The organism is Thioalkalivibrio thiocyanoxidans ARh2 (assembly GCF_000385215.1).
GTDB classification, from domain to species: Bacteria; Pseudomonadota; Gammaproteobacteria; order Ectothiorhodospirales; family Ectothiorhodospiraceae; genus Thioalkalivibrio; species Thioalkalivibrio thiocyanoxidans.
In genome coordinates this window covers 113,981-156,915 of sequence record NZ_ARQK01000060.1, presented here as the reverse complement: position 1 = coordinate 156,915, position 42,935 = coordinate 113,981, and the positions used below count along the sequence as shown (strand labels likewise).

The following is a 42,935-nucleotide window of genomic DNA, read 5'->3' as shown; positions in this document are numbered from 1 at the left end:
CACTTGGCCATCCGGGCCCAACGTGAAGAGGTCATCCCACCTTCGAATCCGTCCAGCAGGCGATTGAGAACCTTGATCTGTCGGGCATTGAGCGGCTCCGTGGCGAAGCGCTCCCAGAATTGGGACTTGAACAGCACGTGCTCGAGTGCATCCTGGGCGTTGCTCAGCGAACGCTGCAGGCAGCCCAGGAACCATTCCAGCCACAGGGTGATGTCCAGGTCCCCCTGTTTCTGAGTCCGCTCCAGGATGGCGTAATAGTCACTGCGTTCCCGAAGGATCTGCCCGGACATGCTGTAGAAACGTTCCGCCGAACCATCCGCTCGTGCCAGCGCCATATCGGCGATTGCCCGAGCGATACGCCCATTTCCATCCGCGAACGGGTGAATGGTCACGAACCAGAGATGGGCCAGCCCCGCCACCACTAGCGGATCCAGAGGGCCGGGCGCCTTGAACCACGCGACGAAGGCGTCGACCTCCCCCGGGATTCGCTCGGCCGGTGGCGCGGAGAAGTGCACCGTCTCCCGACCAACGGGACCCGACACCACCTCCATCGGCCCTTCATCGTCATCCCGCCAACGCGCGACCGGAATCCGCGTCATCCCGCTACGTCCCGTCGGAAACAGGGCCGCATGCCAGTCGAACAGCCGATCCACTGTCAGCTCACGATCAAAGGCCTTCGTGGCATCCAGCATCAGCTCGACCATGCCGTCGACGTCCGGCCCTGAAGCGGTCAGTCCACCGGCCTCCAGACCGAGGCGACGTGCAAGCGAGGAGCGCACCTGATCCAGAGGCAGTCGCTCGCCTTCGATCGCGCCGGAATCCACGATATCCTCCGACAGCACGCGAAACGACGCTTCCTCGCGCAGTGCGAATCCCAATCCCTGCATCCTTCCGAGCAGCCGACCCTGCTCGCGCGCGGCCGCAGCCAGCATCGGCGCGATATGTTCCGCGTCCCACTGCCAGTGGGGCCAGCCGGTCAGTTCCCAGATGTATTGCACGAGATTCTCCGCAATCTATGCGTAGATTATGCGAGTCAATCTCCGCATTTCCAAGCGGCTTCGGGGGCAGACGGTGAATGGCGGGCGTGAATACGCGGAATGGCGGGGTCGGACCACAGTAACTCTCTGTTGGCATGAGACTTTCATTCCTTGAAGGCCCGTTTCTGAGCCTTAGACAAGGCATTTCACCCCCGAAATGGGGCCTTCGCGGCACCCTGGGCACTCCCAGTGGCCCCGGGGCGATACCTTGCCTGTTGCCGATGAGCCCCGAGCGGAGGGAAAGGCCCGCCCGGGTCACAGCGTGTCGTAATGGCCGCCGATCGCGAAGATGTAGATGGCTTGATCGTCGAAGCGGTAGATCAGGCGATCCCGGGCGGAGAGACGCCGGGACCAGAAGCCCGAGAGCGAATGCCGAAGGGGTTCCGGTTTCCCCGTTCCCGTGGCCGGGTCGTTACGGAGCATTTCCTTGAGGATCCGTCGCAGAGCCCGATGCAGCCTTGGGTCACGCTCACGGAGCGTTTCGTACGCCGCCCAGGTATTACCCTCGAATACCAGTGATCTCATCCATCTCCCCTTCCGTGGGACGGTAGCCTTCTCCCTTCCGATGGGTAGCGGCCGAATCGGCGATCTGCTGCATCAGGCTGGAGTTCTGCAGGACGTAGAGCGTTTCCTGCTCCCGCTCCCAGTCATCCGCACTCATCACCACAAAGGCCTCACCCGCTCGGCGCGTGACCTTGAGCGGCGTGTGTGTAGTGACGGCCTCTTCCACGAAGGCCTTCAGGTTCTCGCGAAACCGGTTCACGCTGACTGTTTCCATGCAGGACCTCAAACGTACGGAAGTGCCGTACAACTATAGACATCCTTCAGGTTTGGTTCAATTGCGTCTTCCGACCCATCTGCGAGGCATGACGGGGTCGGACCACGGTAACCCTCTGTTGGAATGGCACTTTCATGCCTGGAAGGCCCGTTTCTGACCCTTAAACAAGGCATTTCACCCCTGAAATGCGGCCTTCACGCCGAGCTTCCGGGGTCAGACCTTGCCTTTTGCCCCCGCATCAAGGGAGAGGCAAAAGGCAAGGTCTGACCCCCATGGGTGACCGGGCCATTCGACGCCCCGACTCAGGCCCGGGTTCAATGTGGTGCTGCCCGGCGACCCTGATCGTCGAGACCCAACAGTAGCACCGCGTGGTGCATTCGCTCCCAGGCGGTGGCGAAGTCCCCGAAGTCGATTTCCACCGGGCCGCGCGCGGGGTCCATGGCCAGGACCTTGCCGCGCGAGTCGTCCATACCGACCACGACAACGTAGTGGTCGTACCCGGAATCCTGCTCCTGGTCGCCTCGCCGCTCGATCAGGCGAGCGAACACACCGGGCGTGCCGCGCAGGTCGGCATCTCCCTGCCGGACCTGCAAGGGCACGATCAGGGGCCGGCCACGCTCCAGGTGGCTGCGCAGGAACGACTCGTCACCCGGCACCACGAACGCCGCGAATCCATGCTCGCGGGCGATTTCGCGCAGCTCGCCCAGGGAGTAGCCCCGCGGCGAGGCGTGTGGATACTGATCAGACAACGCGTGTGGCGAATAGGCGGAGCCGCGGTAGTACTCCATGACACTGGCGAGCGCGGCGCTGCCACAGTCGGTCCGGGAGGTCTGGCGCACATAAGGGACCTCAAGCGCGACACCTTCCTCGACCTGCAGGGCGTAGCGTTCCATTCCGCCCGTCGTCCCGCACGCCGAGAGCGCAAGCGCGCAGAGCACCAGCAGCCCGACACCGAGCGGGGCGTCTCTGCCCGACGGTTGTTGCTGGCTCCGTGGCCACGCGCCACGCCGTTGCCGGCCGGTAGCGCGGCGAAACACGCTCAACACGGCAGGCGCAGCCGCTACAGCAGCACGATCAGCAGAACGGCAATGATGATGACGGTGCCGACCCTGGGGCCGAAAAAGCCCGCCGTCTGCTCCTGTAGTTCGGCATTCTCGGCTTCGAGAGCCGCCAGTTCGTCGAGCTCCTGCTGATCGAACAGGTGCTCGGACTGAAGCACCTGCGGTGTCGGGACCGCGTCGTCGACAATCTCCATCGGCACGGGGCTCGCGGTGCTGCCGAGATGCGTCTGCCCCGCCGTGGCGGACACGGGGAGCAATGCGAAGGGCAGCAGCCATACCGATGCCAGCAACAGGAAAATCCATCGCCTTGTCATGATGTAACTCCGTGGTTCCGGTGTGGAATCGGGCCGAATGGCCGTTTTCGCGCACGGCCACGGACAAGTATAGGCCGAGCAAACGCCTTGTTCGGGGAAGACAAGAGCGGAAACTGCCCTGCAGGCGCCAACGGTGCCAAATCGGTCACGATCTCCGCCCATCCGCCCTTACGGCCCCGCCCCGTCTTGCACGACGTTGCGCCGGCCAGGGGGTTTGCCGCCTGCTTCAGCATCGTAAGTGCTTCACAGTTCTCGATGGGTACAGGGCAGAGAAAGAGGACACCCATCTTCTTCCAGGCGCCACGCCGTCATCCCGGCCGAAGCGAAGTGAAGAGCCGGGATCCCTGACGTCTGCTCCTGCCCCGCCGATCGCGATCCCGGATGATCGCTGCGCGTTTCTGGAATGACCGCCTATTCGGAACACCGAACGGCCTGTAGGAGGCTGCTTGCAGGCGAAGCCCTGCCCGCGTCCGGCTTTTGCAGGGGCTTCGCTTGCAAGCAGCCTCCTACGGGGCTTGGTGGTCGCGGGGCCCGGGGTCACATCTTGCTTAAGGAACGAGGACACCCGCCTTCTTCGGCGGTTCCTCCAGCCGAAACCCGCTTTAGGTTCCATGTTTCCGGATTCGGGCGCGCGATCCTGAAGGTGAAACGACTCGGCCGCCAGGGGAACCTCAGGTGATCGCCTCGATCAGTCCGGGATCGTCCTCAGACGGACGGTTTACGCGGGTGGACACGGGGTGATAAATCAAGGTATCAGGGTTCAGACGGACGGTCCCGGCTCGGATGGCCTCACGCTCCGTCCGATCGGGATCGAGCCAGTCCCAGCGACACTCCGCATCCAGCACCAGCGGCTTGCGGTCGTGAATGTGCGCCAGCCGCTCTGATGCGGGTTCGGTGATGATCGCGCAGCAGGCGCCACCATCGGCCGTAGGCTCCCAGATGCCCGCCATCATCAGGACGTCCTGCGACGCGTCCTCGGCGAGGGTAATGTAGTACGGCTGCTTGCCGTCATTGGTCTTGCGCCACTCGTACCAGCCATCAGCCAGCACGATGCAGCGCCGGCGGGCGAATGCAGAGCGGAAGTACGGACTCGTGGGGACCTTTTCGGCGCGGGCGTTGATCGGCCGAGGACCGTCCTCCACCCGCTTCGGCCGAAAGCCCCAGAACATCGGCTGGAAGGCGGCAGGTGTTTCATGTCCCGCACGAAACGCTTCGAGGTCCGTCCCAGGCGCGACATTGTATCTGGGCGGGTCAAACGTCTCGTCGACCGGTACCTGGAAATACCGCATGGCGAGCTCGCTGGTCGCGCTGTACCGCGTCATTCGTCCGCACATGGTCTTTCACCTATTGGGCATCGCGAGAGTTCCGGGGTCAGACCTTGCCTTTTGCCCATGAAGCACATAACCAGGAAAGAGGACACCCCTCTTCTTCCATACCCCACGGGGATCATTCTCCCTTCACGCCAGTCTTACCTATAGGCCATCGCCCAGACGGATCGACAACCATCCACATGCGGTAACGATCGGATTTGCCCGGAGGGGGCTCATCATGCGCCCGAACCTGATTACGGTATTCGGCGGCACCGGCTTCCTCGGCCGCGCAACCGTGCACGAACTGCTCAATGCCGGACACCCCGTGCGCATTGCCTCGCGCCGGCCGGGGCTGCCCGCCTCCCTGCAAGACCACGCCCGGCTGGAGCACTGCCGCGCCGACATCCGGGACGATGCCGACGTCGCCCGCGCCGTGGAAGGCGCCAGGGGCGTCGTCAACGCCGTCAGCCTGTACGTGGAGCAACGCGACCTGCGCTTCACCACCATCCACGTCGAAGGCGCCGCGCGCCTCGCCCGCGCCGCACACAAGGCAGGGCTGGAGCGCGTCATCCAGATCTCCGGCATCGGCGCCGACAGCCGCTCGCCCTCGCCGTACATCCGTGCCCGAGCCGAAGGCGAAGCCGCTGTACTTCGCGAATACCCCAACGCCGTTATCGTGCGCCCCAGCGTCCTCTTCGGCCCGGGCGACGCCTTTGTGCGCAACCTCGCCGGCCTCGCGCCCCTGCCGGTGATTCCCCTGTTCGGCTTCGGCAGCACCCGCCTGCAACCCGTACACGTCACCGACATCGCCCGTGCCATCGCAAGACTGTGCGCAGACGAGCCGCCCACGCAACACACCTTCGAACTTGGCGGCCCGGACATCCTCACCTATCGCCAGGTCGTGACCCTGGTCCTGTCACACCTGGGCCGCAAACGCCCAATGCTGCCTGTGCCATTCACGGTCTGGCACGCCCTGGCCACCCTGGGTGCGCTACTACCCAACCCGCCCCTGACCCGCGATCAGCTCTACCTGATGCAACGAGACAACGTCGCCAGCGCCACCCTCGGCACCTTCCACGACCTCGGCATCACACCGCATTCACTGGTGGAATCGCTGCCCGACTGCCTCTCCACCAGCTAACCTCGCCCCACCTGCTTCGAGAGCCGAAGGATTCACACATTAGTTGAATGGTTGTCTATAGTAGACGCGGCATAGTCAAAAAGGACTTCGAAGCTCATGGCCGACCTATCCGGCAGCATCCCGCAATCGGGGCCCGTCCAGGACCACCCGGACAGTACCTCCAGTCAGGATTTCATGAACGGGCTGCCGCGTCTGGTGGCCCAGCTCGCCGACCGCTGGTACATGATCCGGCAGCGGGGCTGCCGCCATGTGGACCTGGGGGAGATGCGTCCCCTGACCCGGGTAATTGCCAGTGGCCTGGCTGGAACTCCGCTGAAGGAGTCCCTGAACATCGCGCGGCGCATTGACGAACGCGTAGCCCAGCACCTTCAGAGCCCGTTGCCTCCAACGTCCAATGAACAGGAAACCATCGGTGCCCTGATCCTTCGTCTGCAAGCGAGTCTACCGGAGGACCTCGCCGCATCGGACGGGGTTATACCCGCACCTGAGGCGGGTGGTGCACGTACTCCAGTTCCCGACCGCCTGCACGTCCAGCTGCTCGGCCCCGCCGGGGTCGCTCGCGACGAGCTGGCGCTGCAGCTGGCCGCCTCCGGCTTCCACGTGGACACCTACGCCAACCTGCAGGAGGCCGCGCATTCCAGCCCCACAGTGACACCGCACTCACGCGTAGTCCTGGCGGATCCACCAGGCCCGCCAATACCCGACGACGCCATCAAGCGGCCCAATATCCTGGTCCTGCAAGACACGCGGGATGGCGAACATCTGACAACGGCCGACGACTGGGACGCGGTCCTGATGATGCCCACAATCCCTTCCGAGTTGGCGGCAACACTGGAGGGTCTGGTGGACTCCAGCCCATGGGATCCGTGGCGGGTCATGCTGGTCACCACGGGACAGTCGATCTCTCCCGCCCGCGCGCTGCAGGAGTCTCCGGCCCTGGACATCCACCGCGTCGCGCCGGAAGACGACGTGCCTGGCCACGCGCTGGAGAGCCTGCCCGAGGCCATTGTGATCGATGCGGACATTGCGGCCGACGAGGCCGCAACCCTCTCCCGGGCCCTTGCCCAGGATCCCACGCTGTTCGACATCCCGCGCGTCTTGCTCGCAGCTCACGAAGATGCCGCGCTCGAGCCGCCCCCGGGGTCTTCTCACGTAGCCCCCGAAACGGCACCGGAACAGGTGAGTGCCGAGGCCCGTCTCTGTCGTCGTCGGCGCCGCGCCGCCCGCGCCCCTGCCACCCTGCGATCCCGTGATCTGACGCCTCTGCTGGATCACTGGCGCGCGGAGCTGGCTACCCAGCCCGGTATCGTCGCCCTGGCCTGTATCGAATGGGACGAGGCCTCCAGCCTGATTCGCGACCACGGGGTGGCCGGTTTCTCCGCGCTTCAACGTCGCCTGCTGGGGCGGATCTCGGCGAGCCTCGCCCCTGGAGAGCGCACCACCCGGTTCAGCGAGAACGCCATCCTGGTCCTGCTGCATCGACCCGACACGGACGCGCTGTCGGACTGGGGCGACGACCTGTACACACGAATCCCGGCCCCTCATGGTGCCGCGAGTCACGCACCCTCCCCTGGGCTCAGCATCGGCATCACCGCACTTGCGGAGACGCCCGCACCGGATGCGGTGGACCAGTCACTGGCGCTTTGCGCACAGGCACGCCGCGAAGGCGGTAATCGCATCCAGCTGGACCCGACGCTGGTCACGCCGGAGCGCGGTATTGCACAGCAGCAGCACTGGCGCCAGGTGATTACCCGGGCGATTCACGAACAACGTCTGTTCCTTGTGTATCAGCCCATCGCCAATATCGCCGGCTCCGACAATGCCGAGCGCTACGAAGTCCTGCTTCGAATTCGCGACCCGGAAGGCCACACCCAGCTGCCCGGCCCGTTCGTGAACATGGCCGGACACCTGGACCTCGACCGGGCGCTGGATCGCTGGGTGCTGACGAACGCGGTGGACATCCTGGGCGCCCGGCTGCGCACCCATCCGGACTCGGTGTTCTTCGTCAAACTCTCGCGCGGGTCGCTGCGCGACCAGGAACTGCCCGGCTGGCTTGGTCGCACCCTTGCGCATGCCGGCCTCCCGGCTCGGGCACTGGTACTGCAACTGGCGGAGGAGGACATCGTGGCGGAGCCGGAACAGGCCGAACGAATTACCGAGGCCCTGCGTGATATACAGGTCGGCATTGCCGTGGAACATTTCGGGCTTTCCAGCGAGCAACCGACCCAACTCCTGCGCAGCCTGCGACCGGACTACGTGAAGGTGGCCCGCCCCCTGACCCACGGGTTGCACGATGCCGCCGACAAGCTCACACGCCTGGAGCCGCTGCTGAACATCGCCCGCGCCAGCGGCGCGCGCACCATGGCGGCTTATGTCGAGGACGTGGACGGCCTGGCCCTGCTGTGGCAGTCCCAGGTCGACCTGGTGCAGGGCAACTTCCTGCGTCAGCCGGACGAGGAGCTGCGCTACGACATCGAGTTCTAGCGCACGCTGCGGCGGTGCCTTCAGTCGCAGGAGGCCCCGGGCCCTACCCTCGGATTGAGCAGCCCGGCGCGTTATCGGAAGAGGTCACCCCTCTTGTTCACATACCGCCACAGCCCCTCTCCTGTAGGAGCCCAGCCCTCTGGGCGATGGGGCGCTGGACACACCCAATCGGCGAGAGGGCTCGCCTCCTACAGTGGGTAGGCCCCCGCCTCGGCGACGAACCGGCATGGGGCATGCCGCACAAGCCCCCTTCTCCGGTAGGAGCCCAGCCCTCTGGGCGATGGGGCGTTGGACATGCCCGATCGGCGAGGGGGCTCGCCTCCTACAGTGGTAGGCCCCAGCCTCGGCGACGAACCGGCGTGCTTTCAGGCGGAGCTGGCGGGTCGGGCGATGGCAAGGACGGATGCGCGCGGGCCGTGGCGTCCGAGCGTGGTGAACTCGTCGATCACGAACCCCGCCCCGGCCAACTGTTCCCGAAACGCTTCTTCGTAGGTCACGCGGCCAAAATCGATGGTCGTGATGCGCCTGAGCAGGGGTTTGAAGCGCTCCATCCAGCGGGAGGGACGGGTCTGGAAGGTCTGAGTGAAGAAGACCGTGCCGTCCGGCTTCAGCAGGCTGCGGCAGTGGCGCAGAGCGCCGTCGGGGTCCGGCAGGAGCATGAAGCTGGCAGAGAAGTAGATCGCGTCGTACGGACCGCCCGTGTGGTCGTAGATGGACTCGAGGCGGGCCTCGGCACGATCGGCCAGGGAGGAGTCGCGCAGGGCTCGCCGAGCGTGCTGGATGTAGTCGGCATCGATATCGATCCCCGTGATGACGAGCCCCTTCTCGCGCGCCGTGGCGGCATTGGCGAGCAGCGCGCCAGCGGTACCTATGCCTACGTCCAATAGAGCCGCCCCGTCCGGCAGCCGCCGCATGACCTCGCCATACCACTGCGAGGTAAGGCGGACGATCAGCCGATTGTAGATAGCGCTGCGCATAGGGGATTCGTCGTTGGGATCGGTCGGTAGCGGGCCTACCATACCGGAGCCGGCGCACCTGCTCGAAGCCGGGGTTTCTTGCCAGCCCCATATACTGTTTATATAAGCAGTATATGGATGCCAACGCCCCCGAACCGCCGGACTACGCCGAGCTGACGAGCGTCAGCAACTTCTCGTTCCTGCGCGGGGCCTCGCACCCGGAGGAGCTGGTGGAGCGGGCCCGGGCGCTGGGCTATCGCGCGCTGGCGCTGACCGATATCGCCTCGCTGGCCGGCGTGGTCCGCGCCCACGCAGCGGCGAAGGACTGCGGCCTGCACCTGATCCTGGGGGCGACCTTCCGGCTGGCGCACGGCCCCGCCCTGACCCTGCTGGTGCGCAATGCGGCGGGCTACGCCGGGCTGTGCCGGCTGATCACCCGTGCGCGCGGGGCGGCGGACAAGGGGCATTACCACCTGACACAGGCGGACCTCGACGCCCTGCCCGCCGAGGCGCGGGCCGGCTGGCAGGTCCTGCTGCGTATCGAACCCGAGATCGCGGAGCCGACGCTCGCCGAGGCGGCCCGCTGGCTGGCGGGATGGGCCGCGCCGGGCCAGGCCCATCTGGCGGTCAGCCAGTTGCGCACGCCGGAGGATGCCCCGCTCGCGGCCCGCGCACGGCAGCTCGCCGACACGACGGGACTCCCGATCGTCGCCTGCGGCGATGTGCACATGCACGCTCGCGGCCGGCGTGCGCTGCAGGACGTGCTGACCGCGCTGCGCCTGCGCACCACGGTTGCCGAGGCAGCCCCGGCGCGCTTCCCCAACGGCGAGCGCTGCCTGCGCCCGCGCGACGACCTGGCGGCGCTGTATCCCGCCACCTGGCTCGCGGCCAGTGTGCGGATCGCGCGGGACTGCGACTTCTCGCTGGACGCGGTCACCTACCGCTACCCGACCGATCCCCTGCCGCAGGACACGAGCCCGGCCGCCTATCTGCGCGAGGAGACCCTGAAGGGTGCGCGTGGGCGCTGGCCCGACGGCATACCGCCGAAGGTGACGGAGCAGATCGAGCGCGAGCTCGAGATCATCGCGCAGCTTGGCTACGAGCCCTACTTCCTGACGGTCTACGACATCGTGCGCTTTGCCCGCGGCCGCGGGATCCTGTGCCAGGGGCGCGGCTCGGCGGCGAACTCCGCCGTTTGTTATGCCCTCGGCATCACGGCAGTGGATCCCTCGCGCTCCAGCATGCTGTTCGAGCGCTTCATCTCCGCCGAGCGTGGCGAGCCGCCGGATATCGATGTCGACTTCGAGCACGAGCGCCGCGAGGAGGTGATTCAGTACATCTACCAGCGCTATGGGCGCGAGCGCGCGGCGCTGGCCTGCACGGTGATCCGCTACCGTCGGCGCAGCGCCCTGCGCGACGTCGGCCGTGCCCTGGGCATCTCGCGCGCGCGGCTGGATGCGCTGACCGCCAACCTCGCCTGGTGGGACGACGGCATCCCCGCCGAGCGCCTGCGCGAGGTCGGGCTGGACCCGGACGGCGCCCTGGCCCGGCAGTGGCAGGCCCTGACCGCCGAGCTGCTGGGCTTCCCCCGCCACCTGTCACAGCACACCGGCGGCTTCGTGATCGCCGAGGGCCGGCTGGACGAGCTGGTGCCGATCGAGAACGCGGCGATGCCGGAGCGCTCGGTGATTCAGTGGGACAAGGACGACCTCGACGCGGTGGGGCTGTTGAAGATCGACGTGCTGGCGCTGGGCATGCTCTCCTGCGTGCGCCGCGCGCTGGAGCTGATGGCGCACCACCGGGGTCGCGATTGGGGCCTGGCCGACATCCCTGCCGAAGACCCGGCGGTCTACCGCATGCTGCAGAAGGCCGACACCCTGGGCGTGTTCCAGATCGAGTCGCGCGCGCAGATGAGCATGCTGCCGCGCCTGAAGCCGGCGAACTTCTACGACCTGGTGATCGAGATCGCCATCGTGCGCCCCGGCCCGATCCAGGGCGAGATGGTGCACCCGTATCTGAAGCGCCGCGCCCACCCGGAGCGGGTGCGCTACCCGAATGCCGAGATCCAGCGTGTGCTGGGGCGCACCCTGGGGGTGCCGATCTTCCAGGAGCAGGTGATCGAGCTGGCGATGGTCGCGGCCGGCTTCTCTGCCGGCGAGGCGGACGGGCTGCGCCGCGCGATCGGGGCCTGGCGCCGCACCGGCCAGCTCGCGCGCTACCGCGAGCGCCTGATGGACGGCATGCGGCAGCGCGGCTATCCGGAGAAGTTCGCCGAGCAGCTGTACAAGCAGATCCTCGGCTTTGGCGAGTACGGCTTCCCCGAGTCGCACTCGGCCAGCTTTGCGCTGATCACCTATGTCTCGTCCTGGCTCAAGTGCCATGAACCGGCGATCTTTGCCTGCGCCCTGCTGAACAGCCAGCCGATGGGCTTCTACGCCCCGGCACAGATCGTCGCCGACGCCCGCCGCCACGGCGTGGAGGTGCGCCCGGTGGACGTGCGCTGCAGTGACTGGGACTGCACGGTGGAGCCGGTGGCCGGAAGCAACGCGCTGGCCCTGCGCCTGGGCCTGAACCGGGTCGGCGGGCTCGCGCAGGCCGTGGCCGAGCGTGTCGTCGCCGCGCGCGCCGAACGCCCGTTCGCGGACGTACCGGATCTGGTCGCCCGCGCCGCCCTGACCCGCGCCCAGGCCAACCGCCTGGCCCGTGCCGACGCCCTGAAGGGGCTGGCCGGCAACCGCCACCAGGCACGCTGGGCGACCGAGGCGGTGGAGGAGCCCCTGCCCCTGTTCGCCGACGCCCCGGCCGAGACGGTGCGCGAGGCCGACGTGACCCCGCTGCTGCCGCGCCCCGATGCGGTGGATGACCTGGTGCAGGACTACGCCACCCAGGGGCTGAGCCTGGGCCCGCACCCGCTGGCGCTGATGCGCCCGTTCCTGGAGCGGCGCCGACTGGCCACCGCCGCCCGGCTACTGGAGCGCCCCGGGCATCCGGGTGCCCGCTATGCCGGCCTCGTGATCACCCGCCAGCGGCCGGGGTCGGCCAACGGCACGGTGTTCCTGACCCTGGAGGACGAGAGCGGCACGCTGAACCTGATCGTCTGGCCGGACCGGGTGGAGCGCTTTCGCGCCGAGGTCCTGCACGGCCGCCTGCTGGAGGCCCACGGGGAATGGCAGTACAGCGAGGGGGTCGGCCACCTGATCGTGCAGCGCCTGATCGACCGCAGCGCCTGGCTGGGCGAGCTGACCACCCGCTCCCGCGACTTCGGATAGGGATTGCGCCTCGGGCGGTATTCAGACGCGACCGTAGAGGTCCTCCAGCCGCACGATGTCGTCCTCGCCCAGATAGCTGCCGGACTGGATCTCGATCAGCTCCAGCGGGATCGAACCCGGGTTCTCCAGCGAATGGATCTGCCCGATCGGCACATAGGTGGACTGGTTCTCCGTCACCAGATAGGTCTCTTCGCCGTTGCGCACCCGCGCGGTGCCGCTGACGACCACCCAGTGCTCCGCGCGATGGTGATGCATCTGCAGCGAGAGCTTCGCCCCGGGTTTTACGGTAATGCGCTTGACCTGGTAGCGCCGCCCGACGTCGACGCACTCGTAGCAGCCCCAGGGGCGGTACACCGCCGGGTGGTCCACATGCTCGCTGCGGTTGTCCGACTTCAGCCGTTCGACGATGCGCTTGACGTCCTGTACACGCTCGCGATCCGCCACCAGCACTGCATCGCGGGTGGCGACTACCGCCAGGTTGCGCAACCCGATCCCGGCGACCAGCAGGCCATCGGCATCGACCACGCAGCCCTCGCTGTCCTCCAGCAGACAATCGCCGCGCAGGGTGTTGCCCTGCTCGTCGGTGCCGCGCACCCCGGCCAGCGCGGCCCAGGAGCCGATATCGCTCCAGCCGGCAGCCAGGGGCGTGACCGCCGCGCGGTCGGTGCGTTCCATCACGGCGTAGTCCACCGAGATATTCGGTGCCCGGGCGAAGGCCTCCGGGTCCACGCGCAGGAAATCGAGGTCCTCGCGCGCCCCCTCCAGTGCCGCCTGACAGGCCGTGACGATCTCGGGCTCGAAGCGCTCCAGCTCCTGCAGATACTGCGAGGCACGGAACACAAACATGCCGCTGTTCCAGAGATACTCCCCGTGTCTCAGGTACTCGCGGGCGGTGGCGGCATCGGGCTTTTCGACAAAACGGGCGACCCGCGCACCGGCCTCGCCCAGCGACTCGCCCTGCTGGATGTAGCCGTAGCCGGTTTCGGGCGTCACGGGCACGATGCCGAACGTGACCAGATAGCCGGCCTCCGCCAGCGCCACCGCGCGGCCCACAGCAGCCTTGAAGGCATCGGCATCCCCGATGTGGTGATCCGCGGCCAGGACCAGCAGCAGCGGATCGCGCCCCTCGGCCCGGGCCTGCAGCGCCGCCAGGGCAATCGCCGGGGCCGTGTTGCGCCCCTGCGGCTCCAGCAGGATGCGCGCCTGCTCGATGCCGATCGCGCGCAGCTGCTCGGCGGCCAGAAAGCGGTGGTCCACGTTGGCCAACACCAGCGGTGGGCCGGCATGCAGACCCTCCAGGCGCGCGACGGTTTGCTGCAGCAGCGTCTGGTCGCCGGTCAGGGGCAGGAACTGCTTGGGATAGTGGCTGCGCGACACCGGCCACAGCCGAGTACCGGTCCCGCCGGCCAGGATCACCGGTTGCAGCTGGTTCTGGATATCGGCAAGCGCCATCGTTGTTATCCCCGTATCAGGCGGGAAAGCTCTTCCACGCGACGCTCCAGCAAGGCCGGATCGGCGCGGGTCTCGACATTCAGCCGCAACAGCGGCTCGGTATTGGAGCTGCGCAGGTTGAAGCGCCAGTCCGGAAACTCGAGGCTGACCCCGTCGGTGCGATCTTCCACAGCCCCCTGCCCCTCCAAGTACTTCAGCACGCGATCGGTAGCGGCTGCGACATCCTCGACCTCGAAGTTGAGCTCGCCACTACAGGGGTAACGCGCGACGCGCTCGGCGACCATTTCGCCCAATGCCTGACCACGGCGCCCCATCAACTCGGCGACCCGTAGCCAGGGCAGCATCCCGCTATCGCAGTAGTAAAAATCGCGGAAGTAGTGGTGGGCGCTCATCTCGCCGCCGTAGATGGCATCCTCATGGCGCAGGCGCTCCTTCATGAACGCGTGTCCGGTCTTTGACTGGATGGGCTCGCCCCCGGCGGCCCGCACCATCTCGATGGTGTTCCAGGTCAGGCGCGGGTCATGGACGATCCGTTCGTCCGGATGTCCTTCCAGACAGGCCTGTGCCAACAGCCCCACGATGTAGTAGCCCTCGATGAAATCTCCCGCCGCATCGAAGAAGAAGCAGCGATCGAAGTCGCCGTCCCAGGCCACGCCCAGATCCGCGCCATGTAGCCGCACGGCATCGGCCGTCGCCGCGCGGTTTTGTGGCAACAGCGGGTTGGGGATGCCATTGGGGAAATGCCCGTCCGGTTCGAAGTTCACCCGAATCAGCTCGAACGGCAGATGCGGCTCCAGCGCCTCGAGGACGGGGCCCGCCCCGCCATTGCCCGGGTTCACGACGACGCGCAGCTTCGGCAAGGCCTCGCGGTCGACCGAAGCCAGCACCCGGGCGATATAGTCCGGCCGATGGTCCAACGGATGAATCTGGCCCTGGGGCATGGGGCGAAAGTCGCCCCGCTCGGCGCATGCCCGGATCGCCTGCAACCCGGAGTCGCCGCTGATCGGGCGCGCCTCGTCACGGACGAGCTTCAAGCCGTTGTAGTCCAGCGGATTGTGGCTGGCGGTGACCATCACCCCGCCGCCGGCCCCGTAGTGCGCGGTTGCAAAGTAGACCTCCTCGGTGCCGCACAGGCCGATGTCCGCGACATCGCTGCCCCCGGCCGTCAATCCTTCCATCAGGGCCTGGGCCAGTTCCGGGCTGGACAGGCGGATGTCGTGCCCCACCACCGTTCGGCCGGGGCGGACCTCTTCGGCAAAGGCGCGTCCGATGGCGTGCACCACCGCGGGGTTAAGTTGATCCGGCACGCGGCCGCGAATGTCATACGCCTTGAAGCACTCGATCTTCATGCAGTTCCCTTCCGGCCCCCTCCGACTGCCGGCCCGCCGGCAGCTCGCACTCCTTTCTCTTCATGATACATAGCAGACCCGCGACATGGCGCGACGCCGGTTACAGCAATGAAAATGTTCATACTTGACGCTAGCGCCTCATGACCCCGACCATGGTGGGTTTATCCAACGAGGAGAAGTCGATGAGTGAGCCGCAAGTGAAGACCGAGGAGAAGAAACAGCATTTCGACGATATCTACGTCGCCGAGACCCCGGTGCCGTTCAAGGAGCGCATCATCGACGCGCTCGATTACATCTCCGACGACTTCAACCGGCAAACCTTCGACCGGCTGATCCTGCCCTGGGCGCAGCAACAGGCCGACGCAGGCAAGACCCTGAACTACGTCGACCTGTGCTGCTGCTTTGGCAACACCACCATGGCGGCCGTGCACGGCATGGATGTCCAGGCGATCCGCGCCAACTGGGCCGACGAGCAGGCCTGCAAGACGGTCGCCGCCCCGCGCCGCCTGCCGATGAAGACGACCGGGATCGACATCTCCGGCAACGCCCTGGCCTACGGCAAGAGCGCGGGTCTGTTCGACCAGACCTTCGAGGCCGACCTGAACCAGGCGGATGCCGACACCCGCAACGCGATCGAGCAGTCGATGGAAGAGGCGGACATCGTCATCTCCACCGCTTCGCTGGTCTATCTGGACCCGCCGGCTATCGAGAGCCTGGTGGATGCCTTCGCACGGGGCAAGGGCGAAGGCTACATGCTGGTGAATTTTCTCAACCCCTTCGCACTGGAAAAAGCGGACGCCACCAAGCGCCTGTTGCTGAGTCGTCTGGACTTTGTCGGCAGTACCGCGACCCGTCACCGTCGCCTGTCGCCGCTGGAGCAGGAAAACTATCCCGGCGAGGAATGGGCCCTGCTGGAAATCTGGGTGCTGCGCCGTCGCGGCTAAGCCGTTGCCGGCGCCTCGGCGCACGCATGGAAAAGGCCGGCGAATGCCGGCCTTTTTTGTGTCTCCGTAAGTGGCCACGGAGTTTCTTGTAAATGATTGACTTATTGGGAGACGACCGCCTGCCCGTCCCGACACCGGGCAGTGCCGAGGTTCATTCCATATCCGCCATCTCGAGGATCGAACCCACGATATCGCTGGTGGTGACGATTCCCTCCAGGGTATTGCCGCGCAGCACCACCAGCCGCCGGATGCCCTGGGTCACCATCAGCCGGGCCACATACTTGACGTCCATCTCCGCCGGCACCGTAATCACCGGCTTGGCGCAGACGTCGTAGACATTGGAGAGGTCGATATCGCCCTCTTCGGCCACAATCGTCTTGAGAATGGTCGTGTAGGTGATGATCCCGTAGGCATCGTGCTCGTGCTGCTTGTCCACCACCAGGGACTTCACCTTGTGCTGCCGCATCAGCTGCATCGCCTCGCGCAAGGGCGCGAGCGGCGACACGGTAATCACGTCGGACTTCAGGATCTCGCTCACCAGCATGGTCTTGTGCTCCTCAGATTTCTTCCTTCACGTGTTCCTGGAACTGCTCGATCTGCTTGCGCCCGATCCCGGCCAGATGCGCGATATCCACCGTAAACGCCACCCCGCGCGGATCTCCTTCGAGTTCCAGCTCCTGGCTGACGGCCTTGAGCACGTTAAGCGCCACTTTCTTCTCCAGCACCCACATCAGCACGGACTGGCTGCCCTCGTAGGTCATGCCCAGAAACGTCTTGCGCGCCTCCGCGCCAATACCACGGGCATCCATGATGGTGACACCCCCGGCGCCCGCCGCCTTGGCCGTCTCGATGGCCCGCGGTTCCATGTCGTCCGGGAGCACGGCGATCAGTGCCGAAAATCTCATGTCGAGTCCTCCTGTTGTGCGCGATCCCTGCCGGTCCAACGCTCGTAGATATCCACCACGATGGCGTAGACCATCACGGTGACGATGGGGAAGATCGAGGCAAAGGCGATCAGGCCAAAGCCGTCGATCAGGACATTGCGGTCTTCCAGATGGGTGGCCAGGCCGATGCCAAGGGCCGTGACCAGGGGCACGGTCACCTCCGAGGTCGTCACCCCGCCCAGGTCAAAGGCCAGTGCCACGATCTGCTTGGGCGCGAGGATCGTCAGCACGATCACCAGCAGGTAACCGGCCATGATGTACTGGTGGATGGAGTCTCCCGCCAGGATGCGGTGCACCCCGATGGTGATGCCGATCGCCACGCCCAGCGCGACCAAGATGCGGATCACATTGCCACGTAATGAACCGCGCGCCGCCTCCTCGGCCTTCTGGCCGATCGCGATCAGGGCGGGTTCGGCCATCGTGGTCGCGAAGCCGATGGAGAAGGCGAACAGGTAGACCCACAGGAACAGCTCGTTGGCGATCAGCTGCTCGGCCATGCTCTCGCCGATCGGGAACAGCCCCATCTTGAGTCCGACCACAAAGGCGTACAGGCCCAGCACCACCAGCACGAAGCCGAAGATCACGCGCGGCAGGTACGGGATGCGCTTGCGCAGCACGAAGTACTGGAACACGACGATCACCGCGATGATCGGCGCCACGTCGCGCAGCATCAGCAGCAGGTCCATCCCCATCGCGGAGAGCCAGTGGCGCTCGCCCGCGCCCGGCAGGTCCGTGTCCGCGTCCATCGCCGCGGTCTCGCCGTTGCCCGGGGCATCGACCTCGGCGCCGGCAAACACGATGATCCCGTACAGCTGCACCGTAATCATCGGGACCATCACGGCCAGCGCCACCAGGCCAAAGCCGTCGCGCAGCGGGTTGCGCCCGCTGATCGAGGCCGCCAGGCCCAGGCCCAGCGCCGCCACCAGCGGCACGGTCACGATATTCGTGGTCACCCCACCCGAGTCGTAGGCCAGGCCGACGATCTCCTCGGGGGCAAAGAAGGTCACCAGCACCACCAGCACGTAGCCCGTCAGGATGTACCAGTGCAGCGGATGGCCCATGATCGTGCGCAGGATGCCCAGCGCGACCACGGCACCCACCGACAGTGCAACAATCAGCCGCAGGATCAGGCCTTCGATCCGTCCCTCGCTGATCAGCTCCGCCTGTTCCGCCACCGCGATCAGCGCCGGTTCCGCGATCACGGTGGCAAACCCGAGGGTAAAGCCGAACGCCATCAGCAACAGCAGCGAGCCACGTCGAGCGAGCGCGTTCGACAGGTTCTTGCCGATGGGGAAAATCCCCATCTCCAGGCCCTGAAGGAACAGCGCAACACCAAAGACCACGATGGTCAGCCCGACCACCATGGACAGCAGGCCATCCGGCACCGTGCGCAGCACCAGCGCCTGGAACACCGCGACCACGATCACGATGGGCGCAAGATTGCGCGCCGCATGGCCCAGCGTGTGGAGAAAGTTCATGCGCTCCCTTGCCGAGGCATGGCCCCGGAATCAATTCGCCGCGCCGCGGTCGCAGGCAGTATGGAATCCCTGCAGATACCCTATCGCGCCGTGGTCGTCGGTGCCACGGGCGGGCTCGGCGCCGCGTTCGTCGAACACCTGGAGAACGACCCGAACTGCGAACGCGTAGTGGGACTGAGCCGCCACAGCGAACCACCCGTCGATCTCCTCGACGAAGCCAGCATCGAACGCGCAGCTGCCTGGCTCCGCGAGCAGGCCCAGGAGTGGGACCTGGTCCTGGACGCCACCGGCATCCTGACCCTCGACGGCCACGGGCCGGAGAAGCGCTTGCGCGACCTGGACCCGGCGATTATGGCGCGCTCATTTGCCATCAACGCCATCGGCCCGGCCCTGCTGTTCAAACACCTCGCGCCTTTGTTGCCGCGTCAGCGCAAGGGCATCCTCGCCACGCTGTCGGCCCGCGTCGGCTCCATCGAGGACAATCAGCTGGGCGGCTGGGTGAGCTACCGCGCCTCCAAGGCCGCGCTGAACCAGATCGTCCGCACGATGGCGCTGGAGCTGCGCTTCAGCCATCGCCAGGCCGCAGTGATCGCCCTGCAGCCCGGGACCTGTGCAACCCGTCTGTCGGAGCCCTATCGGGCCCGTGCCTCCGAAGTGCTGGAGCCCGAGTACGCCACCGGCGAACTCCTGAAGGTGCTGGATCGTCTGGACGCGTCGGATTCCGGGAGTTTCTACGACTTCGAGGGCCAGCGGCTGCCGTTCTGAAAACCGTTGCCACGCATGATCTGCATCAACAAGTGCTAATGCGAGGCGGGCAATAGTACCTCCGAACCATCACATTGTCGGAGGAACCGAACATGCGCCGTACCCTGACCTTCCGTGCCCTTGCCCTGGCCGGCCTGCTGGCCCCCGCTGCCCTGATCCCGGCCCATGCGACCGCTGCCAGCGCGGATGTCTCCGCCGGTGACTGGCTGCTGCGCGGCGGCCTGACCTACATCTCGCCGAAGTCCGACAACGGCGACCTGGATGTCGGTGGCACCGACGTCGGCGTGGACGTGGGCTCGAGCACCCGCCCGACCGGCACCGTCACCTACATGTTTACCGACAACCTCGGCATGGAGCTGCTGGTCGGGATCCCGTTCAAGCACGACATCTCGCTCGAGGGCGACCGCGTGGGATACACCCGTCTCCTGCCGCCGACCCTGAGCCTGCAGTATCACTTCAACACCGGTACCGCCTTCCGTCCGTACCTCGGCGCCGGGGTGAACTACACCCATTTCTTCGACGAGAGCACACGTGGCGCCCTGGACGGCACCAAGATGCGCCTCAGCGACTCTTGGGGTGCCGCCGTGCAGGCTGGGATCGACATGGCCATCGACGACAACTGGTTCGTCAATGCCGAGGTGCGCTGGATCGATATCGAAAGCACCGTGCGCGTTGAAGGTGAACGGCTCGGCACCGTCGAGATCGACCCCTGGAGCTTCGGGATGAACGTCGGCTACCGCTTCTAAACCGGCCTAACCGAGTCCTTCTACGAGGCCGAGGACCCGCTGTATGCGGACCTCGGCCTCGTGCTTTTCCAGGCCCCGCTCGGCGGGGACACCCCAGACCGGGCCCGGCCAGGCCGGGTCGCCCGGCTGGCGGGCGACATGGTGCAGGTGCAGCTGCCCGACGATGTTGCCGAGTTTGGCCACATTCAGCGTCTCCGGCTCGAAGGCCGCCTGCATCGCCCGCGCCAGGGCCGTGGACTCCCGGGCGAGCATCGCCGCATCGTCGGCACCAAGATCATGCAACTCGCGCAGGCCTGGGCGACGCGGCACCAGGATGAACCACGGGATCGCCGCATGATCCATCAGCAGCAGCGTCGACAGGGGCCAGTCGGCGGCAAACCAGGTATCCGCGCGCAGCCGCCCGTCCAGTTCGAACGCTTCGTTCATTGCAGTTCCTGCCAGATGCCCGGCGTGGCCCAGTGCCCGGTGCTGCGCTCGTCCCCTTCCAGCAATACATAGCTGTAATGCGCCCGGTGGCGCAGCTCGCCCGCCAGCGCGCGGCGTTGCTGCGCGTCCGGGCCCGCAATCACGATCACATCCTCGCCGGGCAGGGCCCAGGCGGCAGCGTCCGGGGACTCGGGCAGATCGCTGTCGATCGCCACCGGCGATTCCGGCCAGTCGCGGGCGCGCAGCCAGTTGCGCACCGAGTCCGGATCGCCCAGCACGATGCGGGTACCCTCCACGTTCTGGGTCTGCTCGGGTGCGCGCCCCAGCCAGGGCGCCACCTCGACCGGCCGCGCCGAACCCAGCGCGATCACCTGTGTATCCGGGTCCAGTGCGGCGCGGCGCAGGATCGCCGGCGATTCGTCTTCGGCCAGATGGCGAAACAGCCGCCAGTCCGGATCTGCGGCAGCGCGCAGCGGCTTGGCATCCAGCTCCACTTCAAACGACTTGTCGCTCTCGGACAGCGTTAGCCAGAACGTCTCCGCCCCCTGTTCAGTCTCGACCACAAGCGGTACACGCAGATCCCAGGGTTCGTCATCGCCGGACTGACGCAACGTGCCCGACAGCGTCCACCCATCCGCCTCCTGCTCGACCGCGAGATCGGCCAGCTCGAGCGCCGGGGCCCCGCGGCGCTCGATCCACTGGCGGAAGAACGGCTCCAGATCCTCGTCGGTGGCGGAATCGAAGGCCACAATCAGCGCTTCCCAGTCGGCCTCGCGTCCCTTCCACTCGTCGTAGAGCGTGCGGGCACCCTCCAGAAACGCCTCGCGCCCGATCCAGTCCTCCAGCATCCGCCAGATCATCGCGCCCCGGTGGTACCCGGCGATGCGCAGCGCGCCCTGGTTGCCGCCCCGGTACTCGCCATGGGCGCGATCCTCTTCTGCCGGGAGCGCGGCGTAGTCGCGCAGCCACTGGCCCCGCTCCTCGCGCCCCTCGCCCGCCTCGCGCTTGAACTGGTAGTCCGCCATGTAGGTGGTCAGCCCCTCCGACCAGTTACCGCCGGATCGATCGACATACACACCCGTTCCCCACCACATGTGCAGGACCTCGTGGCCCAGCGAGGTATGCGGGATAAAGGGAAGCGGGATCACCTGTTCGCCCAACAGCGTAAAACCGGAGAACGCCAGCCCGACCGGCTGCGGCGACGCCGCCACGGTGAGACTGCTGTACGGATAGGGCCCGATCTCGGATTCGAAGCGCTCGATGTACTCGGCGGTCTTCTCGCGGTAGGTCTCGCCGAAGGCCTCGTGAAGCGACCGCGGGAACAGGGTGCGCACCTCCCAGCCGTCACCCTCGATCACGCCCGACTCCCAGATGCCGGAGGCAAGCGCCAGACTGCGCGCGGCCGGGTGTTCGTAACGGGCCCAGTAGCGATCCCCTTCATCGCCTTCGTCCACCAGCGAGCCCGACACGGCGGCCTTCTGGCCATCTTTCACCAGCAGGTGAATCCGCATGGGCACGGGCTCGTCCTCCAGCGCGGGATACCAGCCCGCCCCGGCTGGCAGAAACCCGGCCTCCTCGCCCAGGAAACCCGAGCCCGGACGCGCCTGGTCAGGCCGTGACAACCTCGCCCCATACTCGACGATCAGGAGGCCGGAACCCCGCTCCGCCGGGGCATCGCCCAGCTCCAGCCACCCCGAATCGGTCAGCTCGTATTCGATGGAGTCGCCATCCAGCGTGACCGCATCGACGCCCATGGCGGGATCGAGGCGCAACCGGCCCGGCGGATCCCGGTCCAGGGCCTCCAGATCCAGCGCCAGACGCCCGTCGAAGGTCGATTCCCCCGGGTGCAGTTGCACACTCAAGCCGAGCGGGAAGTCGGCGTCGGGCTCGGCGTAATCGTTGCCCGCCGCCGAAGCGGCCGAGACGCCCAGCGATGCCAGAAGGCCGATCGAGATCCACCACACCGTACGCATATCGCTCCCTCGATTACTCGCCGTACGGGAATCGGGCCACGCGTTCTTCGGCCTCGCCGTCGCGTTCGATCTCCAGGGGCAGCCAGGTGCCCGGTGTCACGCGCTGGACGATCCGTTGCAGATCCGACGGGCGCTCCACTGCCTGATCGCCAGCGCGGAGGACACGGTCGCCCCCCTCCAGGCCCGCCGCTTCGCCCACGGAGCCCGACTGCACACCCTGGATAATCACGCCGCGGCCCTCGTCACCCCTCAGCTGTACCCCGAGTAGCGGCGTTGCAAGGTCAAACCGGTCACCATCGGTAATCCCGAACACCGCTCGGGCCAGGTCCGGTTCGGCCGCGGAGCAGTCGTCCCGGTGCTCGCGAGGCAGCAGGACCGGGGCATCGTCAAAGCCCAGATCCGCCAGCTGATGCGGCACGCCGTGCCCGTACTGCAGGTGACCGGAACCGATGATCCCGACCACCAGCGGCGGCTCGTCCGAAGACCCCAGGACGTCGGCGATGCCGGCGGCCATCATCCGGTCCCAGACCAGCTGTGACCCGATGAACTGATCGGGGTCGCGTTCCATGCCCGCCGGATGGCGTTCCATCACCTCCACCAGATACTCGCGATAGCCCTCGGGCGGATCTGCCGGCTGGCTGACGCCATAACGCTCGTCTTCCGGCACCGCGTCCCAGCCTTCCTGTCCGAGCCGTTGCACCAGCGTGCGTTCGGCGTTCAGCGCCACCAGCGGGACATCATGTACACGGGCAAAATGCAGAATCGGCCAGTACAGCGCCGGATCGAAGCCCCAGTGGCTATACCAGTCGCTGTCGCGCAGGAACGCATCCGCGTCCAGCTCGCCGGACACCCACTCGTCCAGCACCGGCTGCACCGAGCGCGGCAGCATCTCGAGCCCGATCACCATATCCGGGCGCTGTCCGTGCAGGGCCGCCAGCGTCCCCAGCTGCCAGCGGTGGTGATCCATGCGATCGTGGCGCTCGCCCAGCAGCACGGCATCCGCCTGCGCCAGCTCGGCGAACAGCTCCGCCCGGTCCAGCTCATCACCGGCCGGCGTGGCCCACTGCCCCGGGGCCGGACAGGCTGCACTAGCCACACCGGGCAACACCGGCGCGGCCAGCATGGCGGCCAGCATTACGCCAATGCCACGCCGTCGGATTCCTCTGCTCTGCATGCCACTCTCCTGTCTGGGGCTCCATCCCCGGTGATAGACCTACTCTCGGACCCCATGATGGTCGCCACGTTCCGCGTCCGGTAGCCTGCCGGGATGGACACCCCCCGGGACACCGCCGCGCGCAACCGACTCCCGCAGCGTTTGCAGGGATGGCTAGGCGCCCTGCGCTCGATGGCGATCTACTGGCGACCCGGACGCCAGGCCGGCCTGCGCCGCCTCTACGCCGAATTCGTGCGGCCCGGTGATCTCGTGTTCGACATCGGTGCCCATATCGGGGACCGCACCCGCGCCTTCGCCGCGCTCGGGGCGCGCGTGATCGCGCTCGAGCCGCAGCCCCAGATCCTGCGGCTGCTGCGCAAGGCGACCTCCAGGCTCCCTGGCGTGCGTATTCGCCGCGAGGCCGTGGGACCGGAGAATGGTACCGCGCAACTGGAGGTCAGTCGCAGCACCCCGACCGTGTCCTCGGTCTCGCGACGCTTCACACGCGAGATCGCGAAACGCAATCGCAGCTTCCGCAAGGTGACCTGGGACGATCAGGTCGCCGTCCCGATGGTCACCCTGGACCAGCTGATTGCCGAACACGGCCTGCCGGCCTTCTGCAAGATCGACGTCGAGGGTCTGGAGGCCGAGGTCCTGCGCGGGCTCAGCCAGCCCGTCCCCGCGCTGTCGTTCGAGTTCGTGGCCGGCGCCGAAGAGGTCACCGAGGAATGCCTTTCACAACTGGCCGCCCTGGGCGACTACGAGTACAACCTGATCGTGGGTGAACAGCGCCGATTCCAGTTCCACACCTGGCAGACAGCGGAGGCCGTCCGCGCCTGGCTGGACCAGCATGTGGCGCGAGTGGGTTCCGGCGACATCTACGCCCGGCTGCGCGGGACTTGACCCGCGCCGTGCTCGCGGACAACGCTCCCTGAATGGACACCCGTACCCTGACCCGCTGGCAGGACCTGACCACCGAGGCCGTCGCCGACCATGCGCGTCGCGACGCGGTGGTGGTGCTGCCCCTGGCCGCGATCGAGCAGCATGGCCCCCACCTGCCGCTGGATACGGACCTCCGTATCGGCCTGGGCCTGCTGGACGCGGCGGCGGAAAGACTCCCGAATGATCTCGAGCCGCTGGTACTGCCGCCGATGGCGATCGCCACCAGCGCCGAACATACCCGTTTCGCCGGGACGCTGAGCCTGACGCCGGAAACGGCGCTGGCCGTGCTGCGCGAGATCGGGGGAGCCGTCGCACGCGCCGGCTTTCGCCGCCTGGTGCTGGCCAACAGTCACGGGGGCAACACCGCGATCATGGAGCTCGCCGCGCTGGATCTGCGCCAGCACCATGGACTGCTGGCCACCAAGCACCATTACTTCCTGCAACCCCTGCCGGACACCATCGAGATCCCCGAGCGCGAGCGCCGGCACGGCCTGCACGGCGGCCTGATCGAGACGGCGATGATGCGCGTGCTGGCACCCACGCTCGTCCGGATGGATCGCGCACAGGACGCCCGTTCGCTGGGCGAGGATCTCGAGGCTACGAGCCAGTGCCTCGGCCCCACCGGCGAGACCGCGTTCGCCTGGCTGGCGGATGATCTCCACCCAGACGGCGTCGTGGGGGCCGCGGACCGCGCCACGCCCGAGCTGGGACGGGCCCTGATCGACCACTACGCCGAAGGCCTCGCGCGCGCGATCACCGACACCGCCGCCTTCCCGATCGACCGCCTGGCCCGCTGAGGGACCCGCTTACCCGCTCTGGCTGGCGTAGCGCCCTTCCAGCGCCCCGTACAGAGCGCGCAGCCCCATCGCCTCGCCTCCCTTGGGCCGGCCCGGCCGCGCGCGCACGTTGAACGCCATGATGTCGAAGTGCAGCCAGGGCACGTCTTCCGGCACAAACTCCTTCAGGAACAGTCCCGCCGTGATCGCGCCGGCGTAGCCACCGGTCGAGCTGTTGACGATGTCGGCGACATCGCTGTCCAGCATGTAGCGATACGGGGCATGCAGCGGTAATGCGCAGACCGGGTCGTCCCAGGCCCTGGCCGGGGTTTCCAGTGCCTGCGCCCAGTCATCATCGCTGGCGAATACGGCGCTGATCTCCGTCCCCACCGCAACGCGCGCCGCGCCGGTCAGGGTGGCGAAGTCCACCAGCAGGTCCGGGTGGAAGCTGCCGGCCCGGTCCAGCAGATCGGCCAGTACCAGCCGCCCTTCCGCATCCGTATTGTCGATCTCGATCGTCTTGCCGTTGCGCGCGGTCAGCACGTCGCCGGGGCGGAACGCGCGCGAACCCACCGCGTTCTCCACCGCCCCGATCAGCACCGTCAACCGAACCGGCAGTTCCGTCGCCATGATCAGGCGGGCGAGCCCCAGCACGATCGCCGCCCCGCCCATGTCCTTTTTCATCTGGCGCATGGAGTTGCCCGGCTTCAGGTTCAGGCCACCGGAATCGAAACAGACGCCCTTGCCTACCAGCACCACGGATGGGGCATCCGCGGGGCCCCAGGTGAGCTCGATCACCCGCGCGCCATGCGCACTCGCCTCGCCCACCGCATACACGCAGGGGTACGACTTCTCCAGCGCATCGCTGTCGCTCACCACGTGCAGGCTGCAGCCAAAGGTCTCGGCCAGCTCGCGTGCGGTCAGGGCGAGATTCGCGGGCATCATGTCGGCGGCCGGGGTGTTGATCAGGTCCCGGGTCATGGCGATCGATTCGATGTAGGCGGCCACGCGTTTGCGGTCGACCGCCTCGGGCCAGACCAGCCGCGGTGCCGGCCGATCCTCCACCGCTCGGTAGCGATCGAAGCGGTAGCAGCCCAGGCCCCAACCGATCGCGGCCTGTTCCTGTGTCGCCGGGTCCAGTCCATCCGTGGCCAGGCGATAGTGCCCCGTGGCCAGGGTCTCGGCCGCCGCGGCCAGCATCCACAGGGGTGTATCGGCATCGAACCCCACCAGGACCGCCGCCAGCTGCCCATGATCGCCCGGCACGCGCAGGACCTGCCCGTCCTTGCCCTCGAAACGCCCCGCCTCGGCCCAGGCGCGCCAGGTCGGCGGGGCCGCCTCGAGACGGGCCTCCAGGGTATCGGCGGTGACGGGCACCAGATCGATGGCATCGTCGGCGGCTTCAACAAAGGCAGAATCCACGCGGCTTTCCTCCCGGTTCGGTCAAAACGGCCATAATAACGCCCGTTGGCCGCCCCGGCCGGCACACCCACCGTCACAGGATGTGAGCATGACACCAGCGCTGGAAATTCGCGGCCTGCGCAAGACCTACAAGAACGGATTCGAGGCCCTGAAGGGCATCGACCTGGAGGTGGCGCCCGGGAGTTTCTTCGCCCTGCTCGGACCCAACGGTGCCGGCAAGTCGACGACCATCGGCATCATCACCTCGCTGATCAACAAGACGGCCGGTGAGGTGCGCGTCTTCGGGCACGACCTCGACCGCGATCAACAGGCGGTGAAGCGCTCGATCGGCCTGGTGCCTCAGGAGTTCAATTTCAATAACTTCGAGCCCATCGGCGAGATCGTGGTGAACCAGGCGGGCTACTACGGCATCACGCGCCACGAGGCCTGGCGCCGCGCCGAGCACTACCTGCGCGAGCTGGGCCTGTGGGAGAAGCGCAAGGACATGGCCCGCACCCTGTCCGGCGGGATGAAACGGCGCCTGATGATCGCCCGCGCCCTGGTGCACGAGCCGCGTCTGCTGATCCTGGACGAGCCTACCGCCGGGGTGGACATTGAGCTGCGCCGCTCGATGTGGGAGTTCCTGCGGCGCATCAATACCGATGGTCGCAGCATCATCCTGACCACGCACTACCTGGAGGAGGCCGAGTCCCTCTGTCGCAACATCGCGATCATCGATGATGGCCAGATCATCGAAAACACCACGATGAAGCAGCTGCTCGCGAAGCTCGAGACCGAGACCATGGTGCTGGATCTCAGCGAGCCGGTATTGCAGCTGCCCCAGGACACCGAGATCCCGATCCGGCAGATCGACGAACTCACCCTCGAGGCGGACATCCAGCGGGGGCAGCACCTGAACGACCTCTTCCGCACCCTGGACCAGGCGGGGTTGAAGGTTCAGAGCATGCGCAACAAGGCCAATCGGCTGGAAGAGCTGTTCCTGCGGATGACACGCAACGAGCCGGAGCCGAGTCATCTCACCCCCGGCGCCGAAGGCGCAGCCGAGCAGCCGGAGAATCCGCAATGAGCGCGCGCCACCTGCACGACTACTGGGTCGCCTTTCGCACCATCGTGACCAAGGAGGTCCTGCGCTTCGCGCGCATCTGGGTCCAGACCATCCTGCCGCCGGTGATCACCACCGCCCTGTACTTCATCATCTTCGGGGGACTGATCGGCGAGCGCATCGGGGAGATGGACGGCTTTCGCTACATGGACTTCATCGTCCCCGGGCTGATCATGCTCGCGGTGATTACCAACAGTTATTCGAACGTGGTCTCGTCCTTTTTTGGCTCCAAGTTCCAGCGCCATATCGAGGAGATGCTGGTCTCGCCGATCCCCAACAGCGTGATCATCCTGGGCTTTGTGTTCGGGGGTGTGGCCCGCGGGCTCAGCGTCGGGGTGGCGGTCCTGCTGGTCTCGCTGTTCTTCAGCCCTCTGAGCATCCACAACGCGGGCGTGATGCTCGTCGTCGTCCTGCTCACCTCGATCCTGTTCGCACTGGCCGGGCTGATCAACGGCGTGTTCGCGCGCACCTTCGACGACATCGCGATCGTGCCCACCTTCGTGCTGACCCCCCTGACCTATCTTGGGGGGGTGTTCTATTCGGTCAGCCTGCTCCCGGAGTTCTGGCAGGGCGTGTCGATGCTCAACCCGATCCTCTACATGGTGGACGGGTTCCGCTACGGAAGCCTTGGTGCGAGCGACTTCCCGATTGCCGTTTCCTTTGCCGTAATCGGGCTCTTCATCGCAGTCCTGTACACCGCAGCACTGGTATTGTTGAAACGGGGTATCGGGATCCGGTCCTGATGCATCGTAATGACGCTTTCCTGCCCGCAAGCACCTGCAAAGTGGGCAAGAGGGGGTTTATTACCCGAAAAAACGTGGTATAAAGCGGAAACTTTTCAGGGTAGAGGCCATATGGGCGTCAAACGAAAGATTCCACCCGTCTTTCTTCTCGGCGCAGCCGGGCTCGCTGTAGCAATCAGCGCCAGTCTCCTTCTCGCTTCTCAACCCGCAGAAACCTCGCAGCCGCTCGACATTGCGGCGCTGCAGGCCGGGGCCAACGGCAAAATGACGCCGCAGGTACCCACCCTTTCCCCCGGTGAACACAATGGTCAGGCCGAGCGCCTCTCCCAACCGGGCGGATCGGCCACCGGCGAAGCCGCGGATTCGCACTTCGACGCCGAGGCCACCCGGGTCGCCTACGCAACCGACCTGATCAATGACTCCGGTTTCGACGACGAGACCGACTACCCGACCTCGTACGAGACCTTCGACCTCGATGAAGGCGAGGACCAGGTAGTCGACGAGGACCGTTCCGACTGGAACACCCATACACTGGAGCAGGGTGAACGCCTCACCAGCCTGTGGCACCGCGACTGGGACCTGCCGCTGGCGACCCTCTATCGCCTGCTCGACGATGACGACAACGCATCGATCCTCAACCGCATCCGTCCGGGACAGGAAATCGAATGGCAGGTTGACGACGAAGGCTATCTGACCCACCTGCGCCTGTGGACCGATCGCGCCAGCGGATACGAATGGGTCCGCGAGGACGAGGGCTGGGACTTCGAGCGGGCCGAGGTCGAAAATGGGCGCGAAGTCAGTCATATGGTGATCAGCGCCGAGATCGACGGCAACATCTCCGCCGCGCTCGCACAGCGTACCGACCTGTCGCCACGCGCCGCCAACGCCCTGGCGGTGCTGCTGGATCGCTATCTTCCGGTCCGCACGCATGCACGCAGTGGCGACGAGTTCACCCTGCTGCTCGAAATGGAAACCCTCGTCGGTGACGACACCCCGCACAACCTGCGCCTGCTCGCCTTTGACTACGAAGGCCAGCGCATCTCGGTACGCGCGGCCCGCAACTCCAACGGGCGCTTCTACACCCCGGACGGCGAGAGCCTGCTGCCGCCCTTCGATCGCCGGCCTTTCTCGGGCAATTACCGCATCAGCTCCGGCTTCGATCCGCGTCGCCGTCACCCGGTTACCGGCCGGGTCGCACCCCACTCCGGCACGGACTTCGCAATGCCGATTGGCACACCGGTGAAGGCGCCCGCCGATGGCCGCGTTACCCGGGTCGAGAATCATCCCTATGCCGGCCGCTTCATCGTAATCGAGCACGGCCAGGGCTATTCCACCCGTTACCTGCACCTGCACCGCCAGCTGGTCAGTGTGGGCGACACGGTGGAACGCGGCGATCGCATTGCCCTGTCCGGCAACACCGGACGCTCGACCGGGCCGCACCTGCACTACGAGATCCACGTGAACAACCAGCCGCGCGATCCGATGCGCGTGGAACTCCCGGAAAGCGAATCGCTCTCCGGCGAGGAACTGGAGAAATTCAAGGGCGTAAGCCAGACCCTGCTGGCACAACTCGACGAGAGCGAACGTAACACCCAGGTCGCGTTCACCCCCTACGATGACCTGGTGAGCCAGTAGTTCGCCAGCTGGAAAACAGCGCCCCGTGTCCCACGGGGCGTAGTTCGATGGTCCATCCCGCCCATTCGCCCACCATCCCCTGCGAGCCCCTTGCACAGGCGGAACTCGTCTGGCGCGACGGCCGTCCCTACGCACCGCAATACCAGGATGCCTACTTCGGCTCGGATGAACCCCAGGCTGAAGCCCGCGAGGTCTTCATCGACGCCAACAGACTCCCGCAGCGGTTTGCGGCCGGGGGGCGGATCGCGATCGGGGAAACGGGCTTCGGAACCGGCTTGAATGTACTGCTGACGCTGCAGCAGTGGCGGCGGCATGCCCCCGAGGGCGCCTTTCTCTCACTACTCAGCCTGGAAGCCCATCCCCTGTCTCCAGACGCCCTGCACGAGGTCCATCAACGGCTGGGGCTGGACGATGCCGACAGCCGGGCCCTGCGGGCACAGTACCCGCCGCCGGTCAGCGGTCTGCACCGGATCATATTTCCCGGCGCACAAGCAGTCCTCACGCTGGGGCTCGGAGACGCGGCCCCGCTGCTGGCGCAGATCCGCGGCGGCATCGATGCCTGGTTCCTCGACGGATTTGCCCCGCGCTCGAACCCGGGGCTGTGGAACACCGCGGTCTTTCGTCAGATCGCCCGGCTGTCACGCCCGGGCGCTACCTTTGGCACCTACACCGCCGCGGGTCAGGTGCGCCGCGACCTGGAGGCTGTTGGCTTCGAGGTCGAGCGCGCCCCAGGGCATGGCCACAAGCGGGAACGCCTGATCGGGCATTTGGCCGGGACATCGCCCCGCACGGACAACGCCCCCCGCATTGCGGTGGTCGGTGCAGGTGTCGCGGGCCTCGCCACCGCATTTGCACTGCAACATCGAGGCTGCAACGTGCGGGTATTCGACCCCGCCGGGGCCGGGGGCGGCGCATCGGGAAACCCCGCGGCCGTCCTGTTGCCGAACCCCCACCCCACCGATACCGAACTGAACCACCTGGCGCTGGCCGGCACGCGCTCGACTCGTGCACTGCTCGCCGAGGTCACCCGCCAAACACAGATCGACCCTGTGCTCGCGGAAGGGGTCTCCTTTCATGGGGTCAGCGCACATGCCCGCAAGCGAGTCCAGCGGCTTCAGCACGCGGGCCCGGAACACACCGGATTCTTGTTCGAGCGCAGGGGAGGGCCTGACTCGGGTCCGGAACCACGCCTCTACTACCCCCAGGGCTGCGGCCTCAATCTGGCCCGGTTTTGCTCCGGCATCGCTCAGCTGCTCCCTGCAATAGCGACAAGCAGAGTCACCGGCCTGAGTGCTACCGACGCGGGCCTGCACCTGGAGGCGGGCCCAACCGAGCCGCCCGAGGTATGGGATCACGTGATCCTCGCAACGGCGGCACCTGGTGGGCGCCCCCTGTGCCCCGAACTGGAACAGGTCTCCACCGTGGTGGGCCAGATGACCCGGATTCGCGCCCCGCTACCGGACTGGGGCGGAGAGGTCGCCACAGGTCGGGGTTACTGCATCCCTCTGGGCCCTGGCGAGGCATGGATTGGGGCCACATATCGGCATACACAACCGGCGCCATCCTCGAACCCTCCCCCCGACACGACGCCACAGACGCAAGACGACCAGCTCAACCTCGAACACCTTGCATGGGTCCCGGGGCTGCATGACCCGAGCCGGATCGAGATCCTGGAACGCTGGACCGGCATACGGGCCGTGGTGCGTGATCGCTTGCCGCTCCTCGGCCCCAGTCGCCGGGACGGCGGGAACCGCGTCTGGCTGAATGTGGCCCACGGCTCGCGCGGGCTGCTGTACGCACCCGTGGCGGCGGAACTTCTCGCCGATCGTCTGCTGGGCTTGCCGGAGCCGCTGCTGGACAGCACCGCAGCCCGCCTCGACCCGCAACGCCCCCTGGCCTAGTCCGTCTCACGGGGGGTCCGCCGGGATCCGGGGACCGGCACGCGGGAGGCGCGCCGCCCCTCCGTGCCAGCCGATTTTTACCCGTGGTTTGCAGGCCTCGCGCCGGCAGGGGGCACCTCGTCCGCCAAAGCCACGCCATTGCGCCCCCGGGTCTTCACTTGATACATCGCGCGATCGGCGGCGACCATGACCTCCGGCAGTTGCTGGCCCGCATCCGGGTAAAACGCGACGCCAATGCTGGAGCTGATTTGCAACTCCGCAACCTCGGTATCCCCGATCTGAACGTGGAAGGGCTTGTCGAGGTCCTGCCGCAACCGCTCCGCGAGGTGCTGACCCTCGTCGCGCTCGTCCAGCGGCGCCGTCAAGACGATGAACTCGTCTCCACCCAGACGCACCAGGACATCATCGGGGCGCAGGTGCGACTTCAACCGCCCTGCAATCTGCCGCAAGAGCTGATCGCCCACCGCATGCCCAAAGCGATCGTTCACGGGCTTGAAACGATCCAGGTCGATGAACAGAAGCGCGAGGCGCCCCCGCTGGCGGTCGGCGCGGGCTGCCAGCCGCGGAAACGCCCGGTCCAGCGCCGCACGGTTCGCCATCCCGGTCAGCGGGTCCTCCCAGGCCATGGTCTTGAGCCGCAGCTCCAGCTCGCGCCGTTCGGTAACATCCAGGGCGTGCCAGACCACTGCGGGGCGCCCACTGACCGAACACGCCAGCGGGCGAATCCGCCCTTCGTACCACCGCGCCCGCCCATCGTGAACGGGGACGCCAAAGTTTTTCAGCACGTCAGTCTCGAGGTAGTAGTCATGCGTCTGAAACGTGTCCTCCTCGAGCGCGCGGTGCACCACCGCGAGAAACCGAGCCGCCAGGCTCGACGGCATTAGCTGGTCCAGCCTTTTCCCGATCAGGGGCTCGCAGGACGCGAAGCGACGGCAGGTATCGCCAAATACCCGTCGAATCGTGCCCTCCGAATCGATCACCAGGGCATCGCCCGGGACCGCCTCGAACATGGCATCCTGAAGATCCCGGGCGGCGGCAAGGGCCTCGAAGAGCAGACGGTTCTCGTGTACATCGAGGAATGTGACCAGCAAGGCGTGGCCCTGCTCCCACTCCACCGGAACCCAGCGCAACAGAAAGTACCGATAGTCCCCGTCGGCCTGGCGAATACGGACCTCGCGGCCAAGCGTATCCGGATTCATCTCCGTAAAATCCAGATGAGGGGGAAGCTGATCCAGATCATCCGGGTGCACCATATTCAGGTGATCCAGATCCATGTCGATCGACCGTTGATAACCCAGCATTCGGGTAAACGCCGGATTGGCCCAAAGGATGCGCCGGCCTGACACCACAAGTGTCGGGTCCGCGAGCCGATTGACCAGCCCGCGATAGCGATCGAGTTCGCGGCGCCGTTGCCGCAAACCCGTACCTACACGATAGGTATACCCACCGACCGCGAGCGCGCCCACGATTCCCAGGGCCCACCAGGCCACCGGCCGATCCGTGCCCGGATGCGTCGGACCTACATCGGCCAGGAGTTGCCATTCGCCGCCGGGAAAGCGAATCCGATGGGCGTATGGGGCGGTCGCATCAAGCGCGTCGGGGTTGTGGAAGAACGGACCGACCTCGCCCGCACCATCCTGGCCGCGCAGCGCAAGATGCAGATGCTCCGAGCGATCATGGAGCCCGACATGCTCCAAAAACGCCTCAAGATCCAGCGCGATGCTAGTGATTGTAAAATGTTCGCCTGCATCGCTGGCCGACTGCTCCGGGCGGTTATCCAGGTCCGGTCCGGTATATACCGGCGCGCGAATCACAATCCCCTGCCCGCCCTGCACCAATGGCCAGGGGCCCGCCACTACGGGTTCGCGTTCCTGCAGGACCCGGTGATACGAGTCCGCCTGTTCCGGGTGCGCGCCGATGTCGAACCCTACCACGGCCTCGTTGCCCTCAAGGGGATAGACGAGCTCGATCACCGACCCCCGTGCCAGCGTCAGGGAGATCATCAGGTCTTCGTGCCCACGATGTAAGCGTTCGGCAACGCGCTCGAACTCGGTGTCCCCGAGATCGGGGTGCACGTAGGCATAGGCGGCAAGACCAATGGTCGAATGCACCAGTCCATTGATCTGGCTTTCTACTTGAGCGCCCAGACTGGCCAGTTCGGTGGTGACGGCGGCACCCTTGCGTTCGGTCAGCTGGGCCTTCCAAGCACGATCGATCAGTAAAAACAGCCCGGCGAACAGGACGGCTGCCACCAGCGCGGCGAGCCATGGCCCCATCCTGGACCGCCAGTTCCGCTCCTCTTGCAGGCGGGACTGTTTCGGTTCGGGACTACGCGGGAGTGTGCTGTCATCCATGTCCAGGCCTGTCACTACCTGCCGGACTCCCACTATGCGCCTGATCGCTGCTACTGGGAACGATGAGATCACTGCTCACACCAGGCACAGAAAAATCCCGCTGGACCGGGGGACTACGCCAGAAACCTCATGCGCTGAGGCCGGAAACGTCATACGTCGGGAAAAGATTTGGTGGGGGCGGCCGGACTCGAACCGGCACAGCCTTGCGGCCGAGGCATTTTAAGTGCCTTGCGTCTACCCGTTCCGCCACGCCCCCGGGGTCTCGCATCATACCGGCTACGCCGGCCGGGTGTGGAGTCTCAGTCGGACGGCCCGTCCCCCTGTGAGACATCCGCCATCTCGGCGATGGGGAGCGGGATGTGCAGTGCAGCGGCCATGGCGCGCAGCAGCTCGATCTCGGCCACCTGGACGCCACCGCCGCGCTGAACGGTTGCCAGCATGGCCTCGACCAGCGTCCGCTTGTCCTTGACCCGCAACTCGTCGAGCCGCTCCAGGGCCTTGTCCAGCACGGACGCCCAGGCAGTACCGGCGGTAGCCTGCTCGAGCTCCGGCGGGGCCTCCGACTCCAGCGGCATGATGCCCGTGAGCGCCGCCACGCCGGCATTGAAGGCGGTAACCGCCGCTTCCGGGTCGTCCGGGTGTCCATGGTGGGCCAGGACCGCCAGCACGTAGCGCGCCTGGCCGCTGTTGTCGGCCAGCCGACGCCGGCCCCCCGAACGCGCCTGAGAGGGTCTTTCGATATCCCGCAGCTGACGCCGCACAAGCCGCCCGAGCGCATATTCGAAGGCGGACACCCGCCCATCGGCCTGAATCAGTGCGTCCACCAGCCGCGACAGGACTTCACGCTCCTGTGGCGGGTGCCGGCGCAGCACGGGGAAGGCCATCTCCAGCAACGGGATGCGCAGATCCGGGCTGAGTTCGGGCACTTCCTGCAGCAGTTCGCGTACGCGCTTCTCGCTGTCTTCGCCGCGCGTCTCGAGGATGCGCATCAGCTGGGCATCCCGCACCTCCGAATCTGGTGAAATCAGCAGGTACAGCACGGCCTCGGCGGCCCAGCGATCAGAGTGCACTGAACGTTCCAGTGCATTCGGCACCGCGGCGACCAGGAACCCGGCCCCGAGGATATGCGCAAGGCCGGGATCGCCGATCGCGTCGAGCAGGGCCTCGGGGTGCAGCCCCAGCCCACCCCCGGCCTTCGGCTCGGCCTGTTCGCGGGCGGCCTCGGCCTCCTGCTCCTCGCGCCGGCGCCGCGCATCGTCCTGCATGCGCTTTTGTACGGCCTCCAGCTCCGAGGGATCAAAACTCGGCTCGATCTTGCGGATACGATCTTCCAGCGGCGGATGGGTCGCAAACATCCGGCCCAGGCCGCCGTTGACGAACAGCATGTGGCCAACCTCTTCGCTGTCCGCGTTGAGTCCGGAGTAGCTGGCCCCGATCTTCTTCAGTGCCCCGGCAATGCCCTCGGGCTGGCGCGTGAACTGCACCGCCGAGGCATCCGCCAGGTACTCGCGCTGGCGCGACACCGAGGCCCGGATCCAGCGGCCAAAGAACAGGCCGATATAGCCGACGATCATCAGCACCAGGCCCGCGACCACGACCCCGCCGGCGTTACGGTTGTTGCGGGAATAGCGCATCGCAAACAGCACGCGCTGCCCGATCAGGGCCATCACCAGGATCCCGAACAGCATCCCGACCAGGCGGATGTTCATGCGCATGTCGCCATTGAGGATATGCCCGAACTCGTGGGCGACCACGCCCTGCAGCTCGTCCCGATTCAGGTGTTCCAGCGCGCCGCGCGTCACCGCGACCGCGGCATCGGACGGCGAATACCCGGCCGCAAAGGCATTGATCCCGGGCTCCTGCTCCAGCACATAGACCTCGGGCACCGGCACGCCCGAGGCGATCGCGACCTCTTCCACCACGTTCATAAGGCGTCGACGCAACGGGTCCCGGGTATCGCCCTCGATTCGCGTGCCCCCGAGCTCGCGCGCGACCGCGCCACCGCCATCGCGCAGGCTCAGCATGCGATAGAGACTGCCCAGCCCGATCAGGCCCACGGTGAACGCGCTGGTCCAGCCGACCACGTCCAGGTTGTCGCGCAGAAACTCCCGTGTCAGCCAGGGTTCCCCCGGTGCGGTTGCCTGCGTCTGGCCGAACAGCACCAGTGCGATCAGGTTCATCACCACCACAATGGCCAGCACGGCCAGCATGAACAGGCCCAGCAGCATCCGCGTGCGCCGCTGGGCACGGTCCTGATGTTCGAAGAAGTTCACGGCGATTCCTAGGAAAAGTTGACCTCGACCGGCTCGCGCTTCTGCGGGTCCTCGATCTCCAGCAACTGCGCCGGGCGGAAGCCAAAGTTGTTCGCGATCAGGGTGTTCGGGAACATCTCGCGCAGGATGTTGTACTGCATCACCGCGTCGTTGTAGCCCTGACGGGCGAAGGCCACCCGGTTCTCCGTGCTGGTCAGCTCCTCGGAGAGCTGCATCATGTTCTCGTTCGCCTTCAGGTCCGGATAGTTCTCGGACAGCGCGAACAGCCGCCCCAGCGCGCCGGACAGCCCCTGCTCGGCGCCGGACAGCTGGCGCACGGCCTCGGTGTTGGTGGGGTCCCCACCGACCTGCTTCAGCCGGTCCATCGCCTGGTTGCGCGCCTGGATCACCGCCTCCAGCGTATCGCGCTCATGGCTCATGTAGCGTTCCGCGACCTTCACCAGGTTGGGGATCAGGTCGTAGCGCCGGGTCAGCTGGACGTCGATCTGGGCAAACGCGTTCTTGTAACGGTTGCGCGCCGTCACCAGGCGGTTGTAGGTCCAGACCCCCCAGACCACGAGCAGCACCACAATCGCGATCAGCACCCATTCCATGCCGGCCTCTCCCTCAGCAAACAAAGCCCCGAGTGTACGCAGGAACGACGCCGCCGGCGAACGCCGGGGCCTGCGTGAACCCGGCGCGGACGTGCTATACCCTGACCCCCATTAACCAGACGCGTTACGGAACGGATTCCTGAATGAACCTCTCGACCCTTCTCGGCATCATCGGCAGCCTGCTGGTCTTCGGCAGCGTGATCGCCTTTTCCTCGCAGGACCTGCACGCCTTCCTGAACCTGCCAGGGCTGGGGATCGTGCTCGGCGGCACAATCGCCGCGACCCTGATGAGCTACCCCTTTCACGAGGTCCTGCGGGTCTTTCGTGCGGGGGCGCATGCCATTCGCGAGGAACGCTACGACATCGCCCGCGACCTGGAGGAGATCGTCCAGGTCTCGCGCTACTGGTATTCGCAGAATCTGCGCGGCGTGCAGCAGCGCCTGGAGCAGATCCAGAATCCGTTCCTGCGCACCGGCATCCAGCTGGTGATCGACGACACCCCGATGGACGACATCCAGGACCTGCTCAACTGGCGCATGGCCCGCCTGCGTGCCCGCGAACAGGCCGATGCGCAGATGTTTCGCACCATGGCCACCTATGCCCCGGCCTTCGGCATGCTGGGCACGCTGATCGGCCTGATCAACCTGTTGCTGACCACCGAGACCGACGACTTCACCATCATCGCGGTCAATCTGGGGATCGCCCTGATCACCACGTTCTACGGCATCCTGCTCGCGAATCTCGTGTTCCGCCCGATCGCGATCAAGCTGGAACGGCGTACCGAGGGCCGCGTCGTGCTGATGACCATGGTGCTCGAAGGCATCATGCTGATGCGCAAGGGCCGCACCCCGGGATATATCCGCGAGACCCTGCGCTCGTTCATGGAGAACCACCGCGACGAGATCCGCCAGACCGAGCCGAACGGTGTAGCCGAGGCGGATGAAGCCGAAAGCCAGGAACGCACCTGAGTATGCCCAGCCCTGGTTACTCCACCTCCGACCGTGCGGCCATGCAGGCCGAGATGGATGCCCAGGCGGCCACGCGTCCGGAGCAGGCGTTTCTGGGCTCATACCCCGGCGAACGCCAGCGCGATGACGAACACGCCTGGATCCTCACCTACCTCGATGTGCTCACCCTGGTCATCGTCATCTTCGTGATAATGCTGACCTTCATGGACCCGCGCGACGACCGCCCCCTGGCCAGCGCAGCGCAGCCCATCCAGCTCGCCCACCCCGACCTTCAGGCCATCCAGGACCCGTTGATCGCGCCGCTGATGGGGGACCTGGGTGATCTCGAGGAGCGGCTGTATGAACCGCAGCCGGAGGCGGACGCGCCCGACCCGGAGGGCACAGCCGCGACCGCGTCCAGGATGCGCGAACAGGCGCCGCAGGGCGTTGAGGTCGTGGAGCACCCCGGCCGTACCGAGCTGCGCATCCAGGACGAGATCCTGTTCGCCAGCGGGCAGGCCGATCTGCAGCCGGAAGGTCGGGCGCTGCTGACGCAGCTGGAACCCCTGCTGGACGAGCACGAAGGGCTGATCACCGTCGAGGGACACACCGACAACATCCCGATCGCGACGGAGCACTTTCCATCCAACTGGGAGCTCTCCTCCGCCCGCGCCAGCGGCGTAGTCCGCTACCTGCTGGACCAGGGGCTCGAACCCGGGCGACTGCGCGCTGTGGGCCGCGCCGACACCCAGCCCGTGGCCAGCAACGACACCGAGCGCGGACGCGCCGAAAACCGCCGTGTCGCGCTGATCCTCGAGTCCTCGACGCCCGCGGATCCGTAAGGGCTCCTTTTACGGCCCCGGGAGGCCAGCGGACTGCCACCCCGACTTGACTGCCGTGCCTGCGGCCCCAAAGCTGTACCGCTTCTCCAGCTTATGAGCGAACGAGCAGACATGCGCACTGGCCGCAGACTCTTACTCGGCGACTTCCTCGACACCACCAATCACAAGGACAAGCTGATCGCCCTGATCGGGGCCGTGATCGGGCTTTATCTGTCACTGGAGGTCGCGGCCTCGGTCACCGAAAGCGGCATCAACGGGCTCATCCTTGCCTCTCTGGGGGCGACCGCCGTCCTGCTCTTCGCCGCCCCTCGGGCCGCCCTGTCCCAGCCATGGAACGTCCTCGGCGGCCATGCGATTGCAGCCATTGTCGGGGTCGCCGTTCGGCACGCGGTGGACCACCCGCTGGTGGCGGCCGCGCTCGCTGTCGGGCTCACCGTCTATGCGATGTACTACCTGCGCTGCCTGCATCCCCCCGGGGGAGCCACAGCGTTGTACGCGGTCGTCGGCGGCGCCTCGGTCGAGGACCTCGGCCTGCTGTTCATCCTGCACCCGGTGCTCTCCAGTGTGACCGTCATGCTGATGGTCGCGATCGTGATCAACTACCCGTTTCCATGGCGCCGCTACCCGGCCGCCCTGGCCCGCCTGGACGAACCCTCGCCCGCTGGCCCATCCGGTGCACTGGAACGCTCGGGACTGACCCAGGCCGACCTGGAACACGCGATGCGCGATCTCAATCTGTACCTCGACATGAGCGAGGACGATCTGGCCCGCCTGTACCTGCTGGCGCGTCGACACCATGAGCATCCGGACACGATCGATCCCGCGGACGTTCGCCCCGGACAGTGCTACAGCAACGGCGCTCAGGACCATGCCTGGAGCGTGCGCAAGGTCCTGGCGCGAGATGGCGACCTGATCACCTATCGCGTAATCAGCGGCGCTGGCGTGCCCGAGGAAGGCCACTGCCCTGTCACGGACTTTGTCGCCTGGGCGCACCACCGCCTGGATGCTCGAGGGTGAGCTTCCCGGTAACCTGGCGGCAGCCGCGGCCCTTTGGCGAGAACCCCGCCGCGCGCTTATACTCGCGGCGCGGCTGTCTCCGTAGCTCAGCTGGATAGAGCAGCCCCCTCCTAAGGGGCAGGTCGCAGGTTCGAATCCTGCCGGGGACACCATCTTTTCCCTCTATTTCCGATACTTATATAGCCCCGCCCATCGGGCCAATCCGCAGAAATCCGCACAAATTGGCCCCCTTACTGTGGCATGAGTGTGGCAGACACCATTCGCCACAATGCTCCAGATTCTCATGAGGAACAGGGAGTTACGAATCGGTATGGCTTTGCACTCACAGGCGCACTGTGGCAAATTGCCATCCATGACGACCACACCGGCTACATACGCCCGCCGCCGCGCCGTCGCGGAATGGTGCGATCGCGCAGCAGCGCGCGCCCGCGCCCTCCCGGCGTGGCAGTGGGTCGTATCCGGAGCACTCGCTGTCGTCGCCATCGGCCTGCTGGTCGGCGTCGCAGCGACCGGTGCGGATGTCCTCGATCTCGCCGTCGCCGCATCGATGATCCTGATTAGCGGCGGCGTAGCGGGTGCGATGCACGGCGGGCGCGGCTATGCCGCAATGGCCCGCACCCTGCGTCCCACCCGACCGCCATCCATCGGCGGCATCCCGTCCCCCGGGACACATGACAGCACCCCCACCCCACCGGATCGCCACGACGACTCCGACCAGCCTCCCCGCGCGTGACCCCAGCCTGACGACGCGCCGCGCCACGTGCGCGGCATCCGTATCGCCAGGCCGGGGTCACCCGGCGCCACACCACCACACGTAGACACGCACGGGTCCCCGGCCACCTGAATCACAGGTGACCGTATGTCCGACCATACCGAGGGTCCGCGCCAGTACGCGGACGACGAGATCATCAGTGGCCTGCCCACCATCGCCGACGTACTCGGCGTTTCCGTGGACTGGGTGCTGCGACACAAGCACGAGTTGCCGTGTCGCCAGATCGGCGGCAAGACCTTCACAACACCGGGTGCGCTCCGGGTGTGGATGATGACGCCGAACGTGGAGCCGAAGGTGCTCCCAGCCTCTCAGGAGCACCGGAGCCGCCGCCCGAGAAACCGCAAGCGCCCCGCGCACATCGAGGCCGCAATCGAGGCCGTACGCACGGCCGGGAGGGGGGCGTGATGGGTGGTATGCGACATGCCGCGGACGACGCCTTGACGGGGCGGCTCCAGAGACTCCAGCAGATGGCGGGCTCCCGTCGTCCAGCCCAAGACATAGACGCCCAACACAACCACGCCACCGCCGGAGCCTCGGAGCCACCGGCTCAGCCCGCAACGTGGGCGGACAGCCAGCGTGGCGTGTCCAACTGGCTCATCCGGTCGTCGCTGTTCGGCATCGTCCGGCGGGGCTGTCGCACTTACATGCACGAGGAGGTGCTAGCCAGCCAGGGCAGTAACCGCATTGTCTATACGGGCGAGCGACTCGACATGGCTGACTCGGAGGTTTGGGATCAGTGCATCCACTACTGGGCGCGCGAGGCCGCGACAGAACGCGAGATGCCCGACCGCATCCAGTTCCGGCCTGGTCGCCTGCTGCGCGAAATCGGCAGGAGTACCGGCACATCCGACCGCCGATGGCTCGATCGCGTCCTCGACCGGCTCACGCCGACGATGGTGCATGTCATCGGCGGTGACGGTACGACTATCTACCGGGGTCAGCTCATCGGGCCGAGCGGGATCGATCGGGTCTCGCGGGAGTACACCGTCGATATGCACCCTGACCTGATCGCCCTGTATGGGAGGAATCAGTACACACGCCTCGATGCCGACCAAATAGCCGCCGTGCGGCGGCATCCGACGGCGCACTGGCTGTTCCGCCACTACGCATCTCATCGCGAGCCACATCCCGTCCGCCCCGAGTACCTGCGCGATCTGTCCGGCGCGGCGATCAGCCCGCGCGTATGGCGCCAGCGACTCCCTGGTGCGCTCGATCGGGTATGCGGCGTGACCGGGTGGTCGTGGCGGATGGAGGGCGGGCTCATCCAGGTCAGCCGTACCCCGGGGGTATGGGCATGACTGCCGTGCGCTGGACGTGGACCGGGTGGGATAGCGGTTACGCAGGACGGGATAGCGGTTACGCGAGGGAGGGATAGCTGTTACGCACTAGGTGGGATAGCGGTTACGCAGGGGTGGGATGGCTGTTACGCGAGGGTGGGATGGCTGCGCCTATCCACAGCCCAAGAGTGGGCCGGTTTCTCTTTATTTTTCGTAACTTCTCGACACCCGCACCGCGGCCCTAATACCGTATCTAATACATACTTAATCCCGGGGTGGCCCGGAGGCGCTATCGCGCCTCGATCGCGCGCTTCGCTCGCTCCGCCCCGCCGCCTGCGGCGGCGGCCTGGGGCCGCATAGCGGCCGGAAGTACCTAGGGGCCATGCCCACGACTGGGGGACGCGCACGGATCGCGCGCAACCCGGCGCCCAGGGACGCGAAAGGCGTCTCCGTGGGGACAGGAGCGGGGTCGAGAGGCAGCAATCCGCCGCAGGACATCACGACCTCACGGCCATCGTGGCCGCCGGTCGCCGTCCATCCGCCCGGGTATCGCCACGCCGTGCGCGCCCGACGGGCGCACAAGGCCGCGCGTTCCCCAACCCACCCTATACCCCCACGCTCTGCCCGTGATCGCAGCGTATAGGCCACCACACGCAGCCAAACCGGCACAGGACTAACGATATAACTCAAATCATCCGCATCCTGCCCACCGCCCTGCTGGCCGCCAGACTCACCATCTCCATACGTACCGGAACCCCG

37 protein-coding genes and 2 tRNA genes are annotated in these 42,935 nt (G+C 66.6%); 19 read left to right on the top strand and 20 right to left on the bottom strand.

Annotation, left to right across the window (positions count from 1 at the left end; translation table 11 throughout):
* From G372_RS0112485 to G372_RS0112460, 6 genes are all read right to left on the bottom strand, one after another.
* The coding region (locus G372_RS0112485; RefSeq protein WP_020008876.1) for a Fic family protein at positions 1-998 on the bottom strand (998 nt) is incomplete at its 3' end.
* A gap of 294 nt (positions 999-1,292) precedes the next feature.
* The gene (locus tag G372_RS14105) at positions 1,293-1,562 is read right to left on the bottom strand and encodes a Txe/YoeB family addiction module toxin (RefSeq protein ID WP_081618882.1); all 270 of its coding nucleotides are present in this window, start codon (positions 1,560-1,562) and stop codon (positions 1,293-1,295) included.
* A complete protein-coding gene (locus G372_RS0112475) occupies positions 1,537-1,815 on the bottom strand; it encodes a type II toxin-antitoxin system Phd/YefM family antitoxin (RefSeq protein ID WP_018864398.1) in 279 nt (92 codons plus the stop codon). Before G372_RS0112475 ends, G372_RS14105 begins: the two co-directional genes overlap by 26 nt.
* A 314-nt stretch (positions 1,816-2,129) precedes the next feature.
* On the bottom strand, positions 2,130-2,708 hold the full coding sequence (locus G372_RS0112470) for a cysteine peptidase family C39 domain-containing protein (RefSeq protein WP_018864399.1): 579 nt from the start codon (positions 2,706-2,708) through the stop codon (positions 2,130-2,132).
* A gap of 167 nt (positions 2,709-2,875) precedes the next feature.
* The gene (locus G372_RS0112465) at positions 2,876-3,190 is read right to left on the bottom strand and encodes a hypothetical protein (protein ID WP_018864400.1); all 315 of its coding nucleotides are present in this window, start codon (positions 3,188-3,190) and stop codon (positions 2,876-2,878) included.
* 671 nt (positions 3,191-3,861) lie between these two features.
* On the bottom strand, positions 3,862-4,512 hold the full coding sequence (locus G372_RS0112460; protein ID WP_026340387.1) for an SOS response-associated peptidase: 651 nt from the start codon (positions 4,510-4,512) through the stop codon (positions 3,862-3,864).
* A 226-nt stretch (positions 4,513-4,738) separates the two neighbouring features.
* On the opposite strand from G372_RS0112460, the gene G372_RS0112455 reads away from it, so the two are divergent.
* Both G372_RS0112455 and G372_RS0112450 read left to right on the top strand, forming a co-directional pair.
* Positions 4,739-5,641 carry a complex I NDUFA9 subunit family protein gene (locus G372_RS0112455; RefSeq protein WP_019624301.1) on the top strand — a complete coding sequence of 301 codons (903 nt, stop codon included), beginning with the start codon at positions 4,739-4,741 and terminating at the stop codon, positions 5,639-5,641.
* Positions 5,642-5,833: 192 nt separating this feature from the next.
* A complete protein-coding gene (locus tag G372_RS0112450) occupies positions 5,834-8,125 on the top strand; it encodes an EAL domain-containing protein (RefSeq protein ID WP_026340388.1) in 2,292 nt (763 codons plus the stop codon).
* A 365-nt stretch (positions 8,126-8,490) separates the two neighbouring features.
* Here the strand turns inward: G372_RS0112450 and G372_RS0112445 are convergent, their stop codons facing one another.
* Positions 8,491-9,102, bottom strand: a complete 612-nt coding sequence (locus G372_RS0112445) for a class I SAM-dependent methyltransferase (protein ID WP_019624303.1) — start codon at positions 9,100-9,102, stop codon at positions 8,491-8,493.
* Positions 9,103-9,215: 113 nt separating this feature from the next.
* Here G372_RS0112445 and G372_RS0112440 point away from each other — a divergent pair, with 113 nt between their 5' ends.
* Positions 9,216-12,350 carry an error-prone DNA polymerase gene (locus G372_RS0112440; protein ID WP_019624304.1) on the top strand — a complete coding sequence of 1,045 codons (3,135 nt, stop codon included), beginning with the start codon at positions 9,216-9,218 and terminating at the stop codon, positions 12,348-12,350.
* A gap of 21 nt (positions 12,351-12,371) precedes the next feature.
* Here the strand turns inward: G372_RS0112440 and G372_RS0112435 are convergent, their stop codons facing one another.
* A complete protein-coding gene (locus G372_RS0112435; protein ID WP_019624305.1) occupies positions 12,372-13,802 on the bottom strand; it encodes a mannose-1-phosphate guanylyltransferase/mannose-6-phosphate isomerase in 1,431 nt (476 codons plus the stop codon).
* Positions 13,803-13,807: 5 nt separating this feature from the next.
* Positions 13,808-15,151 (bottom strand): phosphohexomutase domain-containing protein, encoded by a 1,344-nt coding sequence (locus G372_RS0112430; protein WP_019624306.1) that lies wholly within the window; start codon positions 15,149-15,151, stop codon positions 13,808-13,810.
* A gap of 182 nt (positions 15,152-15,333) precedes the next feature.
* On the opposite strand from G372_RS0112430, the gene G372_RS0112425 reads away from it, so the two are divergent.
* Positions 15,334-16,095 carry a class I SAM-dependent methyltransferase gene (locus G372_RS0112425; RefSeq protein WP_026279020.1) on the top strand — a complete coding sequence of 254 codons (762 nt, stop codon included), beginning with the start codon at positions 15,334-15,336 and terminating at the stop codon, positions 16,093-16,095.
* 151 nt (positions 16,096-16,246) lie between these two features.
* On the opposite strand, the gene G372_RS0112420 is transcribed toward G372_RS0112425, so the two are convergent.
* The 3 genes from G372_RS0112420 to G372_RS0112410 are packed head-to-tail and all read right to left on the bottom strand — an operon-like array spanning position 16,247 to position 18,517.
* Positions 16,247-16,639: a CBS domain-containing protein gene (locus tag G372_RS0112420; protein ID WP_018864412.1), complete on the bottom strand. Its 393-nt coding sequence runs from the start codon at positions 16,637-16,639 to the stop codon at positions 16,247-16,249.
* Positions 16,640-16,652: 13 nt separating this feature from the next.
* Entirely contained in the window at positions 16,653-17,000 is a 348-nt protein-coding gene (locus G372_RS0112415; RefSeq protein WP_018864413.1) for a P-II family nitrogen regulator, read from the bottom strand.
* Complete coding sequence (locus tag G372_RS0112410; protein WP_019624307.1) at positions 16,997-18,517, bottom strand: DUF1538 domain-containing protein; 1,521 nt, start codon at positions 18,515-18,517, stop codon at positions 16,997-16,999. The genes G372_RS0112415 and G372_RS0112410 overlap by 4 nt, the downstream gene beginning before the upstream one ends.
* 60 nt (positions 18,518-18,577) lie before the next feature.
* Between G372_RS0112410 and G372_RS0112405 the strand changes: the two genes are divergently transcribed.
* Together G372_RS0112405 and G372_RS0112400 are read left to right on the top strand one after the other, a co-directional pair.
* Positions 18,578-19,282: an SDR family NAD(P)-dependent oxidoreductase gene (locus tag G372_RS0112405; protein WP_018864415.1), complete on the top strand. Its 705-nt coding sequence runs from the start codon at positions 18,578-18,580 to the stop codon at positions 19,280-19,282.
* A 92-nt stretch (positions 19,283-19,374) separates the two neighbouring features.
* Entirely contained in the window at positions 19,375-20,028 is a 654-nt protein-coding gene (locus tag G372_RS0112400; RefSeq protein ID WP_019624308.1) for an OmpW/AlkL family protein, read from the top strand.
* A 6-nt stretch (positions 20,029-20,034) separates the two neighbouring features.
* Here G372_RS0112400 and G372_RS0112395 read toward each other — a convergent pair whose 3' ends face one another.
* From G372_RS0112395 to G372_RS0112385, 3 genes are read right to left on the bottom strand one after another with little or no spacing between them, the layout of a single operon-like run.
* Positions 20,035-20,454, bottom strand: coding sequence for an HIT domain-containing protein (locus G372_RS0112395; RefSeq protein ID WP_019624309.1), 420 nt, complete (start codon positions 20,452-20,454; stop codon positions 20,035-20,037).
* A complete protein-coding gene (locus G372_RS0112390) occupies positions 20,451-22,427 on the bottom strand; it encodes a M1 family metallopeptidase (RefSeq protein WP_019624310.1) in 1,977 nt (658 codons plus the stop codon). The genes G372_RS0112395 and G372_RS0112390 overlap by 4 nt, the downstream gene beginning before the upstream one ends.
* 13 nt (positions 22,428-22,440) lie before the next feature.
* Positions 22,441-23,562 (bottom strand): ChaN family lipoprotein, encoded by a 1,122-nt coding sequence (locus tag G372_RS0112385; protein WP_019624311.1) that lies wholly within the window; start codon positions 23,560-23,562, stop codon positions 22,441-22,443.
* Positions 23,563-23,694: 132 nt separating this feature from the next.
* On the opposite strand from G372_RS0112385, the gene G372_RS0112380 reads away from it, so the two are divergent.
* Both G372_RS0112380 and G372_RS0112375 read left to right on the top strand, forming a co-directional pair.
* Positions 23,695-24,483, top strand: coding sequence for an FkbM family methyltransferase (locus G372_RS0112380; RefSeq protein WP_019624312.1), 789 nt, complete (start codon positions 23,695-23,697; stop codon positions 24,481-24,483).
* A gap of 32 nt (positions 24,484-24,515) precedes the next feature.
* Positions 24,516-25,319: a creatininase family protein gene (locus tag G372_RS0112375; RefSeq protein ID WP_019624313.1), complete on the top strand. Its 804-nt coding sequence runs from the start codon at positions 24,516-24,518 to the stop codon at positions 25,317-25,319.
* A gap of 9 nt (positions 25,320-25,328) precedes the next feature.
* Here the strand turns inward: G372_RS0112375 and G372_RS0112370 are convergent, their stop codons facing one another.
* Positions 25,329-26,720 carry a leucyl aminopeptidase family protein gene (locus G372_RS0112370; RefSeq protein ID WP_019624314.1) on the bottom strand — a complete coding sequence of 464 codons (1,392 nt, stop codon included), beginning with the start codon at positions 26,718-26,720 and terminating at the stop codon, positions 25,329-25,331.
* Positions 26,721-26,808: 88 nt separating this feature from the next.
* Here G372_RS0112370 and G372_RS0112365 point away from each other — a divergent pair, with 88 nt between their 5' ends.
* The 4 genes from G372_RS0112365 to mnmC2 all read left to right on the top strand — a co-directional run bounded on the left by G372_RS0112365 (position 26,809) and on the right by mnmC2 (position 32,101).
* Positions 26,809-27,786, top strand: coding sequence for an ABC transporter ATP-binding protein (locus tag G372_RS0112365; protein ID WP_019624315.1), 978 nt, complete (start codon positions 26,809-26,811; stop codon positions 27,784-27,786).
* A complete protein-coding gene (locus tag G372_RS0112360) occupies positions 27,783-28,565 on the top strand; it encodes an ABC transporter permease (RefSeq protein WP_018864424.1) in 783 nt (260 codons plus the stop codon). Before G372_RS0112365 ends, G372_RS0112360 begins: the two co-directional genes overlap by 4 nt.
* Before the next feature lie 111 nt (positions 28,566-28,676).
* Positions 28,677-30,200, top strand: coding sequence for a peptidoglycan DD-metalloendopeptidase family protein (locus G372_RS0112355; protein ID WP_425274056.1), 1,524 nt, complete (start codon positions 28,677-28,679; stop codon positions 30,198-30,200).
* A gap of 47 nt (positions 30,201-30,247) precedes the next feature.
* A complete protein-coding gene (gene mnmC2 / locus G372_RS0112350; RefSeq protein ID WP_019624317.1) occupies positions 30,248-32,101 on the top strand; it encodes a tRNA (5-methylaminomethyl-2-thiouridine)(34)-methyltransferase MnmC2 in 1,854 nt (617 codons plus the stop codon).
* Positions 32,102-32,178: 77 nt separating this feature from the next.
* On the opposite strand, the gene G372_RS0112345 is transcribed toward mnmC2, so the two are convergent.
* From G372_RS0112345 to G372_RS0112330, 4 genes are all read right to left on the bottom strand, one after another.
* Positions 32,179-34,455, bottom strand: coding sequence for a sensor domain-containing diguanylate cyclase (locus tag G372_RS0112345; RefSeq protein WP_026340390.1), 2,277 nt, complete (start codon positions 34,453-34,455; stop codon positions 32,179-32,181).
* A 169-nt stretch (positions 34,456-34,624) separates the two neighbouring features.
* A tRNA-Leu gene (locus G372_RS0112340) sits at positions 34,625-34,711 on the bottom strand.
* 43 nt (positions 34,712-34,754) lie between these two features.
* Positions 34,755-36,728, bottom strand: coding sequence for a M48 family metallopeptidase (locus G372_RS0112335; RefSeq protein WP_019624319.1), 1,974 nt, complete (start codon positions 36,726-36,728; stop codon positions 34,755-34,757).
* 8 nt (positions 36,729-36,736) lie between these two features.
* Positions 36,737-37,321 carry a LemA family protein gene (locus G372_RS0112330; protein WP_018864429.1) on the bottom strand — a complete coding sequence of 195 codons (585 nt, stop codon included), beginning with the start codon at positions 37,319-37,321 and terminating at the stop codon, positions 36,737-36,739.
* Between the two features lie 143 nt (positions 37,322-37,464).
* On the opposite strand from G372_RS0112330, the gene G372_RS0112325 reads away from it, so the two are divergent.
* From G372_RS0112325 to trfA, 7 genes are all read left to right on the top strand, one after another.
* Positions 37,465-38,289, top strand: a complete 825-nt coding sequence (locus G372_RS0112325) for a motility protein A (RefSeq protein ID WP_018864430.1) — start codon at positions 37,465-37,467, stop codon at positions 38,287-38,289.
* Between the two features lie 2 nt (positions 38,290-38,291).
* Positions 38,292-39,110 carry an OmpA/MotB family protein gene (locus tag G372_RS0112320; RefSeq protein ID WP_019624320.1) on the top strand — a complete coding sequence of 273 codons (819 nt, stop codon included), beginning with the start codon at positions 38,292-38,294 and terminating at the stop codon, positions 39,108-39,110.
* A 111-nt stretch (positions 39,111-39,221) separates the two neighbouring features.
* Positions 39,222-40,127 carry an HPP family protein gene (locus G372_RS0112315; protein WP_019624321.1) on the top strand — a complete coding sequence of 302 codons (906 nt, stop codon included), beginning with the start codon at positions 39,222-39,224 and terminating at the stop codon, positions 40,125-40,127.
* Positions 40,128-40,202: 75 nt separating this feature from the next.
* Positions 40,203-40,279: transfer RNA gene (locus G372_RS0112310), tRNA-Arg, on the top strand.
* A 158-nt stretch (positions 40,280-40,437) separates the two neighbouring features.
* Positions 40,438-40,860, top strand: coding sequence for a hypothetical protein (locus tag G372_RS0112305; RefSeq protein WP_244263209.1), 423 nt, complete (start codon positions 40,438-40,440; stop codon positions 40,858-40,860).
* Between the two features lie 126 nt (positions 40,861-40,986).
* Positions 40,987-41,304: a hypothetical protein gene (locus tag G372_RS0112300; protein ID WP_019624323.1), complete on the top strand. Its 318-nt coding sequence runs from the start codon at positions 40,987-40,989 to the stop codon at positions 41,302-41,304.
* The gene (trfA, locus tag G372_RS0112295) at positions 41,304-42,197 is read left to right on the top strand and encodes a plasmid replication initiator TrfA (RefSeq protein WP_019624324.1); all 894 of its coding nucleotides are present in this window, start codon (positions 41,304-41,306) and stop codon (positions 42,195-42,197) included. The genes G372_RS0112300 and trfA overlap by 1 nt, the downstream gene beginning before the upstream one ends.
* Positions 42,198-42,935 lie beyond the last annotated feature (738 nt).

Excerpts from the sequence above, each read along its gene's own strand:
- G372_RS14105 (WP_081618882.1), bottom strand. The coding sequence starts at position 1,562 with ATGAGATCACTGGTATTCGAGGGTAATACCTGGGCGGCGTACGAAACG.
- G372_RS0112475 (WP_018864398.1), bottom strand. The coding sequence starts at position 1,815 with ATGGAAACAGTCAGCGTGAACCGGTTTCGCGAGAACCTGAAGGCCTTC.
- G372_RS0112470 (WP_018864399.1), bottom strand. The coding sequence starts at position 2,708 with ATGGAACGCTACGCCCTGCAGGTCGAGGAAGGTGTCGCGCTTGAGGTC.
- G372_RS0112465 (WP_018864400.1), bottom strand. The coding sequence starts at position 3,190 with ATGACAAGGCGATGGATTTTCCTGTTGCTGGCATCGGTATGGCTGCTG.
- G372_RS0112460 (WP_026340387.1), bottom strand. The coding sequence starts at position 4,512 with ATGACGCGGTACAGCGCGACCAGCGAGCTCGCCATGCGGTATTTCCAG.
- G372_RS0112455 (WP_019624301.1), top strand. The coding sequence starts at position 4,739 with ATGCGCCCGAACCTGATTACGGTATTCGGCGGCACCGGCTTCCTCGGC.
- G372_RS0112445 (WP_019624303.1), bottom strand. The coding sequence starts at position 9,102 with ATGCGCAGCGCTATCTACAATCGGCTGATCGTCCGCCTTACCTCGCAG.
- G372_RS0112440 (WP_019624304.1), top strand. The coding sequence starts at position 9,216 with ATGGATGCCAACGCCCCCGAACCGCCGGACTACGCCGAGCTGACGAGC.
- G372_RS0112435 (WP_019624305.1), bottom strand. The coding sequence starts at position 13,802 with ATGGCGCTTGCCGATATCCAGAACCAGCTGCAACCGGTGATCCTGGCC.
- G372_RS0112430 (WP_019624306.1), bottom strand. The coding sequence starts at position 15,151 with ATGAAGATCGAGTGCTTCAAGGCGTATGACATTCGCGGCCGCGTGCCG.
- G372_RS0112425 (WP_026279020.1), top strand. The coding sequence starts at position 15,334 with ATGAGTGAGCCGCAAGTGAAGACCGAGGAGAAGAAACAGCATTTCGAC.
- G372_RS0112420 (WP_018864412.1), bottom strand. The coding sequence starts at position 16,639 with ATGCTGGTGAGCGAGATCCTGAAGTCCGACGTGATTACCGTGTCGCCG.
- G372_RS0112415 (WP_018864413.1), bottom strand. The coding sequence starts at position 17,000 with ATGAGATTTTCGGCACTGATCGCCGTGCTCCCGGACGACATGGAACCG.
- G372_RS0112410 (WP_019624307.1), bottom strand. The coding sequence starts at position 18,517 with ATGAACTTTCTCCACACGCTGGGCCATGCGGCGCGCAATCTTGCGCCC.
- G372_RS0112405 (WP_018864415.1), top strand. The coding sequence starts at position 18,578 with ATGGAATCCCTGCAGATACCCTATCGCGCCGTGGTCGTCGGTGCCACG.
- G372_RS0112400 (WP_019624308.1), top strand. The coding sequence starts at position 19,375 with ATGCGCCGTACCCTGACCTTCCGTGCCCTTGCCCTGGCCGGCCTGCTG.
- G372_RS0112395 (WP_019624309.1), bottom strand. The coding sequence starts at position 20,454 with ATGAACGAAGCGTTCGAACTGGACGGGCGGCTGCGCGCGGATACCTGG.
- G372_RS0112390 (WP_019624310.1), bottom strand. The coding sequence starts at position 22,427 with ATGCGTACGGTGTGGTGGATCTCGATCGGCCTTCTGGCATCGCTGGGC.
- G372_RS0112385 (WP_019624311.1), bottom strand. The coding sequence starts at position 23,562 with ATGCTGGCCGCCATGCTGGCCGCGCCGGTGTTGCCCGGTGTGGCTAGT.
- G372_RS0112380 (WP_019624312.1), top strand. The coding sequence starts at position 23,695 with ATGGACACCCCCCGGGACACCGCCGCGCGCAACCGACTCCCGCAGCGT.
- G372_RS0112375 (WP_019624313.1), top strand. The coding sequence starts at position 24,516 with ATGGACACCCGTACCCTGACCCGCTGGCAGGACCTGACCACCGAGGCC.
- G372_RS0112365 (WP_019624315.1), top strand. The coding sequence starts at position 26,809 with ATGACACCAGCGCTGGAAATTCGCGGCCTGCGCAAGACCTACAAGAAC.
- G372_RS0112360 (WP_018864424.1), top strand. The coding sequence starts at position 27,783 with ATGAGCGCGCGCCACCTGCACGACTACTGGGTCGCCTTTCGCACCATC.
- G372_RS0112355 (WP_425274056.1), top strand. The coding sequence starts at position 28,677 with ATGGGCGTCAAACGAAAGATTCCACCCGTCTTTCTTCTCGGCGCAGCC.
- mnmC2 (WP_019624317.1), top strand. The coding sequence starts at position 30,248 with ATGGTCCATCCCGCCCATTCGCCCACCATCCCCTGCGAGCCCCTTGCA.
- G372_RS0112345 (WP_026340390.1), bottom strand. The coding sequence starts at position 34,455 with ATGGATGACAGCACACTCCCGCGTAGTCCCGAACCGAAACAGTCCCGC.
- G372_RS0112330 (WP_018864429.1), bottom strand. The coding sequence starts at position 37,321 with ATGGAATGGGTGCTGATCGCGATTGTGGTGCTGCTCGTGGTCTGGGGG.
- G372_RS0112325 (WP_018864430.1), top strand. The coding sequence starts at position 37,465 with ATGAACCTCTCGACCCTTCTCGGCATCATCGGCAGCCTGCTGGTCTTC.
- G372_RS0112320 (WP_019624320.1), top strand. The coding sequence starts at position 38,292 with ATGCCCAGCCCTGGTTACTCCACCTCCGACCGTGCGGCCATGCAGGCC.
- G372_RS0112315 (WP_019624321.1), top strand. The coding sequence starts at position 39,222 with ATGCGCACTGGCCGCAGACTCTTACTCGGCGACTTCCTCGACACCACC.
- G372_RS0112305 (WP_244263209.1), top strand. The coding sequence starts at position 40,438 with ATGGCTTTGCACTCACAGGCGCACTGTGGCAAATTGCCATCCATGACG.
- G372_RS0112300 (WP_019624323.1), top strand. The coding sequence starts at position 40,987 with ATGTCCGACCATACCGAGGGTCCGCGCCAGTACGCGGACGACGAGATC.
- trfA (WP_019624324.1), top strand. The coding sequence starts at position 41,304 with ATGGGTGGTATGCGACATGCCGCGGACGACGCCTTGACGGGGCGGCTC.